Here is a 57,671-nt window from a genome sequence, read left to right on the forward strand (position 1 = left end):
CAGTACGAAGCCGTAGAGGGCTGGATCCTGGCGGGCGCGAACCGGGGCACACGATGAGCAGCCCCGACTGCGGCACCGGCAACAACACCCGGTAAGCAGCCCTGGACACAGGCGAGTTGACGTCAGGAACCGGCGCCCATCGCCTCCATCCCACTCGGCAACCTGCCCGGCTGACTGGACACGATCCTCAGCGGCCGCCGCACACAGAGCGAACAACGCCACCAGTACGAAGCCGTAGAGGGCTGGATCCTGGCGGGCGCGAACCGGGGCACACGATGAGCAGCCCCGACTGCGGCACCGGCAACAACACCCGGTAAGCAGCCCTGGACACAGGCGAGTTGACGTCAGGAGTCGGCGCCCGAGGACGGGCCCGGTACCGTGCCGCCGCTCTCCTCCGGGGCCGGCCGGCCCGTGAGGCTCGCGAGGCTGCTGCGCACATGGTCCATGTGGGCCTGCAGCTCCTCGCGGGCCTCGGTGTGCTCACGCAGCACCCGCTCGGTCTCCCGTTCCACGCGCTCGACCCGCATCCGCGCCTGGGCCACCACTTCGGCGCCGCGCGCCTCGGCGTCCTCCTGGCCGTGCCTGGCCGCCTCCTCGGTCTCGGCGAAGGCGCGCTTGGCCTCGGAGAGACGGGCCTCCGCGGCAGCGGTGAGCTCGGCCTCCCTGGCGTCCGCCTCGGCCACGCGTCCGGCCGCCCGGCGCTCCTCCGCCTCCCAGCGCTCGGCCTGCTCCTCGCCGAGTTCCGCCAGCATGCTCTCGCTGCGCTGCCGGGTCTCGCGCAGGGCGGCGAGCGCCTCGCCCCGCACCTCCTTGACCTCGCGCCGGGCCGCGACCCGCGCCTCGTCGGCCTCGCCCTGCGCGGCGAGCAGCAGCTTCCTCGCCCGCTCCTCCGCCTCACCGCGCACGGAGTCCGCGTACGCACGCGCGGCCTCCTCAAGCTCCTTGGCGTACGCCGCCGCCTCCTCGTGCGCCCGCTGCGCGTCCGCGTGCCCGGCGGCGAGCACGTCGTCGGCCTCTTCCTGCACGGTCGCGAGCAGCAGCTGGGCGCGTTCGCCGAGCGTCTCGTACGTCTGCGGGGCGAGCCGGGCGACGGCCTCGCCGAGCCGGCCGACCTCGGCCTCCATCTCCTTGGCGAGCACGGTGAGACGGGCCGCACGCTCCCATGCGGTGTCGCGGTCGGTGGAGACTCGGTCGGCGTAGGCCTCCACCTGCTCGGGCCGGTAACCCCGGCCCCGCACGACGGCGAAGCCGTGGGGTGACGTCGGTGCACTCATCCTGAAATCCCCTCTCGCCCGTGCAACGCGGTTCGGCGCACATCTTGGTGGATCACACCGAAGCGCCCATAACGCGACACTCCGCCCATCCACGTGGTCAAGGATGCGGCAAAAGTGGGCGAACTCGGAATTCGGTTCCCGGACGACCGACGAACGACCGACGAACGACCGACGAACGATCACCGGCGCCCCGGCGCCCGGAACGGCAAGCGCCGGGTGCCCACCCATGCAGGGGGCACCCGGCGCCTTGGCAGCGTAAGCCGGAAGGGACTACAGCGGCGGAAGGGGCTACAGCAAGCCGTCCCACATCTGCTCGAGCAGCACCGACCACCAGCTCTCCGGCGACCCCAGAGCGGCGGCGTCCAGCGCGGCCAGCTGCTGCTGGAAGTCGACGGTCCAGCGGCCCGCCTGCTCCTGGTTGAGCCCGTACCGCAGCCGCCACATCCGGCCGAGCAGCGCCAGGCAGCGGACGAACTCCGGCAGCCCGGTGTTGACGAACTGCGGCGGCACCGGAGCACCGCCGGGCCCGGCCTCGACCGGTACGGCCACGATGTTCGCCGTGCCGTACTGCACACAGATCGCGCGCCCGAAGTCGCTGCCCATGACGAGATACGAGCCCGCGTCCGAGGCCGGCTGCACCTGCCGCTCCTGCGCCAGCTCGGCGAGCGTCGGCACGGGACGGCCCGGCTGCGCCTGCGCCCAGAAGAACGGGTTGAAGTCCACCGGGAGCCCCGCCCACACCAGCGTGTGCGCGACCACGTCGGGTACACCCTGACGCGACACCGCGCGCTGGTCGAAGCGGAAGATCCCCTGCGGCCCGAACGCCCCGGCCAGCTCCTGCGCCACACCCTCCGGCGGAACCGGCGGCGCGGGCTGCACCGGCTGCAGCGGCGCCCGCACCGGCGCGGGCCGCGCGGGGCCGTCTGCCACCTGGTGCAACTCACCCTGATGAGCGAGCAGTTGCTGCATGCCCTGCTGACGCGACGCGTGGTCCTTGCCGTACGGCGTGATCGAGGTGATGCGTGCCTGCGGCCAGGTCTCACGGATCATGCGCGCGCAGTACGCACCGGGCAGCTCGCAGGACTCCAGCTCCGTGTGGAGTTCGAGCACCTGCGGCGGCGGCACGTTCATGCCGCGCAGCTCGTGCAGGATCTGCCACTCCGGGTGCGGCGTTCCGGGCGCCGAGCGGCGGATGAGCTGCTGCTCGGACCCGTCCTGCGCCCGATAGCGCAGCACGGCCTGGTAGCCGGGGCCGACGGTCGGCTGACCGGTGGGCGGCTGCGGATAGCCGTACGCCGGAGGCTGTCCGGACGGTCCGGGCTGCCCCGGTCCCGGCTGAGCGGGCGGCGGCTGCGGAGCACCGGGCGGCGGTCCGGGCGGCTGCGGCGCACCGGGGCCCGCGGGGCCGGGGCCCCCAACTGCGGGCCCTGCCAGCATGGTTGCGGCATGGTGCACGCCCTCGCCGGGGGCACCGGGGCCACCGGGCGGCGGAGTACCGGGCGCACCAGGGGGGCCCGGAGGGCCGGGAGGCTGCGGGGCACCCGGAGCACCGGGCGGGCCGGGAGGCTGCGGGGCACCGGGAGCACCCGGAGCACCGGGCGGGCCGGGAGGCTGCGGGGCACCGGGGCCGCCGCCCATGCTCGGGTCGGCCAGCATCGTCGCCGCGTGATGCACACCGCCGGGGGGCGCACCGGGAGGACCGGGGGGCCCAGGCGGACCGGGCGGACCGGGCGGCTGCGGAGCGCCGGGCGCCCCAGGCGCACCGGGAGGGCCGGGAGGCTGCGGAGCACCAGGCGCACCAGGCGCACCAGGCGCACTCGGCGGGCCGGGAGGGCCGGGCGGCTGCGGCGCACCGGGGCCGCCGCCCATGCTCGGGTCGGCCAGCATCGTCGCCGCCTGGTGCACACCGCCGCCGTCGCTGCCGCCGGACGGCGGTCCGGGCGGCGCGGGCGGGCCCGGAGGCTGCGGTCCGTCGGGGCCGAGCGAGGAGACAAGCTGCGTCGGTACGTACCCACCGGCCGGGGTCCCGGGCGCACCCGGGCCCGAGGCGGGCGGCGCGTCCTTCCCCTCTCGCTCCAGCTCGGCGTCGGCGGTACCGGGCGGCATGAGCCCACCCGTACCCCCGTCACCGACGGGCGCACCCGGCGCACCGGGAGCCTGCGGCGGAGCCGCGGGCGCGGCCGGCGCCTGGGGGTACCCGTACGCCGAACCACCAGGAGCATCGAGCCCGCCCGGAGCACCAGGAACACCAGGAACACCCGAAGCACCAGGAACACCCGGAGCACCAGGAACACCCGGACCCGCAGGGGCACTTGGCGCCCCCGGAACCCCGGGCGCCGCAGGAACAGCGGGCGCGGGCGGAGCGGCAGGAGCAGCAGGCGTGGCTGCCCCCTCCGGCGGCTGCGACTGCGGCTGCGACTCCCCCTCGAACTCCGGGGCCGGGGCCACCGCCGTGGGCGGCAGCTGGCTGCCGCCCCGCATCAGGGCCGTCTTGGCGTCCGGGGCCACCGCAGGCGGAGTGTCGTCATCGTCGGAGCCGGACAGCGGTGGCGCGAACACCGTGGCGGGCGGCGGCACCGAGCGGTCGTCGCCGTCCGCGTTGGTGTCCGTACCGGCCCAGGGCGTGGCACCCGCGGGTGCCGCCGCGGACACGTCCTGCGGCGCACTCCGCTCCACTGCCCCCACGTCGTCGCCGCCACCCGCGCCCGGCCAGGCGGACCCGGCCGCGGGCCCGGCTCCCGGAGCCTCGCTCACCACCGGCTCGGACGAGAGGGCCGAGCCGCCCGACGTGGCCGTCGACGACGACGCCGCGCCCTCGGAACGCCGGTCGGACAGGCCCAGTTGGTCCGCCGCGTCCTGCAGCCACTCCGGCGGGCTCAGCAGGAACGACGTCTGGTTCAGGTCCACCCGCTCCTGGGTCTGGGCGGGCGCGGGCGCCACGACGCCGTAGTCCTCTTCGTACCGCCGGATCACCTCGCCCACGGGCAGTCCGGGCCAGAGGGTGGCCTCGCCGCTGTCACGGGCGATGACGAGGCGCTGCCTGCCGCCGTCGGCACGCGCGCCCCCCTCGCGGTCCTCGGCCCAGACGACGAAGCCCAGGTCGAACTCCCGCACCCGCACCTCGCGGTGCTGGTACGCGGGCACGTCGCCGTTGATCCACTCCTCGGCGCGCTCCTGCGCCTGCGCGAAGGTCACCATCGCCAGTTCACTCCCCCACCGAGGACAGCGGAACGGCACGCGCGAAGCCGCCGTCCACCATCAGGTTCGCCACGGTCTCCAGTTCCGGCGGATTGCCGGCGAGCCGGGCCAGGAACGCGTCGAAGTCCTCGCCGCAGGGCAGCAGGAGACGCTCCACGCGCTCCTCTATCGTCATCGCGTCATGATCACGGGCGTCGTCGTACGCGCAGAACCAGACCGAGCCGAGACGCTCGCCCCTGACCTTCACCGCGATGATGCCGCCCTGCGCGAAGGCCACTCCCAGGTAGTCCTTCGTGAGGTGGTCGCGCAGACATTTGTTCACATAGAAGAGGTCGTTGACCGCGGCCTCGTCGCGCACCGTGAGGAACGGCTGGTCCACCAGGAGCCCCAACTCGGCGTCCAGGGCCGCCCCTACGGGTGCGCAGCCGCCCGCCGCCTTGAGGAACGCGCGGTAGGCGCCCGGCAGGCGGTAGCCCAGGTCCTCCTCTATGCCGAGCAGCTGCTGCTCGGTCACGGCGAGCGTCGCCTTGGGCAGCCCGAAGTGCGCGGGGCGGGTCTCCTGCAGCGGGCGCGTGCCTCGCTTGTGCTGGTCGACGGTGGACGTCGCGATGCCGCCGTGGTGCCGCAGGAGCGCCTTGACCTCGACCGGGACGAGTTCGAGCCGGCGGGTACCGGCGACGTGGTGCCAGGTCCAGCCGTGCGGCGTCGCGACGGCGGGGATGGTGTCCCACAGCTCGTGCCCATCGGCCGCGAGCGCGGCGTTCGCCGACACGTAGTCCGTGAGCCGCAGCTCGTCCACGCCGAAGCCCTCGGGCGGCTCCGCGATCTCGGCCGCCGCGCGCGCGTAGGGCGTGAAGACCGGGTAGCCGTCGCTGTCCACGCGCACACCTCTGGGGTGGCGGGCGGCCCGGACCGGGTCCGGGAAGTGCACGAGCTGCCCGGCGTAGGCCGCGTTCGGCGGCGCGGCTTGCTGCCCGAGCCGACCTGTCGTCATGGCGGTTGCCCCCTGCTTGGTGCTGCGTGGCCGGCGCATCACGGCCGGCAAGGCACAGCCTAAGCGCTGGCGCACCACCGGTCACCGGGCCTCCGGTTCCGTGACCAGCGGTCACCCGCCCGTGACGGTGAGACGAAAACGACACAACACACACAGCCCCAGCTTCCGCACCAGGCGCCCCATTTGGCAGGCTGTCCCCGCACTCGGGGGAGTGCTGGCAGTGCCTGAAGCGGTCACCGCCGCGGCACGGGAGGGGACGTACCACCATGCACACCGCACAACAGCACACCGCGGGCGATCCACGGCTCAGCTGGAGCAGCGCCGAAGCCGCCCTTCCACCCGTGCTCCGCCACCGCCGTGACGGCATCCTGCCGACGGTCGCCGCCGCGCTGTCCGTACGCGGCGAAACCCTCACCTCCACCGCGGGCCGCGGCGACACCGCCCCCGAGCTGCACCCGCTCGTGCAGGACTTCCTCGATACGTTGACCAGCGGCCAGCGCGAGCGCTTCACCGGCCGATGTCCCGAGGCACTCCTGCTGTCCCGGCATCTCACGACGGTCGAGGCGAGCCGCTCCAAGAGAGCCCAGCGCAAACCGCTCACTCCGAGCGAGGCCCGCAAGGCCCTCAAGCACGCCAAGCTGACCACCCGGCGGATCCGCGAAGCTGGCGACCCACTGCACGGCGCCTTCGCCGCGCCCTGCCGCTCCTGCACCGCGCTGACCGCCCACTTCGGGGTACGTGTCGTCAACCCCGGTGAGGGGCAAAGCTGATGCCCACTGCCGACCGCGCCGCCGGGCGCACCTCCACGACCCGTTTCCCCGTCACCGTCGACGCCGCGCTGCGCGAGTCCGGCTGGCAGCCGGGCCGCTGGGACATCAAGCAGGCCGAGCAGTGGGCCGACGCGCTGCGTGAGCACACCTCGCCGGCCGGGCACCGGCACACCGTGTTCCCCGCGGCGGTCGAGGTGTGGGCCGAGTTCGGCGGCCTGACCGTGGCGCCCGCCGGGCCCGGGCGGCAGATCGCACCGGTGACGGTGCGCTTCGACCCGCTGTGCGGTCTGCACATGGCCCGCACCCTCGGCGATCTGGGCCGCGCCCTGGACACGGAGATGTGCCCGCTCGGCGAGGAGACCGAGAGCCAGGCGGTCCTGGCCGTCGACGCGGAAGGCCGGATCTACAGCCTCGACCACTCCGGGGACTGGTACTTGGGCACGGATATCGACGCGGCTCTGGAGACCCTGGTCTCGGGTATCCAGCCAGTGCGGCTTGCCTTCTCCAGCCCGTCCGGCGTTTGAGGACGAGCCCGCAGGGCGATGTGACGGTGCGCAGGACGACAGTGCGGCCGAACGTGACCGCGACCCGCCAACCCATCACCCCCGGGCAGGAATCACCGCGGACACCCGGAACCCGCCCCCGTCCGTGGGCCCCGAGACGAACGCGCCGCCGAGCGCGCTGACACGTTCCTTCATGCCGACCAGGCCGTTGCCGCCGCTCGGCAGCCGGGCGTCGTCGCTGCCACCCTCCGGCGGAGGTTCGTTCTCGACCTGCATCGCGACCTCGCCGCCCCGGTGGGCCAGACGCACATGGGTCTTGGCGCCCGACGCGTGCTTGTGCACATTGGTCAGGCCCTCCTGGATCACGCGGTACGCGGTCTGCTCGACCTGAGCCGGATAGCTGCCGGGCACCCCGTCCACGGACAGGTCCACGGCCATGCCGGCGCTCCGCGACTGCCCGACCAGCTCCTCCAGGTCATCGAGGCAGGGGCCGTCATCGGCCTCCGCGCGGGAGGCGGCAGCGGCGGCCGCGACACCGACCGCGGCGAGCGGCACGGGCGCCGCGGTCACCGGCTCGGACCCGGGCGCGGTCGCGGGGGCGGCGGCGGTCGTCTCCGTGGTCCGCAGGACACCGAGCATCTCGCGCAGCTCGGTCAGCGCCTGGCGCCCCATGTCGCCGACGAGCGCCGCGTTCTTGACGGCCTTCTCCGGGTCCTTGCGGGCCACCGCCTGCAGCGCCGCCGCGTGCACGACCATCAGGCTCACCCGGTGCGCGACGACGTCGTGCATGTCACGGGCGATCCGGGTGCGCTCCTCGTTCCGCGCCCACTCGGCCCGCTCCTCCGCGCGTTCGGCGAGCAGCTGCAGCTCCCGCTCCAGGGAGTCGGCGCGCTCCCGCAGCGACTCCATGAGGCGGCGCCTGGCACCGACGTAGAGCCCGAGAAGAAGGGGAGGCGCGGTCACGCCGAGCGAGGCCGTGACGGCGACGAACGGCACGAACCACTCGCCCAGTTCGATGTTGCCCTGCGCCATGTCCTGCTGGGAGCGGATGAAGGTCACGATCATCGTGCCCGCGAGCGACATCCCGGCCAGGGCGCCGGTGATCCGCCGCGGCACATCGGACGCGGCCAGGGTGTAGAGCCCGACGACGGTCAGCAGGAAGCCCATACTCGCGGGCGTCACACCGATCGACACCAGGACGACAGCGATCGGCCAGCGCCGTCGCAGCACGAGGACGGAGCCGACGAGCAGGCCGAAGACGACGCCGACCGCGATCGGCAGGCGGGCCTTGTCGGCGAAGGCGACGCCCTCGGCCGCGCACTCCACGGCCGATACCAGGCCGAGTCCTATGTCCAGTACGGCGCCACGGCGCCGCTCCCACCACCACGGCCCCCCGGCCGTCCTCTGGTGCTCTGCCCCCGTCGTGGTCATGCCTTCCAGCGTACGGGCCGGGAGCCCGGCTTCTCCGGTGAGTTTCCGGGACAGCCACTGGCACGCGCGCCGTTCGAGCGGAAGCGAAACTCTCCGCTACCGCCCGAATTATTGAATCGGGCGCACTTTCGAGCCGGAAGTCCGCATTCCGGACGAGGCTCGCCCCATGAGCGAGATCACAGGCAAGTACGCCGACTTCGAAGGCCTCAGAGAACAGGCGATCCGGCTGCGCCGGGCCGGGTACAGCCTCCGCCAGATCGCCGACGCCCTCGACGTGCGCAACAACGAGACACTGAGCCGACTCGTACGCGGCGAGCCTCCGGCCGAGTGGACCAGGCGCCCGAGAGCGAAGGACGCCGTTCGCGAACAGGCACGGGAGCTGCGTCGCCAAGGCTGCACATACCAGGAGATCCAGGCCGAGTTGGGCTGCTCGAAGAGTTCCGTTTCCCTATGGGTACGCGATCTGCCCGCGCCGGAGCCCCGCTGCACGCCCGAGGAGCAGCGGGAACGGATGAACGCAGGGCTGGCTCAACTGCATGCGACCCGGGATCGCGAGCGTGAGGCGACCAAGGAGGCCGCAGCCGCCGAGATCGGCGACCTCTCCGACCGCGAGCTTTTCCTCCTGGGCGTCGGCCTGTACTGGGCCGAGGGAACCAAGGACAAACCACACACCCGCCGCGAGGTCGTGGAGTTCGTGAACAGTGCCCCCGACGTCATCGCCGTCTTCCTCGCATGGCTCGACCTTCTGGGCGTGGAGCGCGAACGCCTGCACTGCCGGGTCATGATCCACGTATCGGCGGACATCGCGGCCGCAGAACAGCACTGGGCCGACATCGTCGGAATCCACAGATCCCACCTGGGCAAGACCGTACTCAAGAAGCACAACCCGACCACCGTCCGCAAGAACGTAGGAACCGGGTATCACGGCTGCCTCGCGATCAGGGTGCGACAGGGAGCCGACCTGTACCGTCGCATCGAAGGCTCCTGGTACGGCATAGTAGAGGCCGCGTCCGCACCCCACCCAGGGAATCGGACATAGCGCCCATCCCGGGTCGTCTAAGGGCAAGACGCCAGATTTTGGTTCTGGTCATGGGGGTTCGAGTCCTCCCCCGGGAGCTTCATGCTTGGTTCGGGTCCTGACCACCACCGGTCAGGACCCGACCACGTTTCCGCCCCACAACGCCCCGGTATCCTGCGGATGTCCACCCCGCAAAACATCCGAAGCCGAAGGGCATTCCCGTGAGCGCCAAACGCCCGGCCGCCGTCGTCGTCCTCGCAGCGGGTGAGGGCACCCGCATGAAGTCGAAGACACCCAAGGTTCTGCACGAGATCTGCGGCCGCTCGCTGGTCGGCCATGTCGCCGCCGCCGCACGGGAGCTGCAGCCCGAGCACCTCGTCGTCGTCGTCGGCCACGCCCGCGAGCAGGTCGTCGCGCATCTCGCCGAGACCGACCCGGCCACCCGCACCGCGGTGCAGGAGGAGCAGAACGGCACGGGTCACGCGGTCCGCATGGGCCTCGAAGAGCTCGCCAAGGGGCGGGCGGTGGACGGCACGGTGATCGTCGTCTGCGGTGACACCCCGCTGCTCACCGGCGCCACGCTGCAGGCCCTGGCCGCGACGCACTCCGCCGACGGCAACGCGGTGACGGTGCTCACCGCCGAGGTCCCGGACGCGACCGGGTACGGCCGGATCGTGCGCGACGCCGCCGGTGCCGTCACCGCGATCGTCGAGCACAAGGACGCCACCGAGTCGCAGCGCGCCATCCGGGAGATCAACTCCGGGGTGTTCGCCTTCGACGGGCAGCTGCTCGCGGACGCCCTCGGCAAGGTCCGCACGGACAACAGCCAGGGCGAGGAGTACCTCACCGACGTGCTCGGCATCCTGCGCGAGGCCGGGCACCGCGTGGGCGCCTCGGTCGCCGCCGACCACCACGAGATCGCGGGCATCAACAACCGGCTGCAGCTGGCCGAGGCCCGCCGCATCCTCAATGACCGCCTCCTTCGTGAGGCCATGCTCAGCGGCGTCACGGTCGTCGACCCGGCGAGCACCTTCATCGACGTCACCGTCACGTTCGAGCCGGACGCCGTGGTGCTCCCCGGCACCCAGCTGCTCGGCGCCACGCACATCGCGGCGGACGCCGAGGTGGGCCCCAACACCCGCCTGAAGGACACCACGGTGGGCGCCGGCGCCCGGGTCGACAACACGGTGGCGGTCAGCGCCGAGGTGGGCGAGGGGGCGACGGTCGGCCCGTACGCGTATCTGCGGCCCGGCACGCGCCTGGGCACCAAGGCCAAGGCCGGGACGTACGTGGAGATGAAGAACGCCACGATCGGCGAGGGCACCAAGGTCCCGCATCTGTCGTACGTCGGGGACGCCACCATCGGTGACTACACCAACATCGGTGCCGCCAGCGTCTTCGTGAACTACGACGGCAAGGACAAGCACCACACCACGATCGGCTCGCACTGCCGCACCGGCTCCGACAACATGTTTGTGGCTCCTGTCACGGTCGGGGACGGCGCCTACACGGCGGCGGGTTCGGTGATCACCAAGGATGTGCCGCCCGGTTCACTCGCCGTCGCCCGCGGGCAGCAGCGGAATATCGAGGGCTGGGTGGCCCGCAAGCGTCCGGGGAGCGCGGCTGCGAAAGCGGCTCAGTCCGCTGCCCCGGAAAAGGAGAGCCCGGCCGGCGAAAGCTGACCGGAAACAGGTGCGCCTGAGGCGGCGTACCGTGATAGGTGCACACCAATCGGCTGGCTCGTATCAGGGCTGCTTTGAACACGTCTGAGGAGACTGTGCTGTGAGCGGGATCAAGACGACCGGCGAGAAGAAGCTGATGCTCTTCTCCGGCCGCGCCCACCCCGAGCTGGCCGAGGAGGTCGCCCACCAGCTGGGCATCGGCGTCGTTCCGACGAAGGCCTTCGACTTCGCCAACGGCGAGATCTACGTCCGATACCAGGAGTCGGCACGCGGCGCCGACTGCTTCCTGATCCAGAGCCACACGGCTCCCATCAATAAGTGGATCATGGAACAGCTGATCATGATCGATGCGCTCAAGCGGGCCTCCGCGCGCAGCATCACCGTGATCGTGCCGTTCTACGGCTACGCCCGGCAGGACAAGAAGCACCGCGGCCGCGAGCCGATCTCGGCCAAGCTGATCGCCGACCTGATGAAGACCTCGGGCGCCGACCGCATCGTGACGGTCGATCTGCACACCGACCAGATCGTCGGCTTCTTCGACGGCCCGGTCGACCACCTCTTCGCGCTGCCGATCCTCGCGGACTACGTGGGCGCGAAGGTGGACCGCGACAAGCTCACCGTCGTCTCCCCCGACGCCGGCCGCGTCCGCGTCGCCGACCGCTGGTGCGACCGTCTCGGCGCCCCCCTCGCCATCGTGCACAAGCGCCGTGACAAGGACGTCGCCAACCAGGTCACCGTGCACGAGGTCGTGGGTGACGTCGAGGGCCGGGTCTGTGTCCTGGTCGACGACATGATCGACACCGGTGGCACCATCTGCGCCGCCGCGGACGCCCTGTTCGCGCACGGCGCCGAGGACGTCATCGTGACCGCCACGCACGGAGTGCTCTCCGGCCCGGCGGCCGACCGTCTGAAGAACTCCAAGGTCAGCGAGTTCGTCTTCACCAACACGCTGCCCACGCCGAGCGAGTTGGAGCTCGACAAGATCACGGTCCTGTCGATCGCCCCGACCATCGCCAACGCGGTCCGCGAGATCTTCGAGGACGGCTCGGTCACCAGCCTCTTCGAAGAGCAGTAAGCGGTCCCCCGCAAGGGATTCGTAGATCGATTTCTGGTGCGGCCTCCCCGCCGAGTAGACTGTCGAAGTTGCTCGGCGAGGGAGGCCGCACGCGCTTTCAATCAAGCGCATGTGTGCGGTGGTCCGTTATCGACGCGCTCTTCGTAGCAGGCCAGTCGTGGCCGGGTGACCCGCCACAGAACTGACGATCACTACGAGGAGTGCAGATGTCCGAGATCAAGATCTCCGCCGAGACCCGCACCGAGTTCGGCAAGGGCGCCGCCCGCCGTATCCGCCGCGAGAGCAAGGTTCCCGGCGTTCTCTACGGCCACGGTGGCGACCCGGTCCACATCACCCTGCCGGGCCACGACCTGCTGCTCGCCCTGCGCCAGCCGAACGTCCTGCTCGCCCTGGAGATCGAGGGCAAGAACCAGCTCGCGATCCCGAAGGCCGTGCAGCGCGACCCGCTGAAGGGCTTCCTCGAGCACGTCGACCTGCTCCTCGTGAAGCGCGGCGAGAAGGTCACCGTCGACATCCCCGTCCACACCGAGGGCGAGCTGGCCCCGGGCCAGAACCTGCTCGAGCACGTTCTGAACGCCCTGCCGGTCGAGGCCGAGGCCACCCACATCCCCGAGTCCGTGACGGTCTCCGTCGCGGGCCTGGACGCCGGTGACGCCGTGCTCGCCAAGGACATCACGCTGCCCTCCGGCGTGACCCTGAACGTCGAGGACGACGCGGTCGTCCTGCAGGTCCTGGCCGCGCAGGCCGAGGAGCCGGCCGCCGAGGGCACCGAGAGCGCCGAGGGCGAGGCCGGTGCCGAGGCCTGAGCCTCGCACCCACCAGGGGGCTCCGCCCTCTGACCCCCGGTCCTCAATCGCCGGACGGGCTCTTTGATCGCCGGACGGGCTCTTTGAGCCCGTCCGGCGATTGCGCGATAAAGGAGACATGGAGATGACCACCGACGCCACCGCGCCCTGGCTGATCGTCGGCCTCGGCAACCCCGGGCCCGGCTACGCCGCCAACCGCCACAACGTCGGGTTCATGGTCGCCGACCTGCTCGCCGAGCGGATGCGCTCCGCCTTCAAGCGGCACGGCAAGGCCCAGGCGCAGGTCATCGAGGGCCGGATCGGTCCGCCGGGGCCCGGCAGCCGCCGTGTGGTCCTCGCAAAGCCGATGTCGTACATGAATCTCTCCGGCGGCCCCGTCACCACCCTGCGGGACTTCTACAAGGTGCCGACCGCCAACATCGTCGCCGTTCATGACGAGTTGGACATCGACTACGGCACGCTGCGCCTGAAGCTCGGCGGCGGCGACAACGGTCACAACGGCCTGAAGTCCATGACCAAGGCGATGGGCCCCGACTACCACCGGGTGCGGTTCGGCATCGGGCGTCCCCCGGGACGTATGCAGGTCGCCGACTTCGTCCTTAAGGACTTCTCCGGGGCCGAGCGCAAAGAGCTCGACTACTTCGTGGACCGGGCGGCCGACGCGGTCGAGGCCCTGGTCAGCGAGGGCCTTGAGCGCGCACAGAGCAACTACAACTCCTGACCCGGACCTTCACCGGAGCTTGACCGCACGCTCATCCGTGGCCAAGGATCGCGGCCATGTCTGCCGCAACTGCCGCGCCGGGTCTGCTGCTCTTCTCACGGCGTGCCGGAACCGTCCTGCTCACCCTGCTGCTGCTCGTCGCCGGGGTCTGGACGTCCTGGTCGACGGCCCAGCACGTGATGCTCACCGAGGACCGCGAGCAGGGCACCATGGCCGTGACCCGCTGCGACGACACGACCTGCACGGGTTCCTTCGCCCCCGCGGAACGCGGCGCGAAGCCGCGTGAGCGCGTGGTGATCGACCGGTCGATCGGCGAGCACAAGGGCGCGAAGGTGCCGGTGGCGGTCAAGCCGGGTTCGCACGATGTCGTACGCACCGGGGGTCCTGGCTTTCTGCACGCGTGGGTGCCGCTCGGCGGTGCGCTCGTCCTCGCGGGAGTCGTCATCGGGGGCGGGCTGCGGCTGACCCGGGTGGCCTGGGGGTTCGGTCTTGCCGGGGGCGCGCTGCTCGTGGCCTCCTTCGCCACCCTCTGAGCCCGCTCGGCGACAGAGCTGTGGGCAGGCGCTCCGTCCGTACGGAACGCCTGCCCACAGTCGTACGCTCAGGCCTCAGCCGGTGTTGCGCAGCCCCGCCGCCACACCGTTCACCGTCAGGAGCAGGGCCCGCGCGAGCAGCGGGTCCGCCTCCTCGCCCGCGGCTGCGGCGTCGCGCTGGCGCTTGAGCAGGGTGACCTGGAGGTATGAGATCGGGTCCAGGTAGGCGTCCCGGATCGAGAAGGTCTGCTGCAGAACCGGGTTGGAGTCGAGCAGCCGCTCGCCGCCGCTGATCCGCAGCACCTCCTCGACCGTGAGCCGGTGCTCGGCCTCGATGACGTCGAAGACATGCTTGAGCTCGTCCGGCACGAGAGTGTCGACGTAGTGCCGGGCGATCCGCAGATCGGTCTTGGCGAGCGTCATCTCGACGTTGGAGATGAAGTTCCGGAAGAAGTGCCAGTGCTCGCTCATCTCGTCGAGCACCGTGTCGAGTCCGGCTTCGCGCAGCGCCTTCAGACCGGAGCCGACACCGAACCAGCCGGGCACGATCTGCCGCGACTGGGTCCAGCCGAACACCCACGGGATGGCCCGCAGCCCGTCGAGCGAGACGCCCGAGCCGGGGCGGCGGGCGGGCCGCGAGCCCAGGTGCAGGTCGGCGAGCTGGTCCACCGGCGTGGACGCGAGGAAGTACGTCGGCAGGTCCGGGTCCTCGACGAGCCTGCGGTACGCGGAGTGCGCGGCGTCGGAGACGACGTCCATCGCGGCGTCCCAGCGGGCCAGGGCCTCGTCGGACTGGCGCGGGGCGGTGTGCAGGGCGGAGGCCTGCAGCGTCGCCGCTACCGTCAGCTCCAGGTTCTCCCGGGCCAGGGACGGCACCAGGTACTTGTCGGAGATGACCTCGCCCTGCTCGGTCACCTTGATCTCGCCCTCCAGGGTGCCCCAGGGCTGGGCGAGGATCGCGTCGTGCGAGGGGCCGCCGCCACGGCCGACGGTGCCGCCGCGGCCGTGGAAGAGACGCAGGCGCACGCCGTAGCGGTGCGCGACGTCACGCAGGCGCCGCTGCGCCCGGTGGATCTCCCACTGCGAGGTGGTGATGCCACCGAACTTGGAGGAGTCCGAGTAGCCGAGCATGACCTCCTGCACATCGCCCCGCAGCGAGACGAGGCGGCGGTACGAGGGGTCGGCGAGCATCTCGTCGAGGATCACGTCGGCCGCGCGCAGCTCGTCCGTGGTCTCCAGGAGCGGCACGATGCCGATCTTCGCCCAGCCCGCGTGCAGATCGAGCAGGCCCGCCTCACGGGCGAGCACGGCGGCGGCGAAGACATCGTCCGCGCCCTGGCACATGGAGATGATGTACGACTCGATGACCTCGGGCCCGAAGACCGTCAGGGCCTTCTTGACGGTCTCGAAGACGCCGAGGGTCTTCTCCCCCGCGGCGTCGAGCGGCGCGGGCGACGGGGCGAGCGGACGGCGTGAGCGCAGCTCCTTGGCGAGCAGCTTCTGCCGGTAGTCGCGCGGCATGTCCGCATACCGCCAGGACTCCTCGCCGAGCCGGTCGAAGAGCTGGCCGAGCGCGTGGTGATGGGCGTCGGCGTGCTCGCGTACGTCCATGGTGGCCAGCTGGAGGCCGAATGCCGCGAGGGTGCGGATGGTGCGGTCCATCCGGCCGTCGGCGAACAGGCCGCCGCGGTGCTCGCGCAGCGACACCTGGATCAGGGTCAGGTCGTGCAGGAGCTCGGCGGTGCCGAGGTAGTCACGGCCGGGCTCGTGCGGGGTGCCCTTGGCGAGGCGCTCGCGGGTGTTGAGCAGCTTCTGCCGGATGCAGGTGGCCTTGAGGCGGTAGGGCTCCTCGGAGTTGAGGCGCTTGTAGCGGGGGCTGATCTCCGGCAGGCGCTCCAGGTCGCACTGCAGCGAGCTGCGCAGCTCTTCGGTGGCGCCGGCGTACCGGATCGAGTTGGAGAGCAGTCCGCGCAGATGGTCGACGAGTTCGAGGGCGTCGGTGATGCCGTGCTCGTGCTGCAGGATCAGCACGTCCCAGGTGACCTCGGGGGTCACGTTCGGGTTGCCGTCGCGGTCGCCGCCGATCCAGGTGCCGAAGCTCAGCGGGCGGGTGCCGGGCGGCAGCTCGACGCCGACGCGCTCCAGCTCGGCGGTGAGGTCCTCCAGGACGTCACCGACGGCGCCGGCGTGCAGCTCGTCCAGGTAGTAGATGGCGTTACGGGCCTCGTCGGCGGGCTCGGGGCGTACCACCCGCAGCTCGTCGGTCTGCCAGACCAGGTCGATGTTCTCGGCGAGGCGCAGGTCGAGGCGGCGGCGGTCGGCCGCGGAGCCCGGGGATTCCAGGAGCTCGGCGATCCGGCGCAGCTTGGTGAGGACCGAGCGGCGGGCGGCCTCGGTGGGGTGGGCCGTGAAGACCGGGCGCACGTTGAGGTGCTCGACGGTCTCGCGCAGATGCTCGGGGTCCGCGTCCTTGAGGAGGTCGGCGGTACGGGCCAGGGTGCCGCCCTCGGCGTCACGGCGGGCAGCGAGCTCACGGCCGCGGTGCACCTGCTCGGTGACGTTCGCCAGATGGAAGTAGGTGGCGAAGGCGCGCACCAGCTTGGCGGCGGTCTCCAGCTCGGTCTCGCCGAGGAGCCGGGCGGCGGCCTCGCCGTCCTCCCGGGTCAGTGCGCGCACCTGCTCGACCAGGTCGAGCAGCTCGGATCCCTCCTGGCGTACGAGGGTCTCGCCGAGCAGATCGCCGAGACGCCGGATATCGGCGCGCAGCTCGGCGTTGGCGCTGGTGCTGTTGTTCTGGTGGTCGGCACTGCTCACAGGTGCGGCTCCTTGCAGTGTTGAGCGCTACTGGGAGGGGAACCCGTATGGGATCCGCGCAGGATCCCGGATTCCGGGGAAGACTCAGAGCGGACCACGCTGTCCGACGCCACCCAGGATAGGTCGCAATCCGGCAGTGCCCTTCCAGGGCCACTTGTGACTGAGCGGAGCACTGCCATACTTACGTCGCCGTAGGTTACGGAACCGTAGGAACCGCGCGACAAGAGCGCGCCAGACCACGCAGGAACAGCAAGAGATCCCGTGACCAGGCGCACCTGCCGAAAACCCTCGACCCCACAAGGGGACGCCCATGACCACGAGCTCCGAAGTGATCGACGACGCCCCGCAGGCGACTGCCGGCACCACCCGGACAAAAGACGCAGAAGTACCGGCGCAGGGCGCGGACGCCGCGTCGCTGCCGTCCGCGACGCTCGGCGGCGAGCAGAAACGGTCGCTCGAGCAGATCACCTTGCTCCTGTTCATCACCGTGCCGTTTCTCGCACTGGTGGCGGCCGTTCCGCTGGCGTGGGGCTGGGGGGTGAGCTGGCTGGATCTGGGGCTGCTCGTCTTCATGTACTTCCTCGGCTGCCACGGCATCACCATCGGCTTCCACCGCTATTTCACGCACGGCTCCTTCAAGGCGAAGCGGCCGCTGCGTATCGCCCTCGCCGTCGCGGGTTCGATGGCCGTCGAAGGCCCTCTGGTGCGCTGGGTCGCCGATCACCGCAAGCACCACAAGTTCTCCGACGCGGAGGGCGACCCGCACTCCCCCTGGCGCTTCGGTGAGACCGTGCCGGCGCTGCTGAAGGGCCTGTGGTGGGCGCATGTGGCGTGGATGTTCGACGAGGAGCAGACCTCGCAGGAGAAGTACGCGCCCGATCTGGTCAAGGACCCGGCGATCCGCCGTATCTCCCGCCAGTTCCTGATGTGGACGGTGGTGTCCCTGGCGCTGCCGCCGCTGGTGGGCGGTCTGGTCACGATGTCCTGGTGGGGCGCGTTCACCGCGTTCTTCTGGGGCTCCCTCGTCCGGGTGGCGCTCCTGCATCACGTCACCTGGTCCATCAACTCGATCTGCCACGCGGTCGGCAAGCGCCCCTTCAAGTCCCGTGACCGCTCCGGGAACGTGTGGTGGCTGGCGGTTCTTTCCTGCGGCGAGTCCTGGCACAACCTGCACCACGCCGACCCGACCTCGGCGCGGCACGGCGTGATGAAGGGGCAGGTCGACTCGTCGGCCCGGCTGATCCGCTGGTTCGAGCTCCTCGGCTGGGCGCATGACGTGCGGTGGCCGTCCGCGTCCCGGATCGAGTCCCGGCGCAAGCCCCAGGCCGCAGACGCGGCATGATTGAGGACGTGGCGACCGACTCGAACTCCTCGAACAGCAGCAGCGAAAAGCCCCGGCGCACGCGCCGGACCCGGATGACGGGTGCCGAGCGGCGCCAGCAGTTGCTGGACATCGGCCGCACCCTCTTCGCCCAGAAGGGCTTCGAAGGGACGTCGGTGGAGGAGATCGCGGCCAAGGCCGGGGTCTCCAAGCCGGTGGTGTACGAGCACTTCGGCGGCAAGGAGGGGCTGTACGCCGTCGTCGTGGACCGTGAGATGCAGCGGCTGCTCGACATGGTGACCAGCTCGCTCACCGCGGGCCACCCTCGTGAGCTGCTCGAACAGGCCGCGTTCGCGCTGCTCGACTACATCGAGGAGTACACGGACGGCTTCCGCATCCTGGTGCGTGACTCCCCCGTGGCCCAGTCGACGGGCTCCTTCGCCTCGCTCATCTCCGATATCGCGACCCAGGTCGAGGACATCCTCGGCCTGGAGTTCAAGAACCGCGGCTTCGACGCCAAGCTCGCCCCTCTGTACGCCCAGGCCCTGGTCGGCTCCGTCGCGCTGACCGGCCAGTGGTGGCTCGACGTACGCAAACCGAAGAAGCCTGAGGTCGCGGCCCATCTGGTGAATCTGGCCTGGCACGGCCTGGACGGCCTGGAGCAGAAGCCGCGCCTGATAGGGCACCGGAAGTCGTAGCCCTTGCCTTTTCCGCCGACGAGCACTGAACGCCGTCGGCCCCGGCCTCGCAACCACCCCCGCGGGAGCGCCACTTGGCCGGGGCCGACGGCGATCGGCGTTCTGGACCTCAGTTCTTCTTGCGGGCGACGGCGAAGATCCTCCGGAACGGGAAGACCGTGCCGTGCGGCCCCGGCGGATAGGCCTTGCGGAGCAGATCGCGGTATTCGGCGAGGAATTCCGCGGCGGCCGCCGGATCATCCGCGAGCGTGGTGAGGACCGGCCGCAGGGCGGTGCCCTTGACCCAGTCGAGCACTGGATCCTCGCCGGCCAGAAGCTGGGAGTACGTGGTCTCCCAGGCGTCCGACTCACAGCCGAGGTCGACGAGCCGGGTCAGATACTCGGCCGGGTCGAGGACATGGACGAAGCGCCGGCCGTGATCGCTGAGCCGGTCCCGCCACTGGGGGGCGTCGCAGAGCTCGCCGAGCAGCGCGTGGCTGGGCGAGGTGAAGTTCCCCGGGACCTGGAAGGCGAAGGTCCCGCCGGGTCGCAGACCTTCGATCCAGAGCGGGAAGGACTCGGGGTGATTGGGCACCCACTGCAGGGCGGCGTTGGAGACGATCAGGTCGTACGTGTCGTCGGGTGTCCAGTGCGCGGCGTCCGCCGCGCGGAAGTCGAGCAGCCCGCCGCCGGGCGTCGTCCCGGCGTAGTCCGCCGCCTGCTCCAGCATCTCGGGGGAGCTGTCGAAGCCGGTGATGTGCGCGGTGGGCCAGCGATCCGCGAGCAGGGCGGTGACATTGCCGGGGCCGCAGCCCAGATCGGCGATACGGGGCGGTAGGCCGGTGCCGATGGCGGGCAACTCCGGTATGCGGGCGAGTAGATCAAGGAAGGGGCGTGTCCGGTGTCCGGAGTGGCGGAGGTACTGTTGCGGATCCCAGGTTGGTGCGGAATGCATGTTCGAGCTCCCTGCCAGGTGCGAGCTGCTGAAGCGGAAGGCACTTGCTTCGCCACGATGCCCATAGGGAACCCAGAGTATCTCTCGACGTCAAGAGACTTCACGTCGAGGGACCCACTACACTGATCGCCATGGAGGACGAGGTCGATCGGCTGGTCGCGGCATGGCGCAGAGAACGCCCTGACCTCGACGTGGAACCGCTCGAGGTGCTGAGCCGCGTGAGCAGACTCGCGCGCCATCTCGACCGGGCCCGCCGCCTTGCCTTCTCGGAGCACAATCTGGAGCCGTGGGAGTTCGACGTCCTCACGTCGCTCCGGCGTGCCGGGGCGCCCTACCAGCTCTCGCCCGGCCAGCTGCTCACCCAGACCCTGGTCACCTCCGGCACGATGACCAACCGGATCGACAGGCTCGCCAAGAAAGGCCTGGTGGAGCGCCTTCCGGACCCCAGCGACCGGCGCGGGGTCCTCGTCCGGCTCACCCCCGAGGGACGGGACCGGGCCGACCAGGCACTGGCCGGACTGCTCGACCAGGAGCGGGCCATCCTCGCGGAGCTGTCCCGGGCGCAGCGGGGTGAACTGGCGGGGTTGCTACGCCAGTTGACCGCCCCGTTCGACAACATCCCCGGCTAGGTCGACCGGGCCGACGCCCGCCCGCCGGGCGAGGGCGACGGCGGCGAGGGTGGAGTGCACCCCCAGCTTGCCGAGGACATTCTGCATATGGGTCCTGACGGTGTGCGGAGACAGGAACAGGCGCTCCGCGACGGCTTTGCGCCCCAGGCCCGCAACCATGCACCGCAGCACTTCGCGTTCACGCGGGGTGAGGGACTCCACCAGGCGCTCGCTCTCGGTGCGGTGCTTGCGCGCGGCGGTCAACTCCCGCAGTACGCCGGTGAGAAGCGCGGGCGGCAGATGTGTCTCGTCCCTGAGGACGCCGCGGATGACGGTGAGGAGCCGGGACAGGGAGCAGTCCTTGGCGACCCAGCCGGAGGCACCGGCCTGCAGCGCGAGGGCCGCCCGGCGCGGGTCGTCCTTCTCGGCGAGCACCACGGTGCGCACCGCAGGATGTGCCGAACGCACCCCGGTGACCAGGGAGATGCCGTCGACCAGGGCGTCGTCACCGCCGTCGCGCATATCGCGTACCGGCACCGCGGGGCGTGCGCCCACCGCCGCGGTGCCCAGGTCGGCGTCGACGAGCAGCACATCGAATCTGCGCCCTTCGGCCACTGCCCGCTCAAGGCAGCGCAAGGCCGCGGGGCCGCTGCCCGCTGCCGCCACGTCCACATCGGGCTCGGCCGCGAGTGCGGCCGCGAGCGATTCGGCGAAGATGCGATGGTCGTCGACGACCAGGACCCTGATTCGGACCACGTGATACCCCCAGGCTCCATGTTCCGGAGGGCGCTGGCCCCCGGACCCCCGGTGGGAGGCGGACTTCGGACTCGGCTCAGGTACGGCGCCCGAAGTGAGGATCACCGCAGTCGGCACGGCCGCCGCCGTGCTCTGACTGCTACCCCCACTCCGGGCGTCGTACCCGGCTGTCTCGCCCCCTGAACAGCACCGGCCCCCACCGGTGCTGTGCATCAGAGTACGGGCGGTCGCCAGGAGCGGAAGCCAAATTGCAGAACTGGTTGGCCGAGGTGTTCAAAGTGAGCCATTTGTTTCGAGTTGAGGCGCAAGTCGACAAGTTCCCTGCACCGGGCGCCGCTTGAGCGCCGCACCGGACGGCGCTTGAGCGCTGCGCCGGACGGCGCCCGTACTCCGTACCGGCGGCGCTCAGACCAGTCGGCGCGCCCCCGCGGAGGGCACCGCGGTGAACACGCGCGGGGCGGTGAAGCCGGCCTCGTCGAAGGCCGCCTCGACGGCCTTGGCCACCGTGTCGGCCGCGGCGTCCTCGACCAGGACGATCGCCGAGCCGCCGAAGCCGCCGCCGGTCATCCGCGCGCCGAGGGCCCCCGCCGTCAGGGCCGTGTCCACCACGAGGTCCAACTCGGGGCAGGAGATCCGGAAGTCGTCCCGCAGGGAGGCGTGGCCCGCCACCAGGACCGGCCCGATCGCCCGTACGTCACCGGCCGAGAGCAGCTCGATGACCCGCTCCACCCGGTGGTTCTCCGTGACGATATGGCGTACGAGACGGCGTACTTCCGCGGAGGTGAGGCGGTCGAGGGCCGCGGGCAGCTCCTCGTGCGGCACGTCCCGCAGCGCCGGTACGCCGAGTTCCGCCGCGCCCTGCTCGCAGCCCGCGCGCCGCTTGCCGTACTCGCCGTCGCTGTGGGCGTGCTTGACCTGGGTGTCCACGACGAGCAGGCGCAGGCCCAACGCGGCCAGGTCGAAGGGGACTTGCCGCTGGGAGAGGTCACGGGTGTCGAGGAACAGGGCATGGCCGTCCGTGCAGCAGGCCGAGGCCGTCTGGTCCATGATGCCGACGGGGGCGCCGACGTAGACGTTCTCCGCGCGCTGGCACAGCCGGGCGATGCGCCAGCGCTCCAGGCCGAGTTCGTACAGCTCGTTCAGGGCCATCGCGACCACCACCTGCAGGGCCGCCGACGAGGAGAGGCCGGCCCCGGTCGGGACCGTCGAGGCGATATGGATGTCCGCGCCGCCGATGGTGTGACCGGCGTCCGCCAGCGTCCACACCACGGCCGCCGGGTAGTTCGCCCAGCCGTCCTCGCGGCCCGGGGCCAGATCCGCGACCCGCAGCTCCACCGGGCCGCCCGGCATGTCCGCCGAGTGCACCCGGAGCACGCCGTCGTCGCGCCGCGCCACCGCCGCCACGGTGGTGTGCGGCAGCGCGAAGGGCATCACGAACCCGTCGTTGTAGTCGGTGTGTTCACCGATCAGGTTGACCCGCCCCGGTGCCGCCCAGACGCCTTCCGGCGCCCGTCCGTACAGCTCCTCGAAGGCTCCTGCCGTCTCCGTGCCGCTCACGCCGTACGTCCCTCCCTGCTCTGCGCGAACGCCCACGCGTCCGCGACGATGCCCGCGAGGTCCGCGCGGGACGGGTTCCAGCCGAGCCGCTCCCGCGCGGTGGCGGCGGAGGCGACCAGGACGGCCGGGTCGCCGCCCCGGCGCGGGGCCACCACCTCGGGGATGGGGTGCCCGGTGACGGCGCGCACGGTCTCGATGACCTCGCGGACCGAGAAGCCGTTGCCGTTGCCGAGGTTGCAGATCAGGTGCTCGCCGGGGCGGGCCGCCTCGACGGCGAGCAGATGGGCCTCGGCGAGGTCGGCGACGTGGATGTAGTCGCGTACGCAGGTGCCGTCCGGCGTCGGGTAGTCGTCACCGAAGACCGAGATCGCCTCGCGCCTGCCCTGGGCGACCTGCAGGACCAGCGGGATGAGGTGCGACTCGGGGTCGTGGCGCTCGCCGAACTCGCCGTAGGCGCCCGCCACGTTGAAGTAGCGCAGCGACACCGCGGCCAGGCCGTGGGCACCGCACTCGCCGGTGATCATGTGGTCGACGGCGAGCTTCGAGGCGCCGTAGGGGTTGGTCGGCGCGGTCGGGGCGCTCTCCTCGATGGGGACCCCGGCCGGCTCGCCGTAGGTCGCGGCCGTGGAGGAGAAGACCAGCTTGCGGACGCCCGCCGTGCGCATCGCGGCGAGCAGCGCCATGGTGCCGCCGACGTTGTTGTCCCAGTACTTCTCGGGCTTGACGACGGACTCGCCGACCTGCGAGAAGGCGGCGAAGTGCAGCACGGCGTCATACGCCGGCTCACCAGCTCCGAGCCACTTCGCGGCGTCCCGGATGTCGCCCTCGATGAACTCGGCGCCCGCGGGCACCCCCTCGCGGAAGCCGGTGGAGAGGTTGTCGAGCACCGTCACCTCGTGACCGGCCTCCAGGAGATGGGCGGCCACCACGCTGCCCACATAGCCCGCACCGCCGGTGACCAGGTACTTCCCGCTCATGAACTCGCTACCTCTCGCAGTCGCTCGGCCGCGGTCTCCGGCGGCACATCGTTGATGAACACGCTCATGCCGGATTCGGAACCCGCGAGGAACTTCAGCTTGCCGGAAGTGCGGCGAATGGTGAAAAGCTCGAGGTGGAGTGCGAAGTCGTCACGGTTGACGCCGTACTCCTCCAGAGTGCCGAACGGCGCCTGATGCCAGGCGGCGATATACGGCGTGGGCGGTTCGGCGGGACCGAAGATCCGGTCGAAGCGCTTCAAGAGTTCCAGATAGAGCTGTGGGAACTCTGTGCGCGCGGCGTCGTCGAGCGCGAGCAGGTCGGGCACCCGCCGCTTGGGGTGCAGATGCACTTCGTACGGCCAGTGGGCGGCGTAGGGGACGAACGCCACCCAGTGCTCGCCCTCCAGGACGACGCGGTCACCGGCGAGTTCCTCGGCGAGCACGTCGTCGAAGAGGTTGCGTCCGGTCTTCGCCTTGTGCGCGCCGAGCGAGCGCAGCATCAGGTCCGTGCGCGGGGTGGTGTCGGGATAGGCGTAGATCTGCCCGTGGGGGTGGCCGAGGGTCACACCGATCTCGGCGCCGCGGTTCTCGAAGCAGAAGACCTGCCTGACCGCGTCCAGGTGGGAGAGCTCGGCCGTGCGGTCCGTCCAGGCCTCCAGGACGAGCGCCGCCTGTGCCTCGGTGAGGTCGGCGAACGAGGCGTCGTGGTCCGAGGTGAAGCAGACCACCTCGCAGCGCCCGGAGTCCCCGGCGAGCGAGGGGAAGCGGTTCTCGAAGACCACCACGTCGTACGAGGAGTCGGGGATCTCGCTGAGCCGCTCACCGGACGAGGGGCACAGCGGGCACTCGTCGGCCGGCGGGTGGTAGGTGCGCCCCTGGCGGTGTGAGGCGATGGCGACGAAGTCGCCGAGCAGGGGGTCCTCGCGGATCTCCGACGTGGTGGAGATGGGGTCGAGGGGCCGCAGGTCGGGCGCCTCGCGCACCCCGTCGTCGCGCAGGTCGTAGTAGATGAGCTCACGACCGTCGGCGAGCCGGGTCGAGGTCTTCTTCACGTAGGGACTCCCCATCAGGTCCACCAAACATAAGCAAACACAAGAAACCACGAAGCAACACCGCGGTCAAGGCACAACCAGGCCACCGCCCGATCACGATCAAACAAAGAACACCAACAGAAGTGTTCAGTTTCTAAAGCTTCAGGCGTAGGTTCCGGACAGATCAGTTCGCGCGACGAAGCGAGAGAACCCCATGCAATACCTGGCCGAAGGGCTTCGGCTCCCCACAAACTGGCTGGACTACACGCTCCTGGCGATCTACTTCGCCGTGGTCCTCGGCATCGGGTTCGCCGCCCGGCGGAGCGTGAAGACGAGCCTCGACTTCTTCCTCTCGGGACGCTCCCTGCCTGCCTGGGTCACAGGGCTCGCCTTCGTGGCGGCGAACCTCGGCGCCACCGAGATCCTGGGCATGGCGGCCACCGGCGCGCAGTACGGCGTCGCCGTCGTGCACTGGTACTGGGTCGGCGCCATCCCGGCCATGGTCTTCCTCGGCCTGGTGATGATGCCGTTCTACTACGGCTCCAAGGTCCGAAGCGTTCCCGAGTTTCTGCTGCAGCGATTCGACAAGTCCGCACATCTTCTGAGCTCGGCGCTGTTCGCTTTCGCCTCGATCCTGATCGCGGGAGTCAACCTCTACGCCCTGTCGATCGTCGTCGAGGCGCTGCTCGGCTGGCCGCAGTGGGTGTCGATCGTCGTCGCCGGGTTCTTCGTCCTCGCGTACATCACCATCGGCGGTCTCTCCTCGGCGATCTACAACGAGGTCCTGCAGTTCTTCGTGATCCTCGCGGCCCTGATCCCGCTCACCCTGCTCGGCCTCAAGCGCGTCGGCGGCTGGGACGGTCTGACCGGCTCGCTCGCCAAGCAGCACGGCGACAACTTCCTCACCGCATGGGGCGGTACGGGCATCGGGGACGCCAACCCGCTCGGCGCCAACTGGCTGACCATCGTGCTCGGCCTGGGCTTCGTCCTCTCCTTCGGCTACTGGACGACCAACTTCGCCGAGGTGCAGCGCGCCCTGTCCGCGAAGAACCTCTCGGCCGCCAAGCGCACCCCGCTGATCGCCGCCTTCCCGAAGATCTTCATCGTCTTCATCGTGATGATCCCCGGCCTGGTCGCCGCGGTCCTGGTGCCGAAGATCGGTACGCCCGGCTCCGACCTCACGTACAACGACGCGATTCCGCTGCTCATGCAGGAGCTGCTGCCGAACGGTGTGCTCGGTATCGCCGTCACCGGTCTGCTCGCCGCGTTCATGGCGGGCATGGCGGCCAACGTCTCGTCCTTCAACACCGTGTTCACGGCGGACATCTGGGCGAAGTACGTGGTCAAGGGCCGTGAGGACACGTACTACTTGAAGTTCGGGCGCCTGATCACCGCGATCGGTGTGCTGGCCTCGATCGGTACGGCCTTCCTGGCCGCCAGCTTCAGCAACATCATGGGGTATCTGCAGACCCTGTTCTCCTTCTTCAACGTGCCGATGTTCGTGGTGTTCATCATCGGTATGTTCTGGAAGCGGGCCTCGATGAAGTCCGGTGTGTGGGGCCTGGTCGCGGGCACCACGGCCGCGATGGTCAACTACTTCTGGATCTACAAGCAGGGCGTCATCGACATACCCACCGACCAGGGCGCGAACTTCGTCTCCGCGATCGTCGGCTTCGTCGCCGGTGCCACGGTGATGGTGCTCGTCACCCTCTTCACCGCACCCAAGCCGGAGGCCGAGCTCGCCGGTCTGGTGTACGGCACGAAGTCGCCCGGCATGGCGGAGCTCCCGGAGGAGGGCGACGAGGCGTGGTACCGCAAGCCGGCGCTGCTCGGCTGGGGTGCCATCGTGCTTGCCGCCGCCTGCTACATCCCGTACTCCTTCTGACCTGATCGGAGGCACCGAAAATGTCTGAACTGCAGCGCGAAGTCTCCGAGTTGGAGGCCAAGTCCGCCACCGCCGCCCGTCTCTTCGACATCCGGCGGATCATCGGCGGCCTGTTCGTGGTCTACGGCGTGATCGTGACGATCGCCGGGATCACCGCGTCCGACGCCGATCTGAAGAAGGCCCAGGACATCAACATCAATCTGTGGACCGGGCTCGGCATGCTCGCCCTCGGCCTGTTCTTCCTGGTCTGGCTGAAGCTGCGCCCGGTGGCGCCGCCCACGCCGGCGGAGGAGGCCGCGGCGGCCCCCTCCTCACCCTCCGCCGAGTAACACCCCGTAACACCCCTGCGCGGGGCCGGAGTTCACCTCTCGGGTGTCTCCGGCCCCGTCGGCGTTCCGTTGTTCTCCCCGCGGACCGCGCTGACCATCGGGCCGGCGCGCTCCAGGAGTCCGGTGCGGGCGGCGAGCGCGGCCGCCTCGAGTCTGGAGCCGACGCCGAGCTTCATCAGCACCCGCTGGACATGCGTACGCGCCGTGCTCGGCGCTATCCCCATGCCCGCCGCGATCAGCCGGGTGTCCTCGCCGTCCGCGACCCGCACCAGGACCTCGACCTCGCGCGGCGTGAGCATCTGAAGCAGCCGCTGGCCCTCGTCGTCGGGCTGCGCGGCCGGGTTGAGCAGCTCGGAGAACGCGCCCTGCAGCAGCTGCGGCGCCACCGCGGCCTCCCCGGCCCTGGCCTTCATGATGGCGCGCTCCACACCCTCGATGCGCTCGTCATGGCGTACGTAACCGGAAGCTCCCGCGGCGAACGCGGCGGCTATCCCGCGCGGTGACGGCACCGGGCCGAGGACGAGCACGGCCACCTGTGGCCGCTCGCGTTTGATCCGCACCACCGGGTCGAAGATGCCCGGCTCCGCGGGCATCGCCGTGCCCATCAGGCACACCTCGGGCGCGCGCTGCACCACGAGTTCGGCCGCACCGGCGGCGGGCGCGGCCGCCGCGAGCACCCGGTGACCGCGTAGTTTCAGCGCCGAGGCGAGCGCCTCGGCGAGCAGTCGGTGGTCATCGACCACCATGAGCCGCACACCCATCGAGCAACCCCCCAAATCCCCCACCGACCCCATTGAGCGGGAGCCCCCCGGCCCTCCATGCCCCGGAAGCTACACGCTTGTTCGACGTTGCGCGCCCCCTACCGGCCAGAAGCCGCTCGGAATGCGGAAATTCCCGCTATACGGGGCTGATAGGGGTAGGGAAACGCAGGTCGGCCGCCCCCGAGGGAGCGGCCGATCTGTGGTGGCGGAATCCGTGCGCGTCAGCTCGTACCGAAAGCGACGAACAGGTTGTTGGTGGTGTCGAGGTCACTCGGCTTCGACATCAGCTCGTCGGCGAGGAAGAGCCTGCCGTTGCCATAGAGCATCTCGGCCCCGTCGGGCAGTGAGTACTGCGTCTCCACATCGCGGATCTCGCGCTCCGACGGATTCTCCAGGAGCACCGTCTGCTTGCCGCTCTTCGGGTCGATGGTGACGACCTGACCGCCCTTGTCGTACGGCGGTTCCTTGTAGGCGAGCAGGTTGGAGCCGTCCATCCGCAGCGGCAGGATCTTGTACCGGTCCCCCGCGTCGATCTTGCTGCCGACCTGCTTTCCGCTGTCGAGGTCGAAGGCGACGACCTCGTTGGTGGTGCCGGCCGCGCTGCTGCCCTGGTGGTCGGCGGTCGGGACGTACACACGGTTGCCGCCGACGGCGACGCCCACGCAGTCCTGGACCAGGTTCACCTCGCAGTCGAGCTGGTACTTGCCGTCCTCCAGGACCGCCTTGCCGCGCAGCTTGCCGCCGTCGTCGAGGGCGAAGATATCGGTGACGCCGGATGCGGTGATCCCGCCCGAGTCGACCCCGAAGACCACCGGCTTGGTGGACATCACCTTGGCGTTGTCGATGCCGTCGGGCAGCTTGTACGTCCACTTGGGCGTGCCGGAGGCCGGGTCGATCAGCTGGACCTCCACGCGCGGGTCGCTGTACGAACCGCACTCGCGCACCGCGACCATCTGCTCGCCGCCCGCGTAACCGGCGTCCTTGCAGGTGTCGTTGGGCTCGGGCGCCCAGCGCTTCTCACCGGACTTGAGGTCCCAGGCCGCGCCGCCGTCGGTGCCGCCGCCGGCCGCCACGGTGCCCTGGGAGATCACGACTTCCTGGAAGTCGGCCTTCGAGCTGCCGTCCGAGATGTTCTTCTGCCAGAGCTTCTCGCCGGACTTGAGGTCGAACACGGCGACCTCGCTACAGCCGTTGTAGTCCTTCTTGCCGGCCGCCTCGAAGACGACGGCGGCCAGGCCGTCGCCGGAGACCTGGCGCGAACCGGCGCACGTCGGACCGGAGAGCGGCAGCGTCCACTTCGGCTTGCCGCTCGCGACGTCATAGCCGACGATCTTGCTTTCGCCGCTCTTCGCGTACACCTCGTCGGTGAGCCAGGAGCCCTTCACGCTCAGGGTCTTGTCGGCGCCCACCTTGGGCCCCTGGGCCTGATAGATGATCTTCGCCGAGGTGTCGGACGGCACCTTCTCCGCACCGCCGGTGCCCGCGGGCCCCTCGCCGCCCTTCTCGCCCCCGGTGGCACCGCCCGACGACTTGCTCTCGTCCTTCTTGCCGTCGTCACCGGAGGACTTGGCGAACCAGATGCCGCCGCCCACGATCAGCGCCACCGCGACGACCGCGGCAACGATGATCATCAGCTGGCTGTTGGGCTGCTTGCCGCCCGGGCCGCCGGGCCCGCCGGGTGGCGGCGGAGGCGTGCCGTAAGGCTGCTGCTGATACGCGCCGTACTGCGGCTGCTGGCCCGGGTAGCCGTAGCCACCGGGCTGGCCGGGCGGCGGGGTGCCAGGGGCGGCGGGCGGCGGGGTGCCGGCCTTGCCGGGGGCCTGGTTCGGAGCCTGGCCCGGCGCCTGCGGGTAGCCGTAGCCGGGCTGTGCCGGGGGCGGGGTGCCCGGCGGCGGGGGCGGCGTCGGGGCGCCGTAGCCGCCCGGCGGGGGCGGCGTGGGCGCGCCGAAGCCGCCGGGTGGCGGGTCCTGCGGGGCGCCGAAGCCGCCCTTGGGGGGTTCGTTGGGCGGCTGGGGCGGCTGCGTCATGGCGTATCTACCTCTGCGGTACGGGACTTGGGGACGGCTCTGGAGAACCAGGGGGACGAACGGCGCAGCGGCTCACTCACCGAAGGACAGCATCCGGGGCTCTTCCTCGCCGTCCTTGCCCATGAGGCGGCTGGGCGTGGCGTAGAAGCGGCCGTCCGCGTAGGCCATCCGTCCCATGCCGACCATGGTGTTCTCCATGCTCGCCGCGGACTGCGGGTGCTGCAGGAGCACCTTGGGCTTACCGCCGCCGGGCCCGAACTGCACGGTCTGGCCCGCCTTTTCGAAGGTCGGCTCGACATACGCGACCAGGTTGCCGGAGTCGTCCATGGACAGCGGGAGCAGCGAGCGCGGCTCGTCGGTCTTGCCCCGCCACTTGGGCTTGCCGGAGTTCAGGTCGAAGGCGACGATCTCGTTGCTGCGGTCGAAGTCGCCGGACTTCTTCTCCTCGGTCGCCATGAAGAACAGGTCGTCCGATGCCACCATGCCCACGCAGCTCTGCAGTTCCTTCTCCAGGATCGACATGCCGCAGCGTGGCTGGAAGGAGTCCTTGCCGCCGTCGAGCTGCGAGCGGACCTTGCCGTTGTCCTTGAACGCGACGATGTTCCAGGTCTTCTTGTCACGGTTGGTCAGCGAGACGACCAGCGGCTTGACCGAGTAGACCTTCTGCACCTCGTAGCCCTTGGGCGTGCGGTAACGCCACTTGACCTTGCCGGACTTGGGGTCGATCCCCTTGAGCTGCTCGTTCTTGTCGGGCGTCGTGAGGCAGGAGTCCACGCCGAGCAGGATGTCGCCGTCGGCCGCGAAGGAGCTGGGGAAGCAGCCCTGGTCCTTCTTGAGGGTGTACTGCTCCTTGCCGTCGCTGAGGCGGTAGGCGGAACCTGTCTGGGAGCGGGCGACCATCACGTTCTCGCCGGCCATCTCCAGGTCGAGGGTGACGGTGGAGTCGAAGAGACCGCCGGTCTCGGACTTCTTCTGCCAGCCCTTCTCACCCGAGTTGAGGTCGATCATCTGGAGCTGGTTGCACTTGCTCTTGTCCTGGCTGTCGCTGTCCTTGTACGCGACGACGACCTTGCCTTCGGGCGAGGGGCGCGGCGGGGTGTCGCACACCTGGTGCGGCAGCTTGACGCTCCACTTCTTCGCGCCGTCGCTCGCTCCGTAGGCGGTGACTTCCTTGTACCCGGCCTGGATGACATTGTCGCCGACGGTCCAGATGTCCATCAGCTCGGCGCCGTTGCGCGGGGTGTCCTGGTCGTTCTTGGCCATCCAGACCTTGGCCTCGCCGTCCTTGCGGCCGGCGTTGAGGTCGTCCTCGCCGCCGTCGCGGGAGCCCGCGGTCTCGTCGCCCGAGCCGGTGGGCTTGCCGTCGTCGCCCTTCTTCTCCTTGGCGACGGGCTTCTTGGGGTCGTCGTCACCGCTGGTCGCGAACCAGACACCGCCGCCGATGACCAGAACCGCGGCGAGGGCGGCACCGATGATCACGGCGGGCTTGCCCTTGAAGAAGTTGCCGGGACCGCCTCCCTGACCGCCGGGACCGGGCGCGGGTGCGCCGGGGTACTGCGGCTGCTGCGGGTAGCCGTAGGGGCCCTGGCCGGGCGGGGGCGGCGGCGTACCGGGAGCGGCCGGCCGGCCGTAGGGTCCCGGCTGCTGCTGCGCGTACGGGTTGTCCGCGACGGGCTGCTGGCCCTGCGGGTAGCCGTACCCGGGCTGCCCGCCCTGCGGATAGCCGTACCCGGGCTGTGCGGGCGGCGGCGTGGACGGCGGCGCCGGCGGAACCGGAGGCTGCTGCGGCGGCTGCTGTCCTTGCTGAGGGTCCTGCGGAGTCCCGGAACCGCCCGGTGGCTGGGGCGGCTGGCTTGGCGGCTGACTCATCAGCGGTGTACCTCTTCACACGGGTCCGCTGCCCGACCGGCCTCCCCCGCAATTCCGTTGGTCAAATCCCCCCGGAAAGGAGCGAATCGGGCATGGTTCCCGCAACTCTGTGTCTGTCGAGCGGGAGTTCTTTCTACCACTCGCCCACCACCGCCAAAGGCCCCGGCCGCCCCCTGTTCCCAAGGGAGGACCGGGTCGTGATGCCGTCGTTACTGAGCCACCGGGGCGTGAAACCGCCCTCGCCGGGGTGACGCCGACGTCAGCCGCGGGCGTTCCTCAGTCCGCGTCCTCCGCGAGCTCCAGCCAGCGCATTTCCAACTCCTCACGCTCCGCGGCCAGTTCACGCAGCTCGGTGTCGAGTTTCGCCACGCGGTCGAAATCGGTGGCGTTCTCCGCGATCTGGGCGTGCAGCTTGGTCTCCTTCTCGGAGATCTTGTCCAACTGACGCTCGATCTTCTGGAGTTCCTTCTTGGCGGCGCGGCCCTCCTTGGACGACACCGCCGCGGAGGACCTCGCCGGGGCGGCGGCGGACGCGGCGGCCGGGGTGGAGACGGCGGCCGGGGCGGGCGCCTGCGTCATCCGCTGCCGGCGCTCCAGATACTCCTCGATGCCGCGCGGCAGCATCCGCAGCGTGCCGTCGCCGAGCAGCGCGAACACCCGGTCCGTGGTGCGCTCGACGAAGAACCGGTCGTGGGAGATGACCACCATCGACCCGGGCCAGCCGTCGAGTACGTCCTCGAGCTGGGTGAGCGTCTCGATGTCCAGGTCGTTGGTGGGCTCGTCGAGGAAGAGGACGTTCGGCTCGTCCATGAGCAGCCGGAGCAGCTGCAGCCGGCGGCGCTCACCGCCCGACAGATCACCGACGGGCGTCCACTGCTTCTCCTTGCTGAAGCCGAACTGCTCGCACAGCTGGCCCGCGGTCATCTCCCGGCCCTTGCCGAGGTCGACGCGGTCGCGCACCTGCTGCACGGCCTGCAGCACCCGCAGGGAGGGGTCCAACTCGGCGACTTCCTGGGAGAGATACGCCAGCTTCACCGTCTTGCCGACGACGATCCGGCCGGCGGCGGGCTGCTCGTCGCCCTGCGTACGGGCGGCCGTGGCGAGCGCGCGGAGCAGCGAGGTCTTGCCCGCGCCATTCACGCCGACCAGGCCGATCCGGTCGCCGGGTCCGAGCTGCCAGGTCAGATGCTTGAGCAGCACCTTCGGGCCCGCCTGTACGGTCACGTCCTCCAGGTCGAAGACCGTCTTGCCGAGCCGGGTGCTGGCGAACTTCATCAGCTCGCTGGTGTCGCGCGGCGGCGGCACGTCCTTGATCAGCTCATTGGCGGCCTCGACCCGGAAGCGCGGCTTGGAGGTACGGGCGGGGGCGCCGCGGCGCAGCCAGGCCAGCTCCTTGCGGACCAGGTTCTGCCGCTTGGTCTCCTCGGTGGCCGCGATGCGCTCGCGCTCGGCCCGCGCGAAGACGTAGTCGCTGTAGCCGCCCTCGTACTCGTAGACCGTGCCCTTCTGTACGTCCCACATCCGGGTGCAGACCTGGTCGAGGAACCAGCGGTCGTGGGTGACGCAGACGAGTGCGGAGCGCCGCTCGCGCAGATGCCGGGCGAGCCACGAGATGCCCTCGACGTCGAGGTGGTTGGTGGGCTCGTCGAGGACGATCAGGTCCTGGTCCTCGATGAGCAGCTTGGCGAGCGCGATCCGGCGCCGCTCACCGCCGGAGAGCGGGCCGATGACGGTGTCGAGGCCGCGCTCGAAGCCGGGCAGGTCGAGTCCGCCGAAGAGTCCGGTGAGTACGTCGCGGATCTTGGCGTTGCCCGCCCACTCGTGGTCGGCCATATCGCCGATGACCTCGTGCCGCACGGTGGCCTCGGGGTCGAGCGAGTCGTGCTGGGTGAGCACGTCGAGGCGCAGGCCGCCGCTGTGCGTGACCCGGCCGCTGTCGGCCTCCTCCAGCTTGGCGAGCATCCGGATGAGGGTGGTCTTGCCGTCGCCGTTGCGGCCGACGACGCCGATGCGGTCGCCCTCGGAGACGCCGAGGGAGACCGAGTCGAGCAGGGCACGGGTGCCGTACACCTTGCTGACTGCCTCGACATTGACCAGATTGACGGCCATTTCACTCCTGGGACGGGGATCGATCGACGTCCCAGCGTAGTCGTCGGGCGAGGGGTGTTGCTCCGGTCACGGTTTGTACCCCTTTTGGCACCCTGCGGCGCCCTGCGGCGAGGCTCGGCCTTTCAGTCGCCCTGCGGCGAGGCTCGGCCTTTTCGGTCGCCCTGCGGCGAGGCTCGGCCTTTCAGTCGCCCTGCGGCGAGGCTCGCCTTTCCAGTCGCCCTGCGGCGAGGCTCGGCCTTTCCAGTCGCCCTGCGGCGAGGCTCGGCCGATCGCCCTTCGGGCTCGTCCTCAATCGCCGGACGGGCTCTTGATGCGACCGCCACCCGGGCTCTACCGAAGCTCGCCGGACCGGCCCTTGATGCGACCACCACCCGGGCTCTAGCGGAGCTCGCCGGACCGGCCCTTGATGCGACCGCCACCCGGGCTCTACCGAAGCTCGCCGGACCGGCCCTTGATGCGACCGCCGGAAAGACTGGGCTTGCCCGCCAGTTCCACCAGGAGCCATCCTCCCAGCGCCATCAGTACCGCTGTCGGGGCCGTTACCGGGAGGGCTATCAGGAGGGCCGTGCGGCCCTCCAGGAGGCCGGCGAAGCCGACCATGGACAGGCCGAGTACGCCCAGGAGGCACAGCGTGACGCCGGTCGCCGACAGCGGGCCCGCGGCCGGGCCCGGGGTGCCGGGTTCGCGTGCGGGTACGGGGCGCTCGAAGCGGCGGAAGACGGCGACGAGAAGTGCCGTCACCGCGGCGGCGGCCGCCATCCGCAGGGGTACCTGCGCCCACCAGGCGGCGGTCGCGGGCTGCGGGAGCCGGATGCCGAGGGCGAGCAGCGCGGCGTAGACCCCGAGCATCGCGGTGAGGTGCCACAGGAAGGCCGTCATGGCGACACCGCTCGCGGCGATCACCCCGCGCCACACCTTCGGCCGCCGCAGCCAGCGGGTGGCGGGCCCGCGCAGCAGCTCCACGGCGCCGACCAGCCACAGGCCGTGGCAGAGCAGCGCGAAGGTGGGCGGGGCCATGTTGGATATCCGCTCGCCCGGCATGCCGACCATCGACAGCGGATACGGGCCGAACGCCACCAGCGCCGCCGCCCCCGCGAGCCCGCAGGCCGCGAGCGCCGCCGGGGCCCGCAGCCGGCCGTCGGCGCGCAGAAAGCCCAGCTGGTGCACGGCGAGCCAGACGAAGGCGAAGTTCAGGAACTCCACGTACGGGACGCCGCCCGCGAACCGCAGCAGGTCCACGGCGCCGGCCGCCGCGACGAGCGCGCCGAAGGCGCCCCAGCCCCAGCGTTCGTGCGCCCTCATCAGCGGCGGCGTGAACGCCACCATGGCCAGGTAGATCCCGATGAACCACAGCGGCTGGGTCACCAGACGCAGCGTCGCGTCCACCAACCCGCCGCCCGCGCCCATGAGTTGAACGAGGAGGGCAGCGGCGCCCCACACCAGGACGAAGACCAGCGTGGGCCGCAGGAGCCGCTGCAGACGGGCCCGCAGGAACGCCGGATACACCTGGCCCGAGGGCGACTTGTGGCGCAGTGAGCGATACGACAGGGCGTGCGCGAAACCGCCGACGAAGAAGAAGACCGGCATGATCTGCAGGGCCCAGGTGAGCGGTTGCAGGCCGGGCACGACGGCGAGCAGATTCCCCACCTCGACCTGTCCGTCGCTCCCGACGGCCACGGCCGCCATCAGCCAGTGCCCGAGCACGACGGTGCCGAGCGAGGCGACGCGCAACAGGTCGATATAGCGGTCCCGGGTCGCGGGGGTGGCCGCGGCGAGCGTGCCGACGCTTGAGTCCATGCCCGTACGGTCGCGGGCGCGGGCGGCGGGGCATCAGGGTGCGCGTACTCAGATGGGTCTGAGTACGCGAGCGCCCTCGACCGGCCCTACACCGCCGGCGCCACCACGGTCGCGCCCGGCGCCGGGGCGAGGGCGACCCGTACGGACCGGCAGGTGTCCGAGGCCAGGAGCGCCTCGGCGACGGACTCCGCGGACTCCGCGTCCTTCGCCAGGAACGCCGTCGTCGGCCCCGAGCCCGACACCAGGGCCGCCAGGGCGCCGCCCTCGCCGCCCGCCGTCAGCGTCTGCCGCAGGGAGGGGAACAGGGAAAGCGCCGCGGGCTGCAGGTCGTTGCCCACCGTCTCCGCGAGGGCCGTGGCGTCACCGAGGCGCAGGGCCTCGGTCAGCTCGGGCGACGCCTCGGGCACCGGCACCTCGCGCCCTTCCCAGAGTCGGTCGAACTCGCCGTACACGGCGGGCGTGGAGAGCCCTCCGTCGGCGAGCGCGAACACCCAGTGGAAGGTGCCGCCGACCTCGAGGGGTGTCAGCTGCTCACCGCGGCCGGTGCCGAGCGCCGCGCCGCCGATCAGGCTGAACGGCACATCGCTGCCCAACTCGGCGCAGATGGCGAGGAGTTCGTCGCGGGGGGTGCCCAGGCCCCACAGTTCGTCGCAGGCGAGCAGCGCACCCGCGCCGTCCGCGCTGCCGCCCGCCATGCCGCCCGCGACGGGGATGTCCTTGGCGATATGGATGTGCACATCGGCGGACCGGCCACTGCGCCCGGCCAGGGCGAGCGCCGCCCGGGCCGCCAGGTTCGAGTGGTCCAGGGGGACTTGGTGGGCGTCGGGTCCCGAGCAGGTGATCCGCAGACGGTCCGCGGGGGTCACCGTCACCTCGTCGTAGAGGCCGACGGCGAGAAACACATTGGCCAGGTCGTGGAAGCCGTCGGCCCGTGCGCCGCCGACGGCGAGCTGGACGTTGACCTTGGCGGGCACACGTACCGTCACACTCACTTACGCATCTCCCCGGTTCTCCGCGACCTGGTTCTCCGCGACCTTGCTCTCGGCGCTCTTGCTCTCGGCGCTCTTGTTTTCCGCGATCTTCGCGAACTGCTCGACGGTGAGGGACTCCCCGCGCGCCTGCGGCGAGACGCCGGCCGCGACCAGGGCGGCCTCGGCGGCGGCTGCCGAGCCCGCCCAGCCGGAGAGCGCGGCGCGCAGGGTCTTGCGGCGCTGTGCGAAGGCGGCGTCGACGACGGCGAACACCTCGTCCCTCGACGCGGTGGTCCTGACCGGCTCGGTGCGCCGCACCAGGGACACCAGGCCGCTGTCCACGTTCGGCGCGGGCCAGAAGACATTGCGCCCGATGGCGCCGGCCCGCTTCACCTCCGCGTACCAGTTGGCCTTCACGGACGGCACGCCGTACACCTTCGAGCCGGGCGCGGCCGCGAGCCGGTCGGCGACCTCGGACTGCACCATCACCAGGGTGCGTTCGATGCTCGGGAAGGTGGCGAGCATATGCAGCAGCACGGGCACGGCCACGTTGTACGGAAGGTTCGCGACCAGGGCCGTGGGCGCGGGCCCCGGCAGTTCGCCGACCACCATCGCGTCGGAGTGGACGAGGGAGAAGCGGTCGGCGCGGTCCGGCAGCCGGGCGGCGATGGTGGCCGGCAGCGCCGCGGCCAGGACATCGTCGATCTCGACGGCGGTGACCCGGTCCGCGGTCTCCAGGAGCGCAAGGGTCAGGGAGCCGAGCCCGGGGCCGACCTCGACGACCACGTCGTCCGCGCGGACCTCGGCGGTACGCACGATCCTGCGGACCGTGTTGGCGTCGATGACGAAGTTCTGGCCGCGCTGCTTGGTGGGGCGCACCCCCAGGGCGGCGGCCAGTTCACGGATGTCGGCCGGCCCGAGAAGGGCTTCGGGACTTGCGCTGTTGCTCACGGGTCCAAGGGTAAGCGGCGCCCCGCCCGCCGCCGTACCCAAGCTCGGCGCGAGGGCCCGCACAGCCACCCTCGGCACAGGGGCCCACACCGCCCCCTCGGCACAAGGGCCCGCGCCGCCCCTCAGTGCAGCCGTCCCCCGCAGTGCGGCCAGGGGCTGGCGCCCCGCTGCACGTACAGCTTCTTCGCGCGGTACGTCTGCTCCGACGCGGGGGCGTCCTGCGGGCGGCCGCTGCCGCCGAGGCTCTGCCAGGTGCTGGTGTCGAACTGGTAGAGCCCGCCGTATGTGCCGGAGGCATCCGTGGCGCCGGGGCGGCCGCCGGACTCGCACTGTGCGAGGGAGCCCCAGTCGAGGTGGTCGGCGCCGTGCACGGAGTCCGGCAGCTGCTTGGTGCCGACCTTCACGATCTGCGTCTCGGGCTCGCGCACCACCTCGGAGCCGATCCGCTTGGGCTTCTGCTTGACGCCGTTGACGGTGCGCAGTGCGTACGTGACCCGCTTGGCGCCCTGCCTGCCGGGGCGTACGACGACCTCGGTGCCGCGGTAGAGCGAGGCGTCCTGGGTCTTCTGCACATCGAACGCGATGGGCTCCTCGCGCACTTCCTTGGTGCCGGTGATCCGCATGACGGTGACGGTCTGCCCGTCGCGCGGGAAGGACCCCGGCGGCACGGACGTGGTGTCCTGGCCGCGCAGGGAGACCCCGGCCTCCTCGACGGCCTCGCGCACGGTCGCCGCGTTGGTGCGGATGGTGCGCTCGCGGCCGTCGGCCATGACCGTCACGGTGCGCTCGGTGCGCACGTCGAGTTCCAGGCCGTCCCGCTCGATCCGCCGGGAGCGGGAGGCCGACAGATACGCGCCCTCGGCCCGCACCCCGAGCTGGCGCAGGGCGCCGTCCACCGTGTGCGCCGTCGTCCACACCTTGCGCCGCTCGCCGTCGAGGGTGAGCTGCACGGGCCGGCCGTAGCGCACGACGACCTCGTCGCCGCTGGCGAGCGCGGTGCCGGGCGCGGGGGCGACGATGTCGTGGTCGCCGACGGCCAGGCCCTCGGCGGCCATGAGTTCGCCGACGTCGTCCGCGAAGGTGTGCAGGGTGCGGGGCGTCCCGTCGACGGACAGCTCGACCGCCTTGTCCTCGGCGATGAACGCGGAGGTGCCGCCCGCGAGAAACGCCACGACCAGGGCCTGCGGCACCAGCTTGCGCAGCCCTTCGGGCCGCTCGGTGACCTTCTTGCGCCGGGCCGCGCGACGGGCCTGCGCCCGGCCTCCCGGACGCGGCTCGGCGGTCGGCAGCTGGCGCGGCACCTGCGCCACCGCCGCGGAGCCCTGCTCCGTTTCCCGCTCCTGAGGCGCCGGAGGGGCTGTTCTGACCCGGTGACTGCTCACGACGATGACGCTCCAGGGACGGTCCTCAGATCGGCGACCAGAACCTAGCGGAGCGGGCACTACTCTCCAAAGTCATGCCGTCACGCTGTGTCGTTGCATTGCCCAGTGATGAGGCGTGCCGCGCGTTATCGGTCAGTAATCAAATGCGCGCGCCGTGTTGCCGCGTACCGCCTCCGCCAGCGCGTCCTCGCTCAGGCCCTTCACCTTGGCCATGGCCCGCAATGTGACCGGAATGAGATATGGCGCGTTAGGCCGACCGCGGTACGGGGCGGGGGTCAGGAACGGCGCGTCCGTCTCGACGAGGACGAGTTCGAGGGGCGCGACCTGCAGGGCGTCCCGCAGCGGCTGGGCGTTCTTGAAGGTGACGTTGCCGGCGAAGGACATGAAGTAGCCGTGCTGTGCGCAGACTTGGGCCATCGCGGCGTCGCCGGAGTAGCAGTGGAAGACGGTGCGCTCGGGGGCGCCCTCCTCCTTGAGGACGCGCAGGACGTCGGCGTGCGCCTCGCGGTCGTGGATGACCAGGGCCTTGCCGTGCCGCTTGGCCATCTCGATGTGCGCGCGGAACGAGCGTTCCTGCGCCTCCTTGCCCTCGGGTCCGGTGCGGAAGTAGTCGAGCCCGGTCTCGCCGACGCCCTTGACCTGGGGCAGCGCGGCAAGCCGGTCGATCTCGGCGAGCGCCTCGTCGAGTGCGGCGTCCCCGCCCGCCTCGCGCGCGCCCTGCCGGGACCATCCGTCGGGGTCGCCGTGCACGATGCGCGGCGCCTCGTTGGGGTGCAGGGCGACCGTGGCGTGCACGGCCGCGTGCTCCGCGGCCGTCTGTGCCGCCCAGCGTGAGCCCTTCAGGTCGCAGCCGACCTGGACGACGGTGGTGACGCCCACGGCCGCGGCGTCCGCGAGGGCGTCGGCGACCGAGGCCGACTGCATGTCGAGGTGGGTGTGCGAGTCGGCGACCGGCACCCGCAGGGGTTCCGGCAGCGGGGGCGCCGCGTCCTTCGGATCCTTGGCGGCCTTCGGATCCTTGGCGGCCTTCGGGTCCTTGGCGGCGTCGGCGGCTGCGGCGGCTTGCTTGGGGCTCATGCCCCCGATCCTACGAAGGGGACCGGGGGCCGCCCTTGCTCACTCCGGGCTCACTCCGGGTCACTCCGGGTCACTCCGGCTTGTGGTGATGACCCCGGAAGGGATGCAGCAGGTCGGACAGGTGCCAGTGGTGGTCGGAGTCCGGCTCGGCCTCGCCGCCCCCGGCCGCACCCTCGCCCCGGTCCTGTTTCGGCGTCCGGCGGCTGTGGTGCTCCTTGCGCAGCATGTCGAGCACCGACGACACCTGTCCCGCCTTCATGATCCGGACGACATGGCCGCCGCAGTTCAGACAGGTGGGCCGGGTCAGCGGGGACGGCACCCGCTCGCCGTTCACGACGTACATCACGAATTCATTGCCCGAGCCGTCGACGTAGTGCTCGATGTCGTACGACTGCTCCCAGCCGTGCCCGCACCGCATGCATGCGAACGAATACGACTCGTGAACGGTGGCTATGGCCTTGCTCGGCATACCTGCGGTGGTGCGGCCGGTGATCTCACTCATGCCAGCTCCTCTTGTCCGCTGGACAAGCATGTTCCGGGACGGGAGGTCCGCGTCCCTTCAACCAGTGGACGCCTCTCCCGCCGGGAGCGCATCAGGCCTGTCGACTATTGGAGCGGTTTTGGCCTTCTCATGTGGAAAAGACCTGGTGCGCGGCCTACGCTTTGCCTTTCACGATAGTCCTTTACCGTCCGATGGGCCGCTTCGCGCCGCATTCTTTGCCGCCACGACCGCATCGAAGACCTCCCGCTTGGGTACCCCCGCATCGGCCGCCACGGCGGCGATCGCCTCCTTGCGCCGCTCCCCCGCCTCCTCGCGGATCGACACGCGCCGCACCAGCTCGTCGGCGTCCAGTTCCGCGGTGGTCTCGGGGGCGCCCTCGACGACGACGGTGATCTCGCCGCGCACCCCGTCCGCGGCCCACACGGCGAGGTCGCCGAGCGTGCCCCGCTTCACTTCCTCGTAGGTCTTGGTCAGCTCCCGGCACACGGCCGCGCGGCGCTCGGCGCCGAAGACGTCGGCCATCGCGGCGAGGGTGTCGTCGAGGCGGTGCGGGGCCTCGAAGTAGACGAGGGTGCGGCGCTCTTCGGCGACCTCGGTGAGGCGCGAGCGGCGCTCGCCCGCCTTGCGCGGCAGGAACCCCTCGAAGCAGAAGCGGTCCACGGGCAGTCCGGACAGCGCCAGGGCGGTGAGCACGGCGGAGGGCCCCGGCACGGCGGTCACGCGGATGTCCCGCTCGACGGCGGCGGCGACCAGGCGGTAGCCGGGGTCGGAGACCGAGGGCATGCCCGCGTCCGTGACGAGCAGCACCCGGGCCCCGTCGGCGAGCGCCTCGACCAGCTCCGGCGTACGGGCCGACTCGTTGCCCTCGAAGTACGAGACGACCCGCCCCGCGGGCTGTACGTCAAGGGCCTGGGTGAGGCGCCGGAGGCGGCGGGTGTCCTCGGCCGCCACGATGTCCGCCGCCACCAGCTCGGCGGCCAGGCGCGGGGGCGCGTCGGCGGTGTCCCCGATGGGCGTTCCTGCGAGTACGAGCGTTCCTGCTGTCACGGGCCCATCCTCGCAGGGACCCGGCGGTGCCCGGTCCGGCACGAGGGCCCGGTCCGGCACGGGCGGCCGGTCCGGCAAGGGCGGCCGGTCCGGCAAGGGCGGCCGGTCCGGCACGGGGCCCCGGGCGCGGGACTCACACAGCCGCGTTCCCTACGATGGCGCGGTGACCAGTCCAGCGTCCACCACGGACCCCACCGGCTCTTCAGGCCCCGCCGGCGCCTCCGATACGCGGGAGCGGCAGCAGCCGTCCTGGCAGCTGCGGCTGCGCCGATTCGGTTATGCCGCGCCGGCCAGAAGTGGCGTCCGTGACCGCCTCGTCCCGCCCTTCACGGAGCCGGGACCGCGGCTGTGGGCGGCGCTGCGGGTGCCCGCGGAGCGGATCGCGCCGCTGCACCGGGCGCTCGCCTGGGCGGGCCCGCTGCTCGTCGCGCTCGTCGCCGGGGCCCTGCGGTTCTGGAACCTCGGTCACCCCAAGAAGGTGATATTCGACGAGACGTACTACGCCAAGGACGCCTGGGCGCTGCTGCACCGCGGCTTCGAGGTGAACTGGCCCAAGGACTACAACGACGAGGTCATCCGGCTCGGTTCGGACGTGCCGCTCGGGCACGAGGCGTCGTATGTCGTGCACCCGCCGATCGGCAAGTGGGTCATCGCGCTCGGCGAGTGGATGCACGGCCTCACACCGTTCGGCTGGCGGTTCATGACGGCCGTGCTCGGCACGCTGTCGGTCCTGATGCTGTGCCGCATCGGACGCCGCCTGTTCCGCTCGACGTTCCTCGGCTGTCTGGCCGGCGGGCTGCTCGCGGTGGACGGCCTGCACTTCGTGATGAGCAGGACCGCGCTGCTCGACCTGGTCCTGATGTTCTTCGTGCTCGCCGCCTTCGGCTGCCTGGTGGTCGACCGGGACAAGTCCCGGGCCCGGCTCCTCGCCAGGCTCCCGGTCGACGAGGACGGTGTCGTACGCCCCGACTCCGAAGTCGCCGAGCGGACCCGGCTCGGCTGGCGGCCCTGGCGGATCGCCGCCGGGGTCTGTCTCGGCCTGGCCTTCGCCACCAAGTGGAACGGCCTCTACATCCTGGCGGCGTTCGCCCTGATGTCGGTCCTGTGGGACGTGGGCGCGCGCCGGGTCGCGGGCGCGGGACGCCCCTATCTGGCCGTCCTGAAGCGGGACATCGTCCCGGCGTTCGTCTCCACGGTCCCGGTCGCCATCGGCACGTATCTGCTCTCCTGGACCGGCTGGATCGTCACCGACAACGGCTACTTCCGGAACTGGGCGAGCACCGAGGGCAAGGGCGGCAACTGGACCTTCCTGCCGGACTGGGTGCGCAGCCTGTGGCACTACGAGTACGAGGTCTACCAGTTCCACATCGGCCTGACCTCCGGCCACACCTATGACTCCAACCCGTGGAGCTGGCTGGTACTCGGCCGCCCCGTCTCGTACTACTACGAGTCGCCGGCGCCCGGTAAGGACGGCTGCCCCACCGACGCGGCCGGCAAGTGCGCCGCCGAGGTCCTGGCCCTCGGCACCCCGCTCCTGTGGTGGGCGGCGTGCTTCGCGGTCGCCTATGTGCTGTGGCGCTGGCTGTTCCGGCGCGACTGGCGGGCCGGGGCGATCCTGTGCGGCATCGCGGCCGGATATCTGCCCTGGTTCATGTACCAGGAGCGCACGATCTTCTACTTCTACGCCGTCGTCTTCGTGCCTTTCCTGTGTCTGGCCGTGGCCATGATGATCGGCGCGATCCTCGGCCCGCCGGGGTCGTCGGAACGGCGCCGGGTGGGGGGCGCCGTCGCCGCGGGCGTCCTGGTCCTGCTCATCATCTGGAACTTCATTTATTTCTGGCCCATTTACACGGGCACGCCCATTCCGGTGGATTCCTGGCGGGCGCGGATGTGGTTCGACACGTGGGTCTGAATCCGGACTTCTTCGTCCCGTTCACATAACGGCGCCCCTTTCGGTTCCTTCGCCGTCGTACTCTCCTGTCACTCCTTGAACTTGAACATGTTCAAGGACTCATGGGGAGGGGGCGCGGATGCGCAGTGGGGCCAAAGTCGCTCTGGTCGGCGGGGTGTTCGCCGTCATGGTGGGAGGCGCCGGAATCGGCGCCTGGAATCTGCTGAACGGTGTCGCGGGGGGCGTGGATTCGGGGGACGGCGGGCCGCCCGCCACGAAGAGCGGGCCGCCGAGCGCGGCCGAAGTCCGCGAGACGGCCGCCACGTTCCTGGCGGCCTGGGAGAAGGGCTCGGCCACGGACGCGGCGTCGTACACGAACTACGCCGACGAGGCCCAGAAGGCACTCGACGCGTACCGCACCGACGGCCGCATCACCGAAGTGAAGCTGGCGCCGGGCAAGGCGGACGGCGCGAAGGTGCCGTTCTCGGTGACCGCGACGGTGACGTACAAGAAGCACAGCAAGACGTTCTCGTACGACTCGGAACTCACCGTCGTACGCGGCAAGCAGTCCGGGCGGCCGCTGGTCGACTGGGAGCCGTCGGTGCTGCACCCGAACCTCGGTGAAGGCGACGCGCTGCAGGCCGGTGAGGCCCCCGCGCCTCCCGTGCGGGCGCTCGACCGGTCGGGCGCCGAGCTGACCGAGAAGAAGTACCCCTCGCTCGGGCCCGTCCTCGACTCACTGCGCGAGCGGTACGCGGACAAGCTCGACGGCACCCCCGGTGTGGAGCTGTGGATCGAGCGGGCGGGCGAGGGCGCGGCCGACGAGACGCTGCTGACCCTCGCCAAGGGCCGGCCGGGCGAGCTGCGCACCACGCTCAGCGCGGGTGCGCAGGCCGCCGCCGAGCGGGCCGTCGCGCGGCACCCCGAGTCGTCCGTGGTCGCCGTGAAGCCGAGCACCGGCGAGATCCTGGCCGTCGCCAACCACCGCGCGGACGGCTTCAACGCGGCGTTCCAGGGCGCGATGGCACCCGGCTCGACGATGAAGATGGTCTCGGCGGCGCTGCTCATCGACAAGGGCCTCACCAGCGCGAGCGGCAAGGCGCCCTGCCCGGACAAGGCGGTCTGGCAGAGCCAGCAGTTCGGCAATCTGACGGGGCTCACGGCCGATGAGGACGCCACGCTCGCGGACAGCTTCGCGCGCTCGTGCAACACGGCGTTCGTGAAGTTCGCCGACGATCTGCAGGTCGACGACCTCACCAACGAGGCCAGGCGCTACTTCGGGATCGGCGCCGACTGGAAGGCCGGGGTCATCACCCTCGACGGCAACGTGCCCGCGTCCGGCGGCCCCGACACCGCGGCCGCCCTGATCGGCCAGGGCCAGGTGCAGATGAACCCGCTGAACCTCGCGTCCGTCGCCGCGACCATCAGGAACGGCGCCTTCCGGCAGCCGGTGGTCGTGCCGCAGCGCCTCGACAACCGTCAACTGGCCACCGCAGAGCCGCTGGTGGGATCCACCGCCGCCCAACTGCGGCAGATGATGCGGCACACCGCCCTCAGCGGCACCGGCAGGGCGGCGATGGCGGGGCTCGGCCCGGACGTCGGCGCCAAGACCGGTTCCGCCGACGTCGCAGGGCAGGACAGGCCCAACAGCTGGTTCGCCGGCTATCGCGGGGACATCGCCGCGGCCGCGCTGGCCCAGGAGGGCGGGCACGGCGGCGACACGGCCGGGCCGATTGTGGCGGAGGTGCTGCGCGCGGGCGGCTGACCAGCGGCGGGGCAAGCGAGTGCCCCGGCGGGAGCGCCAGGTCACTTGACACCTATAGGGTGCCCATCCGGCCAGGTTCGGTACGGAGAGCGCGGGGCATCTGCGGAGGAAGTAGCTGTGGGCAAGAGAAGGCGCGTGGAACCCGGCAACGGGAGCGGCAACGAGAGCGGCGGCAAGGTGCTGGGCTCCCTGCAGGGGATGCGCAAGGAGGCCAGGGCCGCCCTCATCGGCGGGGCCGTCGCCGTCGTCGCGGCCGGCGCGGGCTTCACCGCGTACGCGCTGTCCGGCGGCGGCACGGAGGACGGCGGCTCGCAGGCGGGCAGCCGGACCACGGCCGGGCGCCCCAAGGCGGAGCAGGGGCCGCCGAGCACCTCCGAAGTACGCACCACCACCGAGAAGTTCCTCGCCGCCTGGGCGAAGGACGACGCGGCGGGGGCGGCGGCGTACACCGACGACGAGAGGGCCGCGAAGACCGCCCTGACCGGGTACCGCAAGGACGCCCGTCTCAGCGAGGTCAAGCTGGAGCCGGGCACCCCCGCGGGCGGGAAGGTGCCGTTCTCGGTGTCGGCCGTTGCCTCGTACGAGGGAAAGAGCAAGCCCCTCGCCTACGACTCCGAACTCACCGTCGTACGCGACGAGAAGAGCGGGAAGCCGGTCGTGCACTGGCAGCCGTCGGTGGTCCACCCGGGCCTGCGCGAGGGCGACTCGCTGCGCGCGGGCGAGGCCGGGACGCCGCCGATCAAGGCCGTGGACCGGGACGGCACCGAGCTGACCCCGCAGAAGTACCCCTCCCTCGGCTCGGTGCTCGACTCGCTGCGCGACAAGTACGGCGACAAGTCCGGCGGCAAGCCGGGCGTCGAACTGCGCATCGTGCGCAAGGAGTCCAAGGACGCCGAGCAGCGGGGCGCCGACGGCAGCAAGGACAAGACGGACGACAAGGCCCTTCCCGACAAGACGCTCCTGACCCTGACCAAGGGCACCCCCGGCACGGTCCGCACCACCCTCAGCGCCAAGGCGCAGGCCAACGCCGAGGCCGAGGTGAAGAAGCGGCAGCGGGCCTCGGTGGTGGTCCTCAAGCCGTCCACGGGCGAGATCCTGGCGGCCGCCAACTCCAACGCGGGCGGCATGAACGTGGCGCTGCAGGGCTCCCTCGCGCCCGGCTCCACGATGAAGATCGTGACCGCTTCGATGCTCCTGGAGAAGAAGCTCGCGAGCATCGACAAGCCGCACCCGTGCCCCAAGTACCAGGAGTACGGCGGCTGGAAGTTCCAGAACGTCGAGAAGTTCGACATCAAGAACGGCACGTTCCGCTCCAGCTTCGCCGCGTCCTGCAACACGGCCTTCATCTCGCAGGCCGAGAAGCTCAAGGACGACGACCTGACCAAGCAGACCCAGGAGGTCTTCGGGCTCGGCCGGGGCAACTGGACCACCGGTGTCTCCACCTTCGACGGCGCGGTGCCGGTGCAGTCCGACGCGCAGATGGCCGCCTCGCTGATCGGCCAGGGCGGGGTGCGGATGAATCCGCTGAACGTCGCCTCGGTGATCGCGACCGCCAAGACGGGGGTATTCCGCCAGCCCTATCTGGTCGCCCCCGAGGTGGACGAGCGCGCCCTCGCGACCGCCCCGCGCAAGCTGAGCCCGGCGGCGCAGGCCCAGTTGAAGGAGCTGCTCACCTACACCGCCACCTCCGGTTCCGCTGCCGAGGCGATGGCGGGCCTCGGCCCGGACATCGGCGGCAAGACCGGCTCCGCCGAGGTCGACGGCCAGAAGAAGCCCAACGGCTGGTTCACCGCCTGGCGCGGCGACCTCGCCTCGGCAGCGGTGATCCAGGAGGGCGGCCGCGGCGGTAAGTCGGCGGGGCCGCTGGTGGCGGCGGTCCTCCGGGGCGGGGAGTAAGCGAACCGGGGGTGCGCGGCGCCGGCAGGCGTCCCGTACACGATGCGGGCGGCGCACCCCCGGACCTGAAGGACCTCGATACCGGGTCGCATGGCGCGTACACCTACCGCTAGCGTGCCGCCATGAGCAGCTCAGCCGGCACCGCCGCCCACCCCCGTTTCGCCGAGGCCCTGCGCGCACTCGGCCTGGATTCCGTGATCGACCAGGTGCGCACCTTCCCGGAGGCGACCCGCACCGCCGCGCAGGCCGCCGAAGCGATCGGCTGCGAGCTGAGCCAGATCGTGAAGTCGCTGATCTTCGCGGTGGACGACGTTCCGGTCCTGGTGCTCATGGACGGCGCCTCACGGGTCGATGTGGAGCTCGTACGACGGGAGTTGGGCGCCGAGAAGGTGACGCGCGCGGACGCCGGTGTCGTCCGGGAGACCACCGGGTACGCGATCGGCGGCGTGCCGCCCTTCGGCCACCGCACCCGCACCCGGGTCATCGCCGACCGCTCGCTGCTCGCCCACGACGTGGTGTGGGCGGCCGCGGGCACCCCGCACGCCGTGTTCCCGATGGCCCCCAAGTCGCTGATCGCGCACGCCGGCGGCACCCTCGCGGACGTCCGCGAGCAGACCGCGTGACCCCGCTCGTCGCGGCGGCCGTCGTCCTGGCGGCCGTCACGCACGCCAGCTGGAACGCGATAGCCCACCACATCAAGGACCAGCTCCTCGCCTTCACGCTGCTCTCCGGCGGCGGCGCGCTGATCGGCGCGGTCCTCGCCTGCTTCGCCCCGCTCCCGGCGGCCGGCGCGTGGCCGGCCCTGATCGCCTCCGCGGCCCTGCACGTGGCCTACCAGGCCCTGCTGATGCGGTCGTTCAGCCTCGGCGACTTCGGCCAGATGTATCCCATCGCCCGCGGTACGGCGCCACTCGTCGTCACCGTCGCGGCCGCCGTCTTCGTCGGCGAGCGCATCGACGGCTGGCAGCTGACCGGTGTCGCGGTGGCCTCCGCGGGCCTGGTGGGCCTGGCCCTGTGGGGTATCCGCGGCTCCGGGCGGCGGCCGCACTGGCCCGCGATCGTCGCCGCCCTCGCGACCGGCCTGTCCATCGCGGCGTACACGGTCGTGGACGGCGTGGGCGTACGCGCCTCCGGCACCTCGCTCGGCTATATCGCCTGGCTGATGATCCTGGAGGGCCTGGCGATCCCGGCGTACGCGCTCTACCGGCACCGCTCCGAACTGCCGTCGCTGCTGCGCCCGTACGCGCTGCGCGGCCTGCTCGGCGCGGCCCTCTCGGTCGCCGCCTACGGCCTGGTCCTGTGGGCGCAGACGCGGGCGGCGCTCGCCCCGATCGCGGCGCTGCGGGAGTCGTCGATCATCGTGGGGGCGGGGATCGGCGCGGTGTTCTTCAAGGAGAGGTTCGGGGCGCCGAGGATCGCGGCGGCGGGCCTGATGGTGGTCGGGATCGGGCTGATGCTGCACGCGGGGTGAGCGCCGCTCACAGGGCCGTACGGACCGCCCGCACCAGGGCCTGCGCCCTCGGGTCGGCCGTGACGCCCTTCTGCAGGCCGTTCGTCACATACCCGAACGCGATGCCCGACTCGGGGTCCGCGAAGCCCAGCGGACCGCCGCGTCCCGGGTGGCCGAACGAGCCGGGGCCGAGCAGCGGGGACGCCGGGCCGTGCAGCATGTAGCCGGGCCCGAAGCGGGTGTTCACGACGAGCACCCGGTCGGGACCCGCCGACTCCTCGGTCCGCGCGAGCGCGACGGTGGCAGGCGCGAACAGCCGTGCCCGGCCGTCGGCCGCACCGATCAGCGCGGCGTAGAAGCGGGCCAGGGAGCGGGCGGTGGCGATGCCGTTCGACGCGGCGAGTTCGGCGGCGCGGTACTCCGGGGCGTTCTCGTCCGGGGCGACGAGGGCGCCGAAGGCGCGGCGTGTGAGGGACTCGGGGTCGGCGTAGGCCTCGGCGACGTTCCGCTTCGGGCGCATCCGAAGGGCGCCTGGGCCCGTGGCGGGCGGCTCGACCGGTCCGACCCGGCCCACCCGGTGGGCCTGCGCCGCGGGCAGCCCCAGCCACAGGTCGAGGCCGAGGGGCCCGGCGAGCTCATCGGCGATCCACTGCCCGATGGTGCGTCCCGTCACGCGCCGCACCAGCTCGCCGAGCAGCCAGCTGTAGGTCTGCGCGTGATAGCCGTGGTCCGTGCCCGGCTCCCAGACGGGGCTCTGGGCGGCGACCGCGTCGGGCCCCTCGTCGAGCCCGGCCACGGTCAGCGGCCGGTCGAGCACGGGGACGCCCGCGCGGTGCGAGAGCAGCTGGCGTACGAGGGTGCGCTCCTTGCCCTGTGCCTTGAACTCGGGCCAGTACGTACCCACCGGGGCGTCCAGGTCGAGGCGGCCACGCTGGTGCAGGAGGAGCGGGACGGCGGCGGCGACGCCCTTGGTGGCGGAGCGGACTATCTGGGCGGTGCCCTGCTCCCAGGGCTCGTCTCCGTCCACATCCCTGGTGCCGGCCCACAGGTCGACGACCTTGCGGCCGTGGCGGTAGACGGTCACGGCGGCGCCGCGTTCACCGCGCTCGGTGAAGTTGCGTACGAAGGCGTCCTCGACGGGCTCGAACCCCGGCGCCACGGTGCCCTGGACGTCCACGGCCACTCCTGTCCTCACGTTGCCGACCCTCCATGGTGCAACGTTCATCCATCACCGTGGATTCCGGGTCGACTCTCAGGCGCCCGACCGCACCGACCGCGGGTCGAAGCCGAACGGCAGCTCGAGCCGGTGCGCCCGCATCAGCTCGTCGTCGGCCAGCAGCTCGCCCGTCGGGCCGTCCGCCACCACCGCGCCCTCACTCAGCACCAACGCCCGCGGACAGAGCTCCATCGCATACGGCAGATCGTGCGTGACCATCAGCACCGTCACGTCCAACGACCGCAGGATGTCCGCGAGTTCGCGCCGTGACGCCGGGTCGAGGTTGGACGACGGCTCGTCCAGGACCAGGATCTCCGGTTCCATCGCGAGCACCGTCGCCACCGCGACCCGCCGCCGCTGCCCGAAGGACAGATGGTGCGGGGGCCGGTCCGCGAAGGACTCCATGCCCACCAGGGACAGCGCCTTGTGGACGCAGGCTTCGAGCTCCGGCCCGCGCAGGCCCGCCGCGGCGGGCCCGAAGGCCACGTCCTCGCGCACCGTCGGCATGAAGAGCTGGTCGTCCGGGTCCTGGAAGACGATGCCGACGCGGCGGCGGATCTCGGCGAGGTTCGCCCTGGCCACCGGGAGTCCGGCCACGGTGACCGAGCCCGCGCCCGCCGTGAGGATGCCGTTGAGGTGCAGGACCAGGGTGGTCTTGCCCGCGCCGTTGGGCCCGAGCAGCGCGACGCGCTCACCGCGGCCGATGCCGAAGTCGACGCCGAAGAGCGCCTGGTGCCCGTCGGGGTAGGCGTACGCGAGGCCGGAGACCTCCAGCGAGAGGGCCGGCTCAGGGGCCGCAGGAGACGAAGCAGTCACAGAAACCATCCCAACAGGCAGACCGCGAGAGCGGACAGCGGAAGCGTGAGGGCGTACGACCACTGCGCCCGGGAGGCCGTCACCTCGTCGATGACCGGCATCGAACCGGCGTAGCCACGGCTGACCATCGCGAGATGGACCCGCTCGCCGCGCTCGTAGGAGCGGATGAAGAGGGCGCCCGCGGACTTGGCGAGGACGCCCCAGTGGCGTACGCCGCGTGCCTCGAAGCCGCGCGACTCGCGCGCGATCCGCATCCGCCGCATCTCGTCCGTGATCACATCCCCGTACCGGATCATGAAGGAGGCGATCTGCACGAGCAGCGGCGGCAGCTTGAGGCGCTGCAGGCCGAGGAGGAGTTCGCGCAGTTCGGTGGTGGCGGCGAGGAGGACGGAGGCGGCGACGCCGAGGGTGCCCTTGGCGAGGACGTTCCAGGCGCCCCACAGGCCGTTCACGCTGAGGGAGAGACCGAGGAACTCGACGCGCTCGCCCTGCGCCACGAACGGCATCAGGACCGCGAACGCCACGAACGGCACCTCGATGAGGAGCCGCTTGAGCAGGAAGCCGGCCGGTACGCGGGCCGCGTACGCCACCGCCGCGAGCAGCGCCGCGTAGAGCCCGAACGCCCACATCGACTCGCGCGGCGTCGAGACGACGACCACCACGAAGCAGAAGACGGCGGCGAGCTTGCAGTGCGGCGGCAGCGCGTGCACCGGCGAGTGTGCGTGCCGGTAGAGGCGGTGGGCGTGGCCGGCGCCCATGTCAGATCCGTTCTTCCGTACGGACGGGGGTCTCCTCCGACACCGCCGCCGCCGCACGCCGGCGCCGTACCGTCCAGAACACGCCCGTGCCGACGACCACCGTGGCGCCCACGCCGATCACGCCCGCGAGGCCGCCGGAGAGCCGGGCGTTCGCGATGTCCTTGACGCCGTAGTCGGCGAGCGGGGAGTCCTTGGCCGCGTGGTCCTCGGCCTTCTTGTCGATGCCCTGGTCCGTGGCGACCTTCTCCAGGCCGTCGGGGTTCGCGGAGGCGTAGAAGCTGACGAAGCCCGCGAGCACCAGCGAGGCGACCAGGCCGGCCGCCCACACCTTGCGGGGCGAGCGGACCGGGCCCTCGACGGTCGCCGGGGCCGCGTCCACGAGTTCGCCGCCGACCCGCAGCTTGAGCGGCGCGGTCAGGCCGCGGGCGCCGTACACGAGGTCGGGGCGGACGGCGATGACGGCGCCGACGGTGGCCGCGGTGATGGCGGCCTCGCCGATGCCGATGAGGGTGTGCACGCCGACCATGGCCGTGAAGACGGTGCCGAGCGCCACATCCGTGGTGCCCCCGAGCGCGTACATCGCGGTGAAGGCGGTCGCGGCCGCGGGCACGGAGACCAGGGCGGCGACGAAGGAGGCGACGGTCACCGAGCGGCGCTTCTTCGGCAGCACCTTGACCAGGCCGCGGAAGAGCAGATACGAGACGACGACCGTGACGACGGCCATGTTCGTGATGTTCACGCCGAGCGCGGTGAGACCGCCGTCGGCGAAGAGGACGCCCTGCATCAGGAGCACCACGGAGACGCAGAGCACCCCGGTACAGGGCCCGACGAGTATCGCGGCGAGCGCCCCGCCCAGGAGATGCCCGCTGGTGCCGGCGGCGACGGGGAAGTTCAGCATCTGCACGGCGAAGATGAAGGCCGCGACGAGCCCGGCGAGCGGTGCGGTGCGCTCGTCGAGTTCCCTGCGCGCACCCCGCAGGGACACGGCGACGGCGCCCGCGGCGACGACTCCGGTGACCGCGGAGACCGGGGCGTTGATAAATCCGTCGGGGACATGCATGGGCAGGCTCCGCTTCGGCAAGGGGATTGACCAAGGGCTCGACCAGGCTTGGCCAAGGGCTCGACCAGGTGCTTAGCCGTTCGATGATAGTGGCCTCTTGCAAAGGCTTTGCAAGAGCGGCGGGGACACAATTAGCGCTGGAGCCGATCTCTGGAAATATGCGACATTAGTGGAGGAACCGCAGTGAAAACCGTGCGACTGTGAGGAGCCCGTGATGTCCGCCGTGGTCGAGGAACACGCACGGGCCCATCTCGTCACCGACGCACCGGACGGCCAGCGCGCGCTGCGCGTGGCCCTCCGCTACGACCCTTCTTCGGAAGCCCACGACGTCCGGATTGCCCTCCCGGGCTCCCCGCCCGAGAAGAACGTGTCCGGCAAGGAGTGGGCCCTGCCCCGGGAACTCCTGGAGCAGGGCCTGCGCTCCCCGGCCGGCAGCGGCGACATCCGCGTCTGGCCGTGCGGCCGGGTGCAAGTGGTGGTCGAGTTCCACGCGCCGGGCGGAGTGACGGTGCTGCAGTTCGACTGCGTACCGCTGATGCGCTTCCTGCGGCGCACCTACGCGGCGGCGGCACCCGTCACTCCTTGACCCGGCCGCGGCTCACTCCCTGACTCGGACGCGGCTCGTCCCTGGACTCAGACGCGGGCCAACTCCCGTTCCTTGTCCGGGTCTTCGGGACGCACACCGGACTCGTCACCGAGCCGCTCACGCAGCTGCTCACCCTCGACGTCGACATTGGGAAGCAGCCGGTCGAGCCACTTCGGCAGCCACCAGGCGCGGTGCGAGAGCAGCGCGAGAACCGCGGGCACGATGGCCATACGGACGACGAAGGCATCGAAGAAGACCGCGATGGCGAGGCCGAAGCCGATCATCTTCACCATCTGCTCGCTGGAGCCGATGAAGCCCGCGAACACCGCGATCATGATCACCGCGGCGGCCGAGACCACCCGTGCACCGTGCCGGAAGCCGGTGACGATCGCCTGGCCAGGGCGCTCCCCGTGGACGTAGGCCTCCCGCATCCGGGTCACGAGGAACACCTCGTAGTCCATCGCGAGGCCGAAGACCACACCGACCATGAAGATCGGCATCATCGACATGATCGGGCCGGTCTGCTCGACCCCGAACAGCGAGCCGAGCCAGCCCCACTGGAAGACCGCGACGACCGCGCCGAGCGCGGCGACCACGGAGAGCAGGAAGCCGAGCGCGGCCTTCAGCGGCACGAGCACCGAGCGGAAGACGACCATCAGCAGCAGGAAGGCGAGGCCCACCACCAGTGCCAGATAGGGCAGCAGGGCTTCGTTGAGCTTCTGCGAGACATCGATGTTCATCGCGGTGGTGCCGGTGACCATGGTCTTGGCGCCGGTGTCCGCGGTGATCTTGCCGCCCGCGTCCCGGATCGCGTGCACCAGCTCCTCGGTCTCCGTGCTGCTGGGCTTGGAGGTGGGCACGACGGTGAGTACGGCGGTGTCGCCCGCCTTGTTGAAGGTGGCGGGGGTGACCGCGGCGACGTCCTTCAACCCCGAGACGGTCCTGGCGACTTCGGCCGCCGCCGCCTTCGGCTCCGCACTGCCCTCGGCGTCGACGACGACCATCAGGGGCCCGTTGAAGCCGGGCCCGAAGCCCTCGGAGACCAGGTCGTAGGCCTTGCGCTGGGTGGTGCTCGTCGGCTGCGCGCCGTCGTCGGGGAGACCGAGTTCCAGCTTGCTCGCCGGCAGCGCGACGGCACCGAGCCCGACGACTCCGACGAGCAGCACCATCAGCGGCTTGCGCAGCACGAACCGGGCCCAGCGGGTACCCGCGTTGTCCTTGCCCGCGCCCCCGCCTCCGTCCCGCTGCTTCTCCTCGGCCCGCTGCTTCTCCTCGGCCGCCTTGCGCGCCTTCTTGCCGAAGACGCGCTTGCCCGCGTAGCCGAGCAGCGCCGGGATCATCGTCAGGGCGATGAGTACGGCGATGGCCACCGTGCCGGCCGCCGCGATGCCCATCTTGGTGAGCATCGGGATATTGACGACGGCGAGGCCCACCAGGGCGATGACGACGGTGAGTCCGGCGAAGACGACGGCCGAGCCCGCGGTGCCGACGGCCCGTCCTGCGGCGTCCTCGCGCTCGCGCCCCTCGGCCAGTTCGGCCCGGTAGCGGGAGACGATGAACAGCGCGTAGTCGATGCCGACGGCGAGCCCGATCATCATCGCGAGGGTCGACGTGGTGCTGGACAGATCGAGCGCCGTGGCGAGCGCGGTGATCCCGGAGACCCCGATACCGACCCCGATCAACGCGGTGAGCAGCGGAAGCCCGGCGGAGACCAGGGAGCCGAAGGTGATCACCAGGACCACGGCCGCGACCCCGACGCCGATGATCTCGGTGGCCCCGGTCTCGGGAATGGCCTGCAGCGCGTCACCGCCGATCTCGATGGTGAGCCCGGCGTCCCGCGCGCCCTGGCCCGCCTCCTTGAGCTCGTCGCGCGAGGACTCCTCCAGGTTCATTCCGGAGACCTTGTACGACACCTGGGCGTAGGCGGTCGTGCCGTCCTTGCTGACGGCCTTGGACTTGAACGGGTCGGCGACACCGGCGACTTCACCGCCGCCCTGCAGCTCGTGCACGGCCTTCTCGACGGCCGCCTTGTTCGCCGGGTCCGTCATCTTCTGGCCGTCCGGGGCCTTGAAGACCACGCGAGCGGTGGCCCCGTCGGGGTTGGCACCCGGTGAGCGCTGCTCGAGGAGGTCGAAGGCGCGCTGGGCCTCCGTGCCGGGGATGGAGAAGGAAGTCGAGCCTGTGCCCGACGAGTTGGCGGCGCCCACTCCGGCGAGGGCGAGCAGGGCGACCCATATCAGGACGACGAAGTGCCGTCGCCGGAAGGAGAACCGGCCGAGTTTGTAGAGGAACGTGGCCACTTGGGCGTACTCCCGGTCAAGTCGTGGTGGGTTCAGGGCAGGAGGAACCAGCCCGACGACGTGAGCGGCGTGTCAGGTGGGACTGGGACGAAGCTGGGTGGGTGGGTCAGATGCCGAGGGCGGGGAGGATCACGGCATCGACGTAATCGGCGAGGAAGGCCTTGTCCGGCGGCCTGTCCTCGATCAGCTGCCGGGCCACGAAGGCGCCGACCAACATGTGCACGACGTACTGGAGGGCCGGATGCCCCTCCCGTACCTCGCCGCGTTCGACGGCCCGGCGCAGCACCGCGTCGAGCCCCGTCAGTTCGGGCTCGAACAGCAGCTCGCGCATGGCCTGATGGAGATCCGGGTTGCCGTGCATGGCCTGGGCCAGACCCCGCATCAGCGCGGAGTCCTTCTCCATCTGGCAGTCGTCGGCACCGTCGACCATCGCGTGGAAGTCACCGCGCAACGACCCGGTGTCGATGTCCGCGAGGCTGACCGGCTTGTTGAACCGCACCGCCCTGACGACCAGCTCCGGCTTGCTCCCCCACTGGCGGTAGAGGGTGGCCTTGCTGGACTTCGTGCGCGCCGCGACGGCGTCCATGGTGAGGGCGTCGTAGCCGATCTCGCGCAGCAGATCGAGCACGGCCTCGTAGAGCTCGGCCTCCCGCTCGGGGGTGATACGGCTGCGCGCCATCGCCGTGGTGCCTTCCTTGAGCCGAAGTGCCGGGTTCCTTGAGCCGAAGCTACGGCATGCCGAACGAAACGGTTTCGTACGCATACGACGGTACGGCACGCGTCTTCGAAACGAAACGGTTTCGTACGTGTGCTCAGTCACGTGCACCGGTCACGCGCACCGGCCACGCGAACTGGTGACGCGAACTGGTGACCCGCACCGATCACCCGCGCCGAGCACGCGAACCGATCACGCCCACCCGCGCAAAGTTCTCAGGTTGCCGCCCCCTCCGTACCGGAAAAGCATGGTGAGGTGAGTGACGCCGCATATCTCCGTTTTCCGCATCTGCACGGCAGCCTCCTCTGCTTCGCCGCCGAGGACGATCTCTGGGTGTCCCCGCTGACCCCGGAGGGCTCGGTCCCGGAGCGCGCCTGGCGCCTGACCGTGGACCGCACCCGGGTCGGCCATCCGCGCTTCTCGCCGGACGGCACCAGGATCGCCTTCACGACCTGGCGCAGTCTCGATCCGGAGATCCATGTCGTGCCGGTCTCGGGCGGTCCCGCGACCCGCCTGACGTACTGGGGCAACACGGATACCAAGGTCTGTGGCTGGACCCCCGACGGCGACGTGCTCGCCGTCGCCTCGCACGGCCAGCCCTTCTCGTACTTCACCTGGGCCTACTCCGTGCCGACCGACGGCTCACCCGGCGGCAAGCTGCCCTGGGGCCCGGTCGACGACATCGCGGTGGCCGATGTCGACGGCGAGCGGCGCACCCTGCTGCTCACCGGCAAGCCCCCGCACGAACCGGCCGCCTGGAAGCGCTACCGCGGCGGCGCCACGGGCCGTCTCTGGCTGCACGGCGAGCGGCTGCTCCCCGACCTCGGCGGGCACTTCTCCAGCCCGATGTTCGTGGGCGACCGGATCGCCTTCCTCGCCGACCACGAGGGCATCGGGAATCTGTACTCCTGCGCGCCCGACGGCACGGATCTGCGCCGCCACACCGACCACGACACGTTCTACGCCCGGCACGCGGCCAGTGACGGCGAGCGGGTCGTCTACCAGTGCGCGGGCGACCTCTGGATGGTCGAGGACCTCTCGCCCGGCGGCCGACCCCGCAAGCTCGACGTCCGCCTCGGCGGGCCCCGCGCCGGGCGCCGGATCTACCAGGTACCGGCCGCCAGCCATCTGGACGCCCTCTCCGTGGACGAGACGGGCCGGGCCAGCGCGGTCGTCGTGCGCGGCAGCCTGTACTGGCTGACCCACCGTGACGGACCGGCCCGCACCATCACGGACACCCCTGGGGTGCGGGTGCGGCTTCCGGAGATGCTCGGCTCGGGCGGCCAGGTCGCGTACATCACGGACGCCGAGGGCGAGGACGCCGTCGAGATCGCGTATCTGCCGCGTGCGAGCGGCGACCGGGAGCCGCGCCGGATGGCATCGGGCGAGCTCGGCCGGGTGCAGGAGATGGTCGCGGACCCGGACGGTGAGCGCCTCGCCATCGCCTCCAACGACGGGCGGCTGCTGCTCATCGATGTCACCGAGGACTCCAACGGCGAGGTCACCGAGCTGATCCGGTCCATCAACGGCCCGGTGCGCGATCTCGCGTTCTCCCCGGACGGCAACTGGCTCACCTGGTCCCACCCCGGCATCGGCCGCTCCCTGCGCCAGATCAAGCTGGCCCGGATCAAGGACCGCACGATCGTCGACCTCACCAACGGCCGCTTCGAGGACGAGAATCCGGTCTTCACCAGCGACGGCCGCTATCTGGCATTCCTGTCCTGGCGCGGCTTCGACCCGGTCTACGACGTGCACACCGGCGATCTGTCGTTCCCGCTCGGCTGCCGCCCCTATCTCGTCCCCCTGTCGT

47 protein-coding genes and 1 tRNA gene (1 of these 48 only partly in view) are annotated in these 57,671 nt (G+C 71.1%); 21 read left to right on the forward strand and 27 right to left on the reverse strand.

Features of this window, described 5'->3' with window-relative positions; all coding sequences use genetic code 11:
- Positions 1–344: 344 nt before the first annotated feature.
- From ACFQVC_RS18135 to ACFQVC_RS18145, 3 genes are all read right to left on the reverse strand, one after another.
- On the reverse strand, positions 345–1,274 hold the full coding sequence (locus ACFQVC_RS18135) for a coiled-coil domain-containing protein (RefSeq protein ID WP_381831496.1): 930 nt from the start codon (positions 1,272–1,274) through the stop codon (positions 345–347).
- Between the two features lie 288 nt (positions 1,275–1,562).
- Positions 1,563–4,472, reverse strand: a complete 2,910-nt coding sequence (locus ACFQVC_RS18140) for an SUKH-4 family immunity protein (protein ID WP_381831497.1) — start codon at positions 4,470–4,472, stop codon at positions 1,563–1,565.
- Positions 4,473–4,479: 7 nt separating this feature from the next.
- A complete protein-coding gene (locus ACFQVC_RS18145) occupies positions 4,480–5,466 on the reverse strand; it encodes an SMI1/KNR4 family protein (protein WP_381831498.1) in 987 nt (328 codons plus the stop codon).
- A 266-nt stretch (positions 5,467–5,732) separates the two neighbouring features.
- Between ACFQVC_RS18145 and ACFQVC_RS18150 the strand changes: the two genes are divergently transcribed.
- Positions 5,733–6,236: a YwqJ-related putative deaminase gene (locus ACFQVC_RS18150; RefSeq protein ID WP_381831499.1), complete on the forward strand. Its 504-nt coding sequence runs from the start codon at positions 5,733–5,735 to the stop codon at positions 6,234–6,236.
- Positions 6,236–6,760 carry an SUKH-3 domain-containing protein gene (locus tag ACFQVC_RS18155; protein WP_381831500.1) on the forward strand — a complete coding sequence of 175 codons (525 nt, stop codon included), beginning with the start codon at positions 6,236–6,238 and terminating at the stop codon, positions 6,758–6,760. The genes ACFQVC_RS18150 and ACFQVC_RS18155 overlap by 1 nt, the downstream gene beginning before the upstream one ends.
- Positions 6,761–6,835: 75 nt before the next feature.
- On the opposite strand, the gene ACFQVC_RS18160 is transcribed toward ACFQVC_RS18155, so the two are convergent.
- The gene (locus ACFQVC_RS18160) at positions 6,836–8,170 is read right to left on the reverse strand and encodes a sensor histidine kinase (RefSeq protein ID WP_381831501.1); all 1,335 of its coding nucleotides are present in this window, start codon (positions 8,168–8,170) and stop codon (positions 6,836–6,838) included.
- 166 nt (positions 8,171–8,336) lie between these two features.
- Here ACFQVC_RS18160 and ACFQVC_RS18165 point away from each other — a divergent pair, with 166 nt between their 5' ends.
- The 7 genes from ACFQVC_RS18165 to ACFQVC_RS18195 all read left to right on the forward strand — a co-directional run bounded on the left by ACFQVC_RS18165 (position 8,337) and on the right by ACFQVC_RS18195 (position 14,005).
- Positions 8,337–9,209 carry a hypothetical protein gene (locus ACFQVC_RS18165; RefSeq protein ID WP_381831502.1) on the forward strand — a complete coding sequence of 291 codons (873 nt, stop codon included), beginning with the start codon at positions 8,337–8,339 and terminating at the stop codon, positions 9,207–9,209.
- Between the two features lie 6 nt (positions 9,210–9,215).
- A tRNA-Gln gene (locus ACFQVC_RS18170) sits at positions 9,216–9,286 on the forward strand.
- Between the two features lie 123 nt (positions 9,287–9,409).
- Entirely contained in the window at positions 9,410–10,870 is a 1,461-nt protein-coding gene (gene glmU / locus ACFQVC_RS18175) for a bifunctional UDP-N-acetylglucosamine diphosphorylase/glucosamine-1-phosphate N-acetyltransferase GlmU (RefSeq protein WP_381831503.1), read from the forward strand.
- Between the two features lie 100 nt (positions 10,871–10,970).
- Complete coding sequence (locus ACFQVC_RS18180) at positions 10,971–11,945, forward strand: ribose-phosphate diphosphokinase (RefSeq protein WP_381831504.1); 975 nt, start codon at positions 10,971–10,973, stop codon at positions 11,943–11,945.
- A 206-nt stretch (positions 11,946–12,151) separates the two neighbouring features.
- The gene (locus ACFQVC_RS18185; RefSeq protein ID WP_381831505.1) at positions 12,152–12,751 is read left to right on the forward strand and encodes a 50S ribosomal protein L25/general stress protein Ctc; all 600 of its coding nucleotides are present in this window, start codon (positions 12,152–12,154) and stop codon (positions 12,749–12,751) included.
- Between the two features lie 118 nt (positions 12,752–12,869).
- A complete protein-coding gene (gene pth / locus ACFQVC_RS18190; RefSeq protein WP_381831506.1) occupies positions 12,870–13,472 on the forward strand; it encodes an aminoacyl-tRNA hydrolase in 603 nt (200 codons plus the stop codon).
- A 56-nt stretch (positions 13,473–13,528) separates the two neighbouring features.
- The gene (locus tag ACFQVC_RS18195) at positions 13,529–14,005 is read left to right on the forward strand and encodes a hypothetical protein (protein ID WP_381831507.1); all 477 of its coding nucleotides are present in this window, start codon (positions 13,529–13,531) and stop codon (positions 14,003–14,005) included.
- A 75-nt stretch (positions 14,006–14,080) separates the two neighbouring features.
- Here the strand turns inward: ACFQVC_RS18195 and ppc are convergent, their stop codons facing one another.
- Positions 14,081–16,819 carry a phosphoenolpyruvate carboxylase gene (gene ppc / locus ACFQVC_RS18200; protein ID WP_381831508.1) on the reverse strand — a complete coding sequence of 913 codons (2,739 nt, stop codon included), beginning with the start codon at positions 16,817–16,819 and terminating at the stop codon, positions 14,081–14,083.
- Positions 16,820–17,129: 310 nt separating this feature from the next.
- Between ppc and ACFQVC_RS18205 the strand changes: the two genes are divergently transcribed.
- Both ACFQVC_RS18205 and ACFQVC_RS18210 read left to right on the forward strand, forming a co-directional pair.
- On the forward strand, positions 17,130–18,161 hold the full coding sequence (locus tag ACFQVC_RS18205) for an acyl-CoA desaturase (RefSeq protein ID WP_381831509.1): 1,032 nt from the start codon (positions 17,130–17,132) through the stop codon (positions 18,159–18,161).
- On the forward strand, positions 18,158–18,838 hold the full coding sequence (locus ACFQVC_RS18210) for a TetR/AcrR family transcriptional regulator (RefSeq protein WP_381831510.1): 681 nt from the start codon (positions 18,158–18,160) through the stop codon (positions 18,836–18,838). The genes ACFQVC_RS18205 and ACFQVC_RS18210 overlap by 4 nt, the downstream gene beginning before the upstream one ends.
- 109 nt (positions 18,839–18,947) lie before the next feature.
- On the opposite strand, the gene ACFQVC_RS18215 is transcribed toward ACFQVC_RS18210, so the two are convergent.
- Entirely contained in the window at positions 18,948–19,772 is an 825-nt protein-coding gene (locus tag ACFQVC_RS18215) for a trans-aconitate 2-methyltransferase (protein ID WP_381831511.1), read from the reverse strand.
- Between the two features lie 131 nt (positions 19,773–19,903).
- On the opposite strand from ACFQVC_RS18215, the gene tamR reads away from it, so the two are divergent.
- A complete protein-coding gene (gene tamR / locus ACFQVC_RS18220; RefSeq protein WP_282541448.1) occupies positions 19,904–20,401 on the forward strand; it encodes a MarR family transcriptional regulator TamR in 498 nt (165 codons plus the stop codon).
- Here the strand turns inward: tamR and ACFQVC_RS18225 are convergent.
- The 4 genes from ACFQVC_RS18225 to galT all read right to left on the reverse strand — a co-directional run bounded on the left by ACFQVC_RS18225 (position 20,360) and on the right by galT (position 24,722).
- Entirely contained in the window at positions 20,360–21,136 is a 777-nt protein-coding gene (locus ACFQVC_RS18225) for a LuxR C-terminal-related transcriptional regulator (RefSeq protein WP_381831512.1), read from the reverse strand. The genes tamR and ACFQVC_RS18225 overlap by 42 nt on opposite strands.
- 405 nt (positions 21,137–21,541) lie before the next feature.
- The gene (galK, locus tag ACFQVC_RS18230) at positions 21,542–22,693 is read right to left on the reverse strand and encodes a galactokinase (RefSeq protein WP_381831513.1); all 1,152 of its coding nucleotides are present in this window, start codon (positions 22,691–22,693) and stop codon (positions 21,542–21,544) included.
- The gene (galE, locus tag ACFQVC_RS18235) at positions 22,690–23,670 is read right to left on the reverse strand and encodes a UDP-glucose 4-epimerase GalE (protein WP_381831514.1); all 981 of its coding nucleotides are present in this window, start codon (positions 23,668–23,670) and stop codon (positions 22,690–22,692) included. Before galE ends, galK begins: the two co-directional genes overlap by 4 nt.
- Positions 23,667–24,722, reverse strand: coding sequence for a galactose-1-phosphate uridylyltransferase (galT, locus tag ACFQVC_RS18240; protein WP_381831515.1), 1,056 nt, complete (start codon positions 24,720–24,722; stop codon positions 23,667–23,669). The genes galE and galT overlap by 4 nt, the downstream gene beginning before the upstream one ends.
- A gap of 193 nt (positions 24,723–24,915) precedes the next feature.
- On the opposite strand from galT, the gene ACFQVC_RS18245 reads away from it, so the two are divergent.
- Both ACFQVC_RS18245 and ACFQVC_RS18250 read left to right on the forward strand, forming a co-directional pair.
- Positions 24,916–26,586, forward strand: coding sequence for a sodium:solute symporter family protein (locus ACFQVC_RS18245; RefSeq protein WP_381831516.1), 1,671 nt, complete (start codon positions 24,916–24,918; stop codon positions 26,584–26,586).
- 20 nt (positions 26,587–26,606) lie between these two features.
- A complete protein-coding gene (locus ACFQVC_RS18250; protein WP_381831517.1) occupies positions 26,607–26,915 on the forward strand; it encodes a hypothetical protein in 309 nt (102 codons plus the stop codon).
- A 32-nt stretch (positions 26,916–26,947) separates the two neighbouring features.
- Here the strand turns inward: ACFQVC_RS18250 and ACFQVC_RS18255 are convergent, their stop codons facing one another.
- The 11 genes from ACFQVC_RS18255 to rsmI all read right to left on the reverse strand — a co-directional run bounded on the left by ACFQVC_RS18255 (position 26,948) and on the right by rsmI (position 41,408).
- A complete protein-coding gene (locus tag ACFQVC_RS18255) occupies positions 26,948–27,676 on the reverse strand; it encodes a helix-turn-helix transcriptional regulator (protein WP_381831518.1) in 729 nt (242 codons plus the stop codon).
- 221 nt (positions 27,677–27,897) lie between these two features.
- Entirely contained in the window at positions 27,898–29,703 is a 1,806-nt protein-coding gene (locus tag ACFQVC_RS18260; protein ID WP_381831519.1) for an outer membrane protein assembly factor BamB family protein, read from the reverse strand.
- Between the two features lie 72 nt (positions 29,704–29,775).
- Positions 29,776–31,572, reverse strand: coding sequence for an outer membrane protein assembly factor BamB family protein (locus tag ACFQVC_RS18265; protein ID WP_381831520.1), 1,797 nt, complete (start codon positions 31,570–31,572; stop codon positions 29,776–29,778).
- A 276-nt stretch (positions 31,573–31,848) separates the two neighbouring features.
- Positions 31,849–33,681, reverse strand: a complete 1,833-nt coding sequence (locus ACFQVC_RS18270) for an ABC-F family ATP-binding cassette domain-containing protein (protein WP_381831521.1) — start codon at positions 33,679–33,681, stop codon at positions 31,849–31,851.
- 426 nt (positions 33,682–34,107) lie between these two features.
- Positions 34,108–35,478, reverse strand: a complete 1,371-nt coding sequence (locus ACFQVC_RS18275; protein WP_381831522.1) for an acyltransferase family protein — start codon at positions 35,476–35,478, stop codon at positions 34,108–34,110.
- 86 nt (positions 35,479–35,564) lie between these two features.
- Positions 35,565–36,470: a 4-(cytidine 5'-diphospho)-2-C-methyl-D-erythritol kinase gene (locus ACFQVC_RS18280; protein WP_381831523.1), complete on the reverse strand. Its 906-nt coding sequence runs from the start codon at positions 36,468–36,470 to the stop codon at positions 35,565–35,567.
- Entirely contained in the window at positions 36,471–37,400 is a 930-nt protein-coding gene (gene rsmA, locus ACFQVC_RS18285) for a 16S rRNA (adenine(1518)-N(6)/adenine(1519)-N(6))-dimethyltransferase RsmA (protein WP_381831524.1), read from the reverse strand. It lies immediately after the preceding gene.
- A gap of 122 nt (positions 37,401–37,522) precedes the next feature.
- Positions 37,523–38,782: a ubiquitin-like domain-containing protein gene (locus ACFQVC_RS18290; RefSeq protein ID WP_381831525.1), complete on the reverse strand. Its 1,260-nt coding sequence runs from the start codon at positions 38,780–38,782 to the stop codon at positions 37,523–37,525.
- A gap of 132 nt (positions 38,783–38,914) precedes the next feature.
- A complete protein-coding gene (locus ACFQVC_RS18295; RefSeq protein WP_381831526.1) occupies positions 38,915–39,859 on the reverse strand; it encodes a TatD family hydrolase in 945 nt (314 codons plus the stop codon).
- Between the two features lie 70 nt (positions 39,860–39,929).
- Positions 39,930–40,361 carry a hypothetical protein gene (locus ACFQVC_RS18300; RefSeq protein ID WP_381831527.1) on the reverse strand — a complete coding sequence of 144 codons (432 nt, stop codon included), beginning with the start codon at positions 40,359–40,361 and terminating at the stop codon, positions 39,930–39,932.
- 168 nt (positions 40,362–40,529) lie between these two features.
- Positions 40,530–41,408, reverse strand: a complete 879-nt coding sequence (gene rsmI / locus ACFQVC_RS18305) for a 16S rRNA (cytidine(1402)-2'-O)-methyltransferase (protein ID WP_381831528.1) — start codon at positions 41,406–41,408, stop codon at positions 40,530–40,532.
- A 163-nt stretch (positions 41,409–41,571) separates the two neighbouring features.
- Here rsmI and ACFQVC_RS18310 point away from each other — a divergent pair, with 163 nt between their 5' ends.
- The 5 genes from ACFQVC_RS18310 to ACFQVC_RS18330 all read left to right on the forward strand — a co-directional run bounded on the left by ACFQVC_RS18310 (position 41,572) and on the right by ACFQVC_RS18330 (position 48,431).
- Positions 41,572–43,320: a dolichyl-phosphate-mannose--protein mannosyltransferase gene (locus tag ACFQVC_RS18310; protein ID WP_381831529.1), complete on the forward strand. Its 1,749-nt coding sequence runs from the start codon at positions 41,572–41,574 to the stop codon at positions 43,318–43,320.
- Positions 43,321–43,438: 118 nt separating this feature from the next.
- On the forward strand, positions 43,439–45,064 hold the full coding sequence (locus tag ACFQVC_RS18315; protein ID WP_381831530.1) for a penicillin-binding transpeptidase domain-containing protein: 1,626 nt from the start codon (positions 43,439–43,441) through the stop codon (positions 45,062–45,064).
- Between the two features lie 198 nt (positions 45,065–45,262).
- On the forward strand, positions 45,263–46,960 hold the full coding sequence (locus ACFQVC_RS18320) for a penicillin-binding transpeptidase domain-containing protein (RefSeq protein ID WP_381831769.1): 1,698 nt from the start codon (positions 45,263–45,265) through the stop codon (positions 46,958–46,960).
- Between the two features lie 122 nt (positions 46,961–47,082).
- A complete protein-coding gene (locus ACFQVC_RS18325) occupies positions 47,083–47,583 on the forward strand; it encodes a YbaK/EbsC family protein (RefSeq protein ID WP_381831531.1) in 501 nt (166 codons plus the stop codon).
- The gene (locus ACFQVC_RS18330) at positions 47,580–48,431 is read left to right on the forward strand and encodes an EamA family transporter (RefSeq protein ID WP_381831532.1); all 852 of its coding nucleotides are present in this window, start codon (positions 47,580–47,582) and stop codon (positions 48,429–48,431) included. The genes ACFQVC_RS18325 and ACFQVC_RS18330 overlap by 4 nt, the downstream gene beginning before the upstream one ends.
- A 7-nt stretch (positions 48,432–48,438) precedes the next feature.
- Here the strand turns inward: ACFQVC_RS18330 and ACFQVC_RS18335 are convergent, their stop codons facing one another.
- The 4 genes from ACFQVC_RS18335 to ACFQVC_RS18350 all read right to left on the reverse strand — a co-directional run bounded on the left by ACFQVC_RS18335 (position 48,439) and on the right by ACFQVC_RS18350 (position 52,260).
- Entirely contained in the window at positions 48,439–49,587 is a 1,149-nt protein-coding gene (locus ACFQVC_RS18335; protein WP_381831770.1) for a serine hydrolase domain-containing protein, read from the reverse strand.
- A gap of 75 nt (positions 49,588–49,662) precedes the next feature.
- The gene (locus ACFQVC_RS18340; RefSeq protein ID WP_381831533.1) at positions 49,663–50,451 is read right to left on the reverse strand and encodes an energy-coupling factor ABC transporter ATP-binding protein; all 789 of its coding nucleotides are present in this window, start codon (positions 50,449–50,451) and stop codon (positions 49,663–49,665) included.
- Positions 50,439–51,200: a cobalt ECF transporter T component CbiQ gene (gene cbiQ / locus ACFQVC_RS18345; protein WP_381831534.1), complete on the reverse strand. Its 762-nt coding sequence runs from the start codon at positions 51,198–51,200 to the stop codon at positions 50,439–50,441. Before cbiQ ends, ACFQVC_RS18340 begins: the two co-directional genes overlap by 13 nt.
- A gap of 1 nt (position 51,201) precedes the next feature.
- On the reverse strand, positions 51,202–52,260 hold the full coding sequence (locus ACFQVC_RS18350) for an energy-coupling factor ABC transporter permease (RefSeq protein WP_381831535.1): 1,059 nt from the start codon (positions 52,258–52,260) through the stop codon (positions 51,202–51,204).
- A gap of 214 nt (positions 52,261–52,474) precedes the next feature.
- On the opposite strand from ACFQVC_RS18350, the gene ACFQVC_RS18355 reads away from it, so the two are divergent.
- Positions 52,475–52,846 carry an SsgA family sporulation/cell division regulator gene (locus ACFQVC_RS18355; RefSeq protein ID WP_381831536.1) on the forward strand — a complete coding sequence of 124 codons (372 nt, stop codon included), beginning with the start codon at positions 52,475–52,477 and terminating at the stop codon, positions 52,844–52,846.
- 47 nt (positions 52,847–52,893) lie between these two features.
- On the opposite strand, the gene ACFQVC_RS18360 is transcribed toward ACFQVC_RS18355, so the two are convergent.
- Positions 52,894–55,146 (reverse strand): MMPL family transporter, encoded by a 2,253-nt coding sequence (locus ACFQVC_RS18360; RefSeq protein ID WP_381831537.1) that lies wholly within the window; start codon positions 55,144–55,146, stop codon positions 52,894–52,896.
- 106 nt (positions 55,147–55,252) lie between these two features.
- Complete coding sequence (locus tag ACFQVC_RS18365) at positions 55,253–55,825, reverse strand: TetR/AcrR family transcriptional regulator (protein ID WP_381831538.1); 573 nt, start codon at positions 55,823–55,825, stop codon at positions 55,253–55,255.
- Between the two features lie 291 nt (positions 55,826–56,116).
- Here ACFQVC_RS18365 and ACFQVC_RS18370 point away from each other — a divergent pair, with 291 nt between their 5' ends.
- Positions 56,117–57,671, forward strand: partial view of a S41 family peptidase gene (locus ACFQVC_RS18370; protein WP_381831539.1) — the beginning only. 1,727 nt of this gene lie beyond the right edge of the window; only the first 1,555 of its 3,282 coding nucleotides appear in the window; the start codon lies at positions 56,117–56,119; the stop codon falls past the right edge of the window.

The sequence above is a fragment of the Streptomyces monticola genome (assembly GCF_042665355.1).
Taxonomy (GTDB): Bacteria; Actinomycetota; Actinomycetes; order Streptomycetales; family Streptomycetaceae; genus Streptomyces; species Streptomyces monticola.

Bases quoted from the DNA above. Each gene is read 5' to 3' on its own strand.
- ACFQVC_RS18135 (WP_381831496.1), bottom strand. From the start codon at position 1,274: ATGAGTGCACCGACGTCACCCCACGGCTTCGCCGTCGTGCGGGGCCGG.
- ACFQVC_RS18140 (WP_381831497.1), bottom strand. From the start codon at position 4,472: ATGGTGACCTTCGCGCAGGCGCAGGAGCGCGCCGAGGAGTGGATCAAC.
- ACFQVC_RS18145 (WP_381831498.1), bottom strand. From the start codon at position 5,466: ATGACGACAGGTCGGCTCGGGCAGCAAGCCGCGCCGCCGAACGCGGCC.
- ACFQVC_RS18150 (WP_381831499.1), top strand. From the start codon at position 5,733: ATGCACACCGCACAACAGCACACCGCGGGCGATCCACGGCTCAGCTGG.
- ACFQVC_RS18155 (WP_381831500.1), top strand. From the start codon at position 6,236: ATGCCCACTGCCGACCGCGCCGCCGGGCGCACCTCCACGACCCGTTTC.
- ACFQVC_RS18160 (WP_381831501.1), bottom strand. From the start codon at position 8,170: ATGACCACGACGGGGGCAGAGCACCAGAGGACGGCCGGGGGGCCGTGG.
- ACFQVC_RS18165 (WP_381831502.1), top strand. From the start codon at position 8,337: ATGAGCGAGATCACAGGCAAGTACGCCGACTTCGAAGGCCTCAGAGAA.
- ACFQVC_RS18185 (WP_381831505.1), top strand. From the start codon at position 12,152: ATGTCCGAGATCAAGATCTCCGCCGAGACCCGCACCGAGTTCGGCAAG.
- pth (WP_381831506.1), top strand. From the start codon at position 12,870: ATGGAGATGACCACCGACGCCACCGCGCCCTGGCTGATCGTCGGCCTC.
- ACFQVC_RS18195 (WP_381831507.1), top strand. From the start codon at position 13,529: ATGTCTGCCGCAACTGCCGCGCCGGGTCTGCTGCTCTTCTCACGGCGT.
- ACFQVC_RS18205 (WP_381831509.1), top strand. From the start codon at position 17,130: ATGACCACGAGCTCCGAAGTGATCGACGACGCCCCGCAGGCGACTGCC.
- ACFQVC_RS18210 (WP_381831510.1), top strand. From the start codon at position 18,158: ATGATTGAGGACGTGGCGACCGACTCGAACTCCTCGAACAGCAGCAGC.
- ACFQVC_RS18215 (WP_381831511.1), bottom strand. From the start codon at position 19,772: ATGCATTCCGCACCAACCTGGGATCCGCAACAGTACCTCCGCCACTCC.
- tamR (WP_282541448.1), top strand. From the start codon at position 19,904: ATGGAGGACGAGGTCGATCGGCTGGTCGCGGCATGGCGCAGAGAACGC.
- galE (WP_381831514.1), bottom strand. From the start codon at position 23,670: ATGAGCGGGAAGTACCTGGTCACCGGCGGTGCGGGCTATGTGGGCAGC.
- ACFQVC_RS18245 (WP_381831516.1), top strand. From the start codon at position 24,916: ATGCAATACCTGGCCGAAGGGCTTCGGCTCCCCACAAACTGGCTGGAC.
- ACFQVC_RS18250 (WP_381831517.1), top strand. From the start codon at position 26,607: ATGTCTGAACTGCAGCGCGAAGTCTCCGAGTTGGAGGCCAAGTCCGCC.
- ACFQVC_RS18255 (WP_381831518.1), bottom strand. From the start codon at position 27,676: ATGGGTGTGCGGCTCATGGTGGTCGATGACCACCGACTGCTCGCCGAG.
- ACFQVC_RS18260 (WP_381831519.1), bottom strand. From the start codon at position 29,703: ATGACGCAGCCGCCCCAGCCGCCCAACGAACCCCCCAAGGGCGGCTTC.
- ACFQVC_RS18265 (WP_381831520.1), bottom strand. From the start codon at position 31,572: ATGAGTCAGCCGCCAAGCCAGCCGCCCCAGCCACCGGGCGGTTCCGGG.
- ACFQVC_RS18270 (WP_381831521.1), bottom strand. From the start codon at position 33,681: ATGGCCGTCAATCTGGTCAATGTCGAGGCAGTCAGCAAGGTGTACGGC.
- ACFQVC_RS18275 (WP_381831522.1), bottom strand. From the start codon at position 35,478: ATGGACTCAAGCGTCGGCACGCTCGCCGCGGCCACCCCCGCGACCCGG.
- ACFQVC_RS18295 (WP_381831526.1), bottom strand. From the start codon at position 39,859: ATGAGCCCCAAGCAAGCCGCCGCAGCCGCCGACGCCGCCAAGGACCCG.
- ACFQVC_RS18300 (WP_381831527.1), bottom strand. From the start codon at position 40,361: ATGAGTGAGATCACCGGCCGCACCACCGCAGGTATGCCGAGCAAGGCC.
- ACFQVC_RS18315 (WP_381831530.1), top strand. From the start codon at position 43,439: ATGCGCAGTGGGGCCAAAGTCGCTCTGGTCGGCGGGGTGTTCGCCGTC.
- ACFQVC_RS18320 (WP_381831769.1), top strand. From the start codon at position 45,263: ATGCGCAAGGAGGCCAGGGCCGCCCTCATCGGCGGGGCCGTCGCCGTC.
- ACFQVC_RS18325 (WP_381831531.1), top strand. From the start codon at position 47,083: ATGAGCAGCTCAGCCGGCACCGCCGCCCACCCCCGTTTCGCCGAGGCC.
- ACFQVC_RS18340 (WP_381831533.1), bottom strand. From the start codon at position 50,451: ATGGTTTCTGTGACTGCTTCGTCTCCTGCGGCCCCTGAGCCGGCCCTC.
- cbiQ (WP_381831534.1), bottom strand. From the start codon at position 51,200: ATGGGCGCCGGCCACGCCCACCGCCTCTACCGGCACGCACACTCGCCG.
- ACFQVC_RS18350 (WP_381831535.1), bottom strand. From the start codon at position 52,260: ATGCATGTCCCCGACGGATTTATCAACGCCCCGGTCTCCGCGGTCACC.
- ACFQVC_RS18355 (WP_381831536.1), top strand. From the start codon at position 52,475: ATGTCCGCCGTGGTCGAGGAACACGCACGGGCCCATCTCGTCACCGAC.
- ACFQVC_RS18365 (WP_381831538.1), bottom strand. From the start codon at position 55,825: ATGGCGCGCAGCCGTATCACCCCCGAGCGGGAGGCCGAGCTCTACGAG.